Origin of the sequence: Cyanobium sp. Tous-M-B4 (assembly GCF_024345395.1) — a bacterium.
Lineage (GTDB): Bacteria > Cyanobacteriota > Cyanobacteriia > PCC-6307 > Cyanobiaceae > Cyanobium_A.
Map to the genome: position 1 here is coordinate 1 of NZ_JAGQBA010000007.1, position 52,845 is coordinate 52,845.

The following is a 52,845-nucleotide window of genomic DNA, read 5'->3' on the forward strand; positions in this document are numbered from 1 at the left end:
AGCGACTCAGAAAACTTACAACACCGTCGGCTCTCGCCTTCTTCGTCGTAAGCCTGCTCGCTTCCGGGGCTTCCCCCCTTGCGCGCAGTCCAAAAACATATCACCTCTGTTGCCCGGTTGGCAAGGACCCGTATCGAGCGCGACAGCGCACCAAGCCAAAACCATTGCGGCCAGGCATTTAGGCGCATTGCATTTGCCGCCTCCCCTCTGGGGCCGCTGCAGGCCCTTCAGCGCCATATGCGCAACAAGGTGGCTAAGTGGGGGACGCCACTGGGGCAGGGAGGCTCACAGAGCTCTGCTGGGGAAGGGCAAAAGCAGCTGAAAGAGCCTCACTTTCATGCCATAAAAAAGCCGCGACCGAAGTCGCGGCTTGACGAGGGCGCCTAAGCAGGGAGCCCAGGATGAATTGCTCTTAAATTTCAGAACAGACCAAGGGTGAGTGACTTGTCGATCGGCATAGCTGCGCCAATGCCGAGATAAATCGCAAACACCGTGCCGAACAAGAAGGTGGCCATGGCCACGGGCCTGCGGAAAGGATTCTGAAACTTGTTGAAACTCTCAATGAAGGGCACCAGCATCAGACCTAGGGGGATCATCGTCTGCAGGGCAATGCCCAAAAGCTTGTTAGGAACGACCCTGAGGATCTGGAAAACGGGATACAGATACCACTCAGGGAGGATCTCGAGCGGAGTTGCAAACGGATCGGCCTTGTCACCCAACATGGCCGGATCCATGACTGCCAAACCAACCATGCAACCAATGGTCCCGAGGATCACCACGGGGAACATGTAGAGGAGGTCGTTGGGCCAGGCTGGCTCACCGTAGTAGTTGTGACCCATACCCTTCGCCAACTTGGCGCGGAGCTTGGGATCGGTGAGATCGGGCTTCTTGAGGATGTGCATGGCAGCTGCCGGCAGCAGGGATCTTTTGAGGTGTTGGAGTGGAGCTTAAGGGGGAAGATTCGGGAAGCGAGAGGCCTCGAATCAATAGGTCACAAGGGACCAGAGATGCCCTGCTTCCGGATCATCAGGAAGTGCATCAGCATGAAAACGGCAAGCAGCCAAGGCATCACGAAGGTGTGCAGGCTGTAAAAGCGGGTCAGGGTTGACTGGCCAACACTCTCTCCACCACGGAGGAGCTCAACCATGAAATCACCAATGACCGGAACAGCCGCGGGGACTCCGGAAACAATTTTGACGGCCCAGTAACCGAGCTGATCCCAAGGCAAGGAGTAGCCGGTAACGCCGAAGGAAACCGTGATCACTGCCATGGTGACGCCAGTAACCCAAGTGAGCTCCCTTGGGCGCTTGAAACCACCGGTGAGGTAAACGCGGAAGACGTGCAGGATCAGCATCAGCACCATCATCGAGGCGCTCCAGCGGTGCACAGACCTGATCAACCAGCCAAAGCTGACATCGGTCATGAGGTACTGAACAGAGGCATAGGCCTCAGTCACCGTTGGCTTGTAATAGAAGGTCATCGCAAACCCAGTGGCGAACTGGATCAGGAAGCACACCAGGGTGATGCCGCCCAGGCAGTAAAAAATGTTGACGTGGGGAGGGACGTATTTCGACGAGATGTCGTCGGCAATCGACTGGATCTCAAGGCGCTCGTCGAACCAGTTGTAAACCGGGTTCGAAGCCTGTCCGGAGTTTCCAGCAGGAGTGTTCGCCATGCAGCTGGGAGGTTTGGTTGCGAGAGTCTACCGATGACCTCGAGCCGCTTGTGAGTGCCCCGCCCCTTAGGCCAGAGCCTTCTCAACCGTTTGCAACAGCCGTGAAAAACCGCTTGGCAACACTGCTGCAGCATTTGCTTGGCACCGTGCTGGCCCTAGCCCTGCTGGCAGCCAACTGCGCGACGGCCTTGGCCCTCAGCGATACCCAGCAGCTGGTGGTTGAGGCGTGGCGCCTAGTGAACCAGAGCTACGTGGATCCCGGACGCTTTGAAACGGTGCATTGGAAGCGGCTGCGCCAAAAAGCGCTCGAGCAACCAATCAACAGCTCAGGCGATGCCTACGACGCCATCGAATCAATGCTCACCCCCCTTGGGGATCCCTATACCCGCCTTTTGCGGCCTGCCGACTACGCCACCCTGCGCTCTAACACTCAGGGCACCGTGACCGGAGTGGGACTGCAGCTGGGCTTGCGCAGCGACGACCAAGCAATCGTTGTGATCGCCCCCCTGGACGGCTCCCCCGCCGCTGAAGCTCTGATCCCTAGTGGCGCCGAGGTGCTGCGGGTAGATGGCCAGGCCACTGAGGTTCTGGGGCTGGAACGCACCGCTGCCGCCCTGCGCGGCCCCGCCGGGAGCCGGGTGCTGTTGCAACTCAACATGCAAGGGCAGTCCCGGGAAGTGGAGCTCGAACGGCGAGAGGTGGAGCTGCGTCCGGTACGCAGCAAGCGGCTGCGGGTGGGAGATCACACCCTCGGCTACCTGCGTATCACCCAATTTTCTGAACCGGTGCCCCAGGACGTGCAGGAAGCCCTCGCCGATCTCAACAGCAAGGCGATCGAGGGGCTGATTCTTGATCTGCGCAACAACTCCGGCGGGCTGGTGAGCGCCGGCTTAGCCGTGGCCAACGACCTACTCAATGGCGAGCCCATCGTGGAAACCCAGGACCGTGATGGACTCAGCTCGCCCCAACAGGCCAACCCCGGCATGCTCTTCGATGGGCCGATGCTCACCCTGGTGAACGGCGGCACAGCTAGTGCCAGCGAAATCCTGGCGGGAGCACTTCAAGACAATGGCCGCAGTGAGCTGGTGGGAGCTCAAACATTCGGCAAAGGGCTGATTCAGACCCTGATACCCCTGGGCGACACCAGCGGCCTTGCCGTAACCGTGGCCCGCTACCTCACCCCCAGCGGCCGCGACATTCAGCACCAGGGAATCGCGCCGGATCTAGTGCTGCCCGAACCCGAACCCCTAGATCCCGGCGGTGAAGGTGACAGCTGGCTGGATGCCGCGGGCCGCTTGCTGGCCAGCAGGCTTGAAGCGACCCTCTGAATATGGGAGAGCGCACATATCACGATCCACTGCACGGGGCGATTCGACTCGATCGCAGCGATCCGGCCGAAGCCCTGGCCATCGACCTGATCGATTCCGCCCCCTTCCAGCGCTTGCGCCGAGTGCGTCAATTGGGGCCAGCCTTTCTGACCTTCCATGGAGCCGAGTCAAGCCGCTTCACCCATTCCCTCGGGGTGCTGCACCTAGCCCGACTAGCCCTGCAACAGCTGGAGCGCCGCCACCTTGAACTGGCGGAACATCGAGCCGTGCTCTACGCCGCGGCCCTGCTGCACGATGTGGGCCACGCACCCCTGAGCCACTCCGGCGAGGAGATGTATGGGCTGCACCACGAGACCTGGTCGGGACGGCTAATCCGGGAGCATCCGGCCTTGCGCGACCGCCTCGAAGCCCACGCCCCCGGCACGGCCAGCGTCGTGGCCGACCTGCTGGAGCACGGCCGCCACCCATGCCCGGCAATCAAGGCCCTTGTGAGCAGCCAACTGGACTGCGACCGGCTCGATTACCTAGTCCGCGATAGCTACAGCACTGGCACTACCTACGGCCGGCTGGATCTCGAGCGGATCCTGGCCGCCTTCACCTTGGCTCCCGATGGCCAGCTGGCGATCACCCCGAAGGGCCTGATGGCCGTGGAGCACTACCTGGTGGTGCGCAACCTGATGTATCGCAGCGTCTACAACCACCGGCTCAACGTGGTGTGCAACTGGCTGCTCAACCAGGCCATCGCCACCGCCCGACGCCTGGGACCAAAGCGAGTGTGGGCTGACCAGGTGATGGGCCGCTGGCTGTGGCACTGCGACGCTCTCGATCTGGAGTCATTTCTTGCCAACGACGACATCCGCACCGGCTACCACCTGATGCGCTGGATGGAAGAGGGCCCGGCCGAACTGCGGGATCCTTGCGGTCGACTGCTGGAGCGGCGGCTGCTCAAGGCCACCGATGTGAGTCATTGCAGCCCCGCCCAGCGACTGGAGCTCCTGGCTGCAGCGAGGCAGTTAAGCGAAGCGGAAGGCCTAAGCGCGGAAACCAGCTGCGGCCTGCAGCAGCGGCAGAGCCGCGGTTATCACCCCTATAAAGGCGGCCTGCGCCTTTGGGATGGCGAGCACCTACAGGCCCTAGAGCAGCGCTCAAGCCTGGTGCAAAGCCTCACCGTTGCAGTCGAGCTGGCCTGGCTGATCCATCCCGGTGAGGTGGCACCTAAGTTGCGCCAATTGCTGGGTCGCTGAGCGGGCATGGGGATAGGGATAGGGCCGGGAATGGAGTTTGAGCCTGCTCGGGGAGCCTTGTTGGTTGCAGACGAATCTGGGCGAGGCAGCCACCGGCTTGTACTGCCCGCCTCCTGCCAAACCCCATTACCCGCTCTGGTGCAACAAGCAATCGATAGTGGCGACCTGCTGGGTAAGGGGCCAATCGAGGGCCAGGTGCTGCTCGAGGCCGGGGCCTGGCGTATCGGCCTAAGCCAACTTGGCGAGCTGCAGCGCACCCTGGGGGGCCGGGGGCTTGAGCTGGTAACGATCTGCAGCAGTCAGCCCCACACCCACGTAGCAGCTGCGGGGCTGGGGATCTTGAGCCAGTGGCCTAATTCGGCTGCTCCTACGAGCCCCGCCAAACCAGAATCCGACCTGCAAGTGCATCAGGGCACCCTGCGCTCCGGCGACCATCTGGAGACATCGGGCAGCGTGCTGCTGCTTGGGGATGTAAACCCAGGCGCGCGGATTTCAGCCGCAGGCCACGTGCTGGTGTGGGGGCGATTGAGGGGTATGGCCCACGCCGGCTGCCAGGGCGACAACACCGCCCGCATCGTGGCCCTGCAGCTACGGCCGCTGCAGCTGCGCATTGCCGAAGCGGTTGCCCGGGGCCCCGAGGGCGCCCCCCCCGCCGGGTTTGCCGAAGAAGCTCGAATAGTGGCGGGCGCCATCCAAATAGACCCGGCCCAACCAATCTGGCCCCTTAGCGGTTGATTACACCCAGACCGCCCAGCACACCGGCCACCGCCATAAACCAGAGCGGCGAAATGCGGGTGCGCAACATCAGCACGCAAACCAGCACCGACACCACCACCCCAGCCCAATTGGTGTCAGCCGTGCGCATAATCTTGAGCCCCACGGCAAACAAAATTCCTAAGGTGATTGGCCCGAGGCCTCGCTCAAAGGCCACCCGCCATGGAGAGTGTTCGAGGCGCTTCCAACTAAGGCAGGCGATGACCATCAGCAAGGTAGAGGGCAAAAGGATCGCTGCTTCGGCGCCGTAGGCGGAGAGCAGGGCCCAGAGAGGCCCCTCCCGCCAGCCGGCCCCGAGCCCAAGCAAGCCCACCAACATTGAGCTGGGGCCAGGCGCCGCCTCCGCCAGGGCATAAAGATCGGCAAATTGGGTATTAGTGAGCCAGCAAAACTGGGCCACCGCCAAATGGTGATATTCCGCCAGCAGGGTGTTGCCACCGCCGAGTGAAAACAGCGACAGCGATAAAAACTGCCACAGCACCTGCACCAAGGTGCCCAAATCAGAGAGGCGCGCTGGCTCACACGCCACCGCCACGGCCAGCAGCCCACTCATGGATTGCTCTGCCGGCGGGGCCAATACCAAGCCATGGCCAAAGGCCCGGCGATCAACACCACTGGAATCAAGCGCTGGTCAAACAAGCTGAGTGCCAAAAAGACCACCGCAGCAAGCAACAAAGCAACCCGATCATTCCAATATTGATCAAGAATCTTGAATCCCATGGAAAGGGCCATCCCTGCTGCCGCAGCCACCACCCCGGCCAGCACCCGATCTACCGAGGGGATGGTGTGGAAATGGAAGTAGGCCAAACCCAGCCCCATCAACAGGCTGAAGGGGAGCAGGAGCATGCCGGCAAGGGCTACCAAAGCGCCTGGTAAACCGTGGAACTCGGCGCCGATGTACACGGCCATGTTGATCTGGTTTGGCCCCGGGAAAAGGCGGGCAACCGTGAGTCCAGTGAGGAATTGCTCGTTGGACATCCAACGGCGCTGCTCGACCACAATCCGCTGGCTCCAGGCCGACAGGCCACCACCAAAGGCCGAGAGCGCCACCTGAAGCATCCCCCAGAACAACTCAGAAAGGCTGGGGCGCGGCTCAGTCATGGACGAAGTGGGGATCCGGTGGCAATTCACCGTCCTCGTGTTGGCTGGGATCAAGTGGATCTGGAGCGTGATATTTCTTTGCCGCATCCCAGTCGGCCTGGAACGTGCTGCGCAGCCTCGCCACCACCTCGGGGGCATCGGATTCGATGCCGAGTTCGCGACGCAGATCAAATGCGCTGCGATCGATGTTCATCGAACCGGTCTGGGCGTAGGCACCGTCAACCAAAAGTAACTTGGCGTGCAGTTTTAGGTGCTTCTGCCGGCGCACCTTCACGCCAAAGCGCTCCATCACACGCAGTGAAGAGAAAGTGTCGTAGATGTCCCAGTCGGAAATGCCGTGCTTGCCACCACAGAGGAAGCGCACCTTCACGCCGCGCTCCCGGGCAGAAATTATTCTCTCCAAAATCACCGCATCCACAAATTTTGGGTGCTGAATCCAAAGGCTCTCAAGCGCCATATCGATGATCCTGGCCATTTGGCCGCGACTGTGAACGCTGCTCCACACCAGGCCCACAGTGAGATCGGGATGGAAAAAGCTGCGGTTCCAGTCGGCCTCAAAGCCAGCGATCACCTGCTCTACAACAGGCACCGCGTAGCTGACGACCCCGTAGTCACGGGTCTCAGTGAAGTATTTGTCGCTGAGGTTGAAGGTGGCAACCAGCACGCAGGTGGAATCCACTACCAGCGATTTCTCGTGGGTCACTGGAAAGGCTTCGCTGGTCCAGGCCACCTCAATGCCGCAGGCGCCGAGGCGCGCATAGGCCTCATCATTCCAACGGTCGCCGCCGGAAGTGTGTGGATTGAGCATCACCCGCACCTGCACGCCACGCTGCTGCGCCCGGATCAAGGCCTGCTCGATGGTCTCCGACTGCAACTTGAACTGCTTGAGCCGAAGTCTCTCCTGGGCAGCATCAATCAAGGCCACCACAGCCACTGGGCCGTCATCGGGCATCACCAGCAGCTGCTGGTGATGGTGCAGATGGTTAAGCCCGCCTGGGGTTTGAGTCATCCCTTCTCGGAGCCTGATCACCCCTTTTAGAGCAGCTGCCGCCAGTAGCAATGCCAGCCCCGATACCTGCAACTCAAGGCTTTGGCCTTAACCTGCCCTCAATCCAGCCTGTGCCGTGGCCGCCACGTCTACCCGCTACATCCTGATCTGCTCCGGCAAAGGAGGCGTGGGCAAAACCACCCTCACCGCCAACCTCGGCATTGCCCTTGCCAAGCAAGGTGCCCGCACCGCCGTGCTCGATGCCGACTTCGGCCTACGCAACCTCGACTTGTTGCTCGGCTTGGAAAACCGGATCGTTTACACAGCCCAGGAGGTGCTGGCAGAAACCTGTCGCCTCGAGCAAGCATTGGTAAAGCACAAGCAGGAGCCAAATCTGGCCTTGCTTCCCGCTGGAAATCCACGGATGCTCGAGTGGCTCCAGCCCGACGACATGCGCAAGATCGCTGCCATGCTTGGCGAGCATTTCGATTACGTATTAATCGATGCACCGGCGGGCATTGAGGGCGGCTTCAAGAACGCCATGGCGGCCGCAGGCGAAGCAATCGTGGTCACAACCCCGGAGGTTTCGGCCGTGCGAGATGCCGACCGGGTGATTGGCCTGCTCAACAGTGAAGGCGTTAAGCCGATCCAGCTTGTGCTGAACCGGGTGCGGCCAAAAATGATGGCAAATCAGGAGATGCTGGGAGTAAGCGATGTCACCGACATCCTGGCCCTGCCCTTACTTGGCCTAGTGCTGGAAGACGAACAGGTGATTGTGAGCACCAATCGAGGTGAGCCCCTCACGCTCACCGGCAATAGTTCACCGGCTGGCCGCGCTTACACGAATGTGGCTCGCCGCCTGCAGGGTGAAGAGGTGCCACTGATCGATCCGAGCAAAGAGCGCCAAGGGCTGCGGGCCACGATTGGGCGACTGATGCAAACCAAGATCTTCTGAAGCCGATGACCTTGCTTGATGTGATCAACAAACTGTTGGGGCGGCAGCCCGCCAGTGCCAACACGGCTAAGCAACGACTGCAGTTGGTGCTAGCCCACGACCGCAGCGACCTCAATCCCGAGCTGCTGCAACAAATGCGCCGGGAAATCCTTGAGGTTGTGAGTCGTTATGTGGAAATCGACTTTGAGGAAGGGGATGTGACCCTGGAAACGGAGGACCGAGTAACGGCCCTAGTAGCCAACCTGCCGATTCGGCGAGCCAAGCTGCCGGCTCCCGCCCCTATCTCTGAGCCAACCCTGGAGAGCGAGCTCAATTCCTGAGACAGTGTGGGAACGCTGAGGGGCAGCCGCACCAATGCCATGCCCTGTTCAACCGCCTTCGAGCATCCAGAACTCTCCGCCGCTGAGCGGCGTGTGCTCCAGCAATTGGAACTGGGCTACAGCAACAAAGCAATTGCCGCAGCCTTAATTCTTAGCAGGCGCACGGTCGAAAGCCATATGTCGAGCCTACTGGCCAAAACCGGCTGTCAAAGCCGCACCCAGCTGCTGCTCTGGGCGCTGGGTGAGCGATAAGCTCAATACATGGTTGCCGCATAGCGACTTCCATTGCCGGCTTAGCTCAGTGGTAGAGCAGCGCTTTTGTAAAGCGAAGGCCATCGGTTCAAATCCGTTAGCCGGCTTTTAGGTTCAGATCGGTTGCGGCAGTAAGGAACAGCGCCTGGAGCCCCGTAGGTTGACTAATGAATGGTTGTCAAGACATGGGGCCCGGGGGTACTAAGCGAAGCCCGTCCCTGGGAACTCAACTTGCATAGCTAGTCGGACAAAAGACAAGGCGTAAGCACCCCGCGACAATCGGGCCAGCCAAGTAGCCAGCCAGGGCCTTGAACCAAGCCCAGAACCCGACTGACTCCCCCCTTGTCTTTCTTCACGGCCCTTGATCGATTAAGTGCTGACGCCCACCTGATGGCGCATCAACGGGGTCTGGAATGTGCAGGTCATCTAGGTGAACCTGCGCCAGGGCAGCACAACCCATCCCGACATGGCCCTGCGGGCGATCACCACCGGCCAGCGCGATCAATGCAACCTTTCGAGATCGAGGCCCTTGGTTTCGATTCGGTAAAACCAGGTGATGGCGGCCCCCACCAGGGAGGTAATCGCCAGCAAGGGCAGCAGCCTCTGAGTGCCCCAATGGGTGAGTAAGACCGGGAAGAGAAAGGCTGTGATGACGGCGCCCACCTTGCCGGCGGCGGCGGCGACTCCGGCGCCCAGGCCCCGCAGCCGGGTGGGGAACACCTCCCCAGCAAGCAGGTACGTCTGGGAATTGGGGCCCAGGTTGGTCATGAATTGGAACAGCACAAAGCCCGCCACAATCAAGGGCAGGTTGTTGGCGCTCTCAGCGGAGCCGGCTCCGGCGGCGGCCAGAACCAGGCCTAGGGCACAGCCGATAAAGCCAAGGATCTGCAAGGGGATCCGCCCCCAGCGATCCGCCAAAACGATCGCCACACTGATCCCAACCAGGAAGGCCACATCGATCAAGGCCGTGCCCCGGGCAGCGAGCAGATCGTCACGGATTACGCTTACTACGTTGTGGTCGCCCGACTGCATGCCAAAGGCGGCGGCGATGATCACCGGGGTGAAGATACCGATGCCGTAGGTGGAGAGGTCTTGGAGGAACCACGGCACGGATGCCAGGGTGGTGGCCTTCAGCAGCCGGCCCTGAAACAGTTCTCGCCAGTCGGCGGGCTTGGAATGGTCTCGGATTGAACCATCAGAAGCGGACGCAATGGCAAGGGCAACGTCTTGGCGATTGAGCAAACGCTCCAGGTGGGTCTGTGCTTCTTCCACCTCGCCGCGGCTGATCAACCAGTGGCTGCTTTCGGGCAGAAACAGGCGGCCCCACACCACCAAAGCCACGGGCAACACCGGCATCAAATAGAAGATCCGCCAGGTTTCGAGGTCGGGGCGGCTCGCCAGCAGCACCGCCGCCAAGGCTGTTCCCACAACGGCTCCAACGGCCTGGAAGCTGAATGCTCCGAGCACCAGGCGGCCCCGGATGCTTGCCGGAATGCTCTCGGAAATCACCAGATGAGCCGTGGGATAGTCAGCGCCCAGGGCCAGACCGATCACAAACAGGCAGCCCACCAGCCAAGTGGTATTGGGGCTAAAGGCTGCTGCCACCAAACCAATCAGCAGCAACACCATTTCAGCGATGAAGACCGGCTTGCGGCCGAAGCGATCGGCCAGGCCGCCCAAGGCGAGGGCGCCAATCATGATCCCGAACAGGGTGGCGGCGGTCACAAAGCCGCGATCGGTGGCGCTCATGGCGAACTGTTCGCTCACCAGGGGCAGGGCGATACCACCCATGAAGACGATGAGCCCCTCAAAAAATTTTCCCGCCGTCGCCAGCGACCACACCAGCCACTGCATGCTGGAGAGGGGCGGGCCGGGCAACTCAGCACCGTCTTGCCAGCGAGGCACCTCCTCGATGTAAGCCTGGACGGTTTGCTGGTCCACGGACTCAGAACGTAAGCCTTGAGTATGGGCTGGACTTCACTGGCCGGCTTGTGTTCTGGGATTCCTGCCAGGCGAAATGGCACCGAAGCAATCGCCCAACAGAATCGGGAAGGCCGTGGCCGTTAGCCCCAGTGACTACCCATGGCCATCAGCATCCCCAAGCTCAGCGGTTTTAAATCCTTGGCCTTGACGGGCACCGAGGAAAAGTCGCGGCGTAGGCCATGCACAAGGGTCATGCCCGGTGGAATAGGCAGGACTTGATTTTTTCATTCGAAGCACGAAGTCTGCCAGCTCAGGCCTGTTGCCAGATGGGATGCACACTTAAATGCTCGACAAGAAGCGTCGCGTGGCATCCCTGACCGTAAATGATCGAGACAAGTCGATCAAATTTGCAGGGGCACAAAGTGCACGCGTTGAGGAGTAAAGATCGACTACGAGAACCTGAGACCAGCTTGTCTTGTCAAACTCCCTACAACAGCATCTAACCCTTCCAATCCATTGTTCGGGTCGGCATTAAAGGCAATTGCTCGAAGATAACGACGGCGAGATCCGCGCCAGTTGCAACGGCAGGGGATTTGCCTACTCGCTGCCGAGACGATCCAGGACATAGCTAGCCAGTTATATCCCTCGGACGGGACTTGATTCGATGTCAAGATGCGGAAGGATCCAACACTGATCATTCTTCTTTGTCAAGCAGCTCAGGAGAGATCTCAATCATCACCTCGCAGTGGTTCAACCATCCGTTGCCGACCAGAGTTCATCATCTCTGTGTAGGAAAGAGCCCTTGGCCGTTCCGGTTCGAAGTTAATAGTCTTTAGGCCTTCTCTTTGAGCCCTAGGCTTGCCTGCACTGAGTTTTCCAACCATCCATGCCACGGCCAAGGAAGCAACTAGAGCAACAAGGACTGTCATGGGCTCTCCGCAGATCTTGCCTGCCTAATTATGCAGCAGAAACAGGTGCCACCTGAAATACACAGAGCCAAGTTCACCAGTGCCAGGCACCTGGTTGACGGCTATGGCTACAGCTATCGCTATGGCGTTGAATTCAAATCAATCGACTAAGACAGCCAGCAGGTGATAAAAATATGTTAGGTCGACTATCTCGCCCCTAACCGACGCCTTAGGACATTCAAGCTTGTTCTCCGATTTCCCGTTTATGCCCTTAAAAGCAACGCATCACCACCTGCAGCGGCAGCTCCCAATGGCCATATCCTGGCTCTCGTAGCATTGGGCTCCCCCATGGTGAGCCCCGGAACCGCCCAGGCCCAAATAGCAACCGAGGCCAGCACCAAAGAGCAAGCCATCTTGGACAAGATCCGGCAACTCAAAGCTCCCCGCTGGAAAAACTTCGGCAGCTGTCGCTACGACTGGGGTGCTTGGCGCCTACCTCTATCGCAGCGGAAATAAAAACCAAAGTGGCGAAAACTTGATGCTGGCCAATCTGTACGCCACCGCCAAACCGTTAGTAGTCCAAACCCAGGCCCCCTAGGTTTCCCCCTGGGCTCGCCCAGCTAGAAGCCAGATACCAAGGGCCAGCAGTACCCAGGGCAAAAAGCTGAGCTCCATCAAGTCGGACAACACCTGCAGCAAGGGCTCCATAGCCCAATAAAACACTGCTACCGAGACCGCCACCACAACAATCAGAGCCCCCATGCCTACACGCTCCTAAATGCCTGGGGGCAGTAGAGCACCGGCTCGCAATACCCGCCAGCCTCCCTGGGCGCGCCAAGCAACAACCGTGCTGGCCTGACCTGCGCCGAGGGGCCAGGGGATCGGTGCCAGAAGCGGCACCCCTGGAAATTGCTGGGCAGCCTCCTGAGCTGTGCATGCGGCCGGACAGCCTGAAATGTTGGCGCTGGTTGTAGCCAAGGGGCCACTTAGCTGCAGCAAGGCCTGGGCTTCCGCACTGGCCGGCAGCCGCAGGCCCAGGCTCGACCCACCGGGATTGAGGGCCTCTGCCACCACTCCAACGGCAGGTAGCACCAAAGTGACCGCCCCAGGCCAGGCCCAGGCAGCCATCTCCAACCACTCAGAGCGCGGCGCTATGCCCAGGCAAGCAAACAGAGCTTCGGAGCTGGCCGCCATCAAAATCAAAGGCTTGTCTGCCGGGCGTTGTTTCAGGCGCCAAAGCTGGTTGGCCTGGCCAGGAGAAGCCGCCAGGGCTGGCAAGGTATCTGTGGGGAACAGGGCAGCTGAACCCTCAAGGAGCAATGCCGCCAGATCTGGTGGCTCCAAAGCTGGAGATGGAACCGGCAACAATCCAGGCTTAATGGTCATGGCAATCCCTACCCGATCCTGGCCAGCGAGCCGACGCAAAGCGCTCTACCCCCTCGAGATCCCCATGGGAGCGCACCTCTGCATATCCGGCAGCATTGAGTAGATCGATCACCGCATGGCTCTGATCGAAGTGATGCTCCATCAGCAGCAGACCACCAGGCGCAAGGGCCGCCGCCCCACCCGCCACTATTAGGCGCAGAGCGTGAAGTCCATCGACTCCGCCATCGAGGGCAATTACCGGCTCATGCTCTCTCACCCCGGGCTCCAAATCAGCCCAAACCGCTGTCGGTATGTAGGGGGGATTGCTCACCACCAGCTCAAACTGTCCCCACCAAGGGCTCAACGGCTGCCACCAATTGCCCTCCAGCAATTGCACCCGATTGGCAACGCCACCTGCCGCCAGATTAAGGACTGCCTGGCGAAGAGCCCCTGGGCTGCAGTCGACGGCCCAGCCGCGACTGGATGGCCAGGCCAGGGCCAAGGCCAGGGCCATACAGCCAGAGCCGGTGCCGAGATCGGCCCAACAGCCAGGGGCGGAAGGGGCCAGCTCCAGGGCCAGCTCCACCAGTAATTCCGTTTCCTGCCTAGGGATAAGCACTCCTGGGGCCACGCTGATTTCCAGGTCACGCCAGGGGCAGCGCCCCACAAGATATTGAAGCGGCTCGGCTGTATCGAGATGGCAGCTCCACATCGCCTCCAATTGGATGAGATCACAGGCAAGTTGAACCGGCAACTGAGGCTGAAGCCGCAGCTGCTGTTGAACCCGCCAGGGCAGGCCTCCCGCCAGATCCAGCAGCCAGTCGAGATCACCAGGGCTGCCGCCCAAGGCTAGTTGCTGTCGCCGCCAGGCCAACAACTGCTCCCCATCGAGCTGCCCATTCACCATGGCTTCAGGCTAGGCCGGACGCCAGCAAAGCCCAGGCTCAGCCCGCACCAGCCCCTGAAGCTCTAAGGCCAGCAAACGGGAGGCAAGGGAGGCCGCAGGCTCCTCCAGCATCAGGCAGAGCTGCTCAAGCGAAGCTCCGTGCCCCAAGGCTGTTATCAGCGCGGGATCGGCTGATCGCAGTAGCCCGTGGGCGGCCGCAGGAGCAGCGGGATCTGGCGACGCCAGGGGGCCAGGCCCTAGCTGGCGAATTAAATCTGCGGGCTCAAGCAGCACCGTGGCGTCTTGGGCGAGCAGACGATTGCTACCGGCAGCCGATGCCTTGCCAGCATCAGCCGGCACGGCCCAGACCGGCAACTCCTGCTGCATGGCGAGGGTGGCCGACTGGAGAGCCCCACTGCGCATAGGGCACTCGACCACCACCACCGCCCGAGCCAGGCCGACCTGCAGCCGGTTGCGAGCCGCAAAATGACCTGCCTGCACCGCAGTGCCCGCCGGCAACTCGCTCACAAGCAACCCCGCGGCACCTACCTCAGCCTGTAGCTGCTGATGGTGCCTGGGATAAACCCGCTCAAGGGGAGTGCCCAACACCCCCACAGGCCGGCCGCCCTTGGACAAGCAGCCCCGGTGTGCGGCTCCGTCGATACCTTCTGCGAGGCCACTCACCACCGGCCAACCCGCCTGGGCAAGGGCCGCACCGATGGCCTCAGCCATAGCCAACCCATGCAGGGAGGGCCGGCGCGTGCCCACGACCGCAATGGCCTGGCGGCGCCGAAGCAAGGGCCACAACCCGCCCTTACCCCTCCAATACAAGCGCAGAGGCGGCCGCGCCAAGGCGAGCAACTCGGGCGGGAAGGCCGGATCAGCCGGCACCAACACCCCCTTGCCGCCGCGCAGCTCTTGGCAGAGACGGGGCAAGGGATCGGGACCCCAGCGATCGCGATAACGCTGCAGCTGGCCGCAGCCCACCGCACCAAAACCGGCAAGGGCAGCAAAGGCCTCGAGCGGTGCGCCCCAGGCTGCCGCCCAGCCACAAAAGTTGTCCCGAATGGCAACCAGCCGCTGGGCGCCAATTCCCGGACAACCCGACCACAGCAGCCACCAAAGCCGCTGCTCCTGACTCCAACCGGCGCCATCGGCGCTCCGCAGCAGCCCCTGAATCGCCATACCACCTTCAGTACAGATGTACTGATCCTAATGTGGTCCCCGCGCCAGGGCCGCCACCGCGGCCGCCAGATCCGCGGGCAAGCGGCGCACCAGCCGGCGCTGATCAAGTCCAGGGGCGCTCTCCACCAGCACAAGCTCAACCCTTGCCTCAGCCGCCAGCTTTCCGCTTGCAGCAAAAAAACGGCTTCGCCAAGGCAATTTCAGACCACAGCGCGGCAGCACCTCGCTCCACAGCTGCACAGCATCGCCGTGAAACAGGGGCTGCTTGTATTCAATGGTCAAACTCACCACCGGCAGCTCCAAGCCCCGAGCGGAAAGATCGCTGTAGGCGATACCAGCTGCAGCCAGGGCCTCCACCCGCGCCTCCTCAAGCCAAGCCAAGTAAGCGCCATGCCACATCACGCCGGCGTGATCCGTGTGCTGGGGCAGCACACGGCGCTCCAACAACCAGCCTTCAGACACTCTTTTCACCAAAGCTGGGCCAGCTTGGCCGAAGCGGGATGGTTGCGGTGTAGCGGGCAGATGGTTTGCGCTTGCAGATCGGCCATAGGCTGACAGGCAGCCTGCAACTTCGAGTCGTCTCAGTGTTTCGCAACGTTCTAATCGCCGATTCCGGCAAAGGCCACGTGGAAGAAATGGTGCGCATGCTGCGCGACATCCCGGCGGTGCGTGCAGCCCGCATCAACCTGCTGCACGTGGTGCCTGAGCAGGCTGGTGAGAGATTCGCGGAGCATTCCCAAAAAGCGGCGACTATCGCCGCCGAAGCGGTGCAGCGGCTCGGGCTCAACCCCAGCGAGGTGAACACGATCATTCGCCAGGGAGACACCAAGCAAACGGTGCTGAAGGTGGCCGACGAACTCAACAGCGACCTGATCGTGATGGGCTCCAGAGGCATGGGCCGCCTTCAGTCGATCCTCAGCAACAGCGCCAGCCAATACGTATTCCAGCTATCGACCAGGCCGATGCTGCTGGTGCGCGACGACCTTTACATCCGCCACATCAACCGGGTGATGGTGACCATCGATGGCACCGGGGTCGGAGACGACGCCCTGAAACTGGCCTGCGAGCTTGTGCGGGAGATTCCTGGCGGCAGCCTCACCGGCGTCCATGTCGCCCGCCAGGACATCACCCCTTCTCGGGGCGGCAAATCCCCAGCCGATGAAGTACTCGAGAAAGCCAGCCAGCGAGCCCGAGGCTACGGAGTGGAGCTCAAGGCAGTCCATCGCAGCGGCGATGTCGGCCGCAGCGTGTGCGCCGCCGCTGAGGATCTCAAAGCCGACCTGCTGGTGATCGCCTCCCAGGATCGGCGCCCGGTGGTTGCTCGCGGCCTCGTCGACATCGACCGGCTACTGGGCAGCTCGGTCAGCGACTACATCCGCGTTCATGCCCCAGCCCCTGTGTTGCTTGTGCGGGAGCCTGAAGCGAGGAACTAGCTCCCCTGGCGGCTGTTGGTTTGAATGTAAAGAATGATCAAAAAGACTGCGGGAACCAATACGAACAAAAGGCTGGCAACAAAGCCGAGATCGTTGGTTTCCATGGCTGAAGGGGAAGTGAGGGGAGGGTATCACCGCCAAATGGGCGCTTTTCAGGAGGCTTCACCGCTCGTTGCGGTTGGCCCCTGTTCTTCGCCCTCGCCGGGGCCTTCACCCCCATCCTCTAAATCCTCATCGCCTTCCTGCGCCGGAGGGGCAGGCCAGGCTGTGGGGCCACTGGGCAGGGGCTTGGCCTGGGCCTCCGCCACCAAATTTTCCTGGTCGGCCATGCCCACCTGGGGCCGAGTCAAAACCAAAACAGACTCCTGGACCATGGCTTGACAGGCAAGCCTCCAGGTTTGGGGGCGCCGGCGCAGTTTTTGGTCTTCCACGGCGGTGCGGCCGCTCAGCACCTGGGCAGCGGTGCCCTCCGGAATTGCCACAAAACATGTGATGCACTGGCCGCAGCCACCGCAATTGCCTAGGGCACCCTTGAGGCCGTAGAGCTGAATGCCCTCCCGCAAAGCCACTTCTCGCAGGTTTTCGCCGGGGTAGCACTCAATGTCGCGGCCCTCGCGAACAAATCGGATCACGGGCATGAAACCTTTTCGTCGAGGTCTTCATTCTGGGCCAAGCCGTTGCGGTCCGTTACCTGGAGCGCACGGCGGCCGGAGCGCCCCTTACGATCGCCCAACCCACCCAGAACTACCCCCATGGGATTGCCCTGGTATCGGGTGCACACGGTCGTGATCAACGACCCGGGCCGTCTGCTCGCCGTGCACCTCATGCACACCGCCCTGGTTGCCGGCTGGGCCGGCTCCATGGCGCTCTATGAGCTCGCAATTTTTGATCCGTCCGACGCGGTACTCAACCCGATGTGGCGCCAGGGCATGTTCGTCATGCCCTTCATGGCCCGACTCGGCGTTACCGGCAGCTGGGGCGGCTGGAGCATCACCGGCGAGACCGGTGTTGACCCAGGCTTCTGGAGCTTTGAAGGTGTGGCTGCAGCCCACATCGTCTTTAGCGGCCTGCTCTTCTTGGCCGCCATCTGGCACTGGACCTACTGGGATCTAGAGATCTGGCAGGACCCACGCACCGGCGAACCAGCCCTCGATCTGCCCAAAATTTTTGGCATCCACCTGCTACTAGCCGGCCTTGGTTGCTTCGGATTCGGGGCCTTTCACCTCACCGGGGTCTTCGGGCCTGGCATGTGGGTCAGTGATCCCTACGGAGTCACGGGTCACTTGGAGGCAGTCCAACCATCTTGGGGACCAGAAGGATTCAATCCCTTCAACCCTGGCGGCATCGTGGCCCACCACATTGCCGCTGGCATCGTTGGAATTATTGCTGGCATTTTCCACATCACCACTCGACCGCCGGAGCGCCTATACAAGGCCCTCCGCATGGGCAACATCGAAACGGTGCTGGCCTCGGCCATCGCGGCCGTGTTCTTTGCAGCCTTCATTGTTGCCGGCACGATGTGGTACGGCGCTGCTGCAACCCCTGTAGAGCTGTTTGGCCCCACCCGCTATCAGTGGGACCAGAGCTACTTCAAGACGGAAATCAATCGTCGAGTCCAAACAGCTCTCGACAACGGAGCCACCAAGGAACAGGCCTATGCCTCGATTCCTGAGAAGCTGGCCTTCTATGACTACGTCGGCAACAGTCCTGCCAAAGGAGGCCTGTTCCGGGTAGGCCCGATGGTGAATGGCGACGGCTTGCCCACCGGCTGGATTGGCCACATCTCCTTCACCGACAAAGATGGCCGGGATCTGGAAGTGCGCCGCCTGCCCAACTTCTTCGAGAACTTCCCTGTGATTCTCCTAGACCAAGAGGGCATCGTGCGAGCTGACATTCCCTTCCGCCGTGCTGAAGCGAAGTACTCCTTCGAGCAGACCGGCGTAACCGCAACCGTTTACGGAGGCGCCCTCAACGGCCAGGTCTTCACTGATCCTGCCGATGTGAAGCGCCTGGCCCGCAAGGCCCAGCTCGGGGAAGCCTTCGAATTTGACCGGGAGACTTATCACTCCGACGGTGTATTCCGTAGCTCGCCCCGGGGCTGGTTCACCTTTGGCCACGCCACCTTCGCCCTTCTCTTCTTCTTCGGCCACATCTGGCACGGTGCTCGCACCCTGTATCGCGATGTGTTTGCCGGTATTGATCCTGACCTTGGCGAACAAGTGGAATTCGGTCTCTTCCAGAAATTGGGAGACCGCTCGACCCGTCGTCTGCCCGAGGGCTACGTGCCCCCGGCAGGCAGTCCCCTCAGCTGAACGCCAGCACCCCCGAGGACATCCATGGAAAGCTTCGCTTACATCCTGATCCTGGCCCTGGCCATCTCCACGCTCTTCTTTGCAATCGCCTTCCGCGATCCCCCCAAGATCGGCAAATAATCAGCCAGAGCCCTTTAAAGCCCCTGCTTCGGCAGGGGCTTTTTTGTTGTGCAATAGGCGAATGCAGGCCTTTCCAAATGAAAAAGTGCTGCTTACACTTGAAAGACACGCCCGGATGCCAGGGATGCAATGTCCCTCATGCCAACACACCGACAGCCGGGTGCTCGAATCTCGAGCGGCCGACAGTGGTCGCAGCGTCAGGCGGCGGCGTGAATGTCTCAACTGCGAATTCCGCTTCACTACCTATGAGCGGGTAGAGACCGTGCCCATCACTGTGGTGAAGCGCAACTCCTCGCGGGAAACCTTCAACCGCGTCAAGCTGCTGCACGGGCTACTGCGCGCCTGCGAAAAAACAGGTCTAGAGCCGGCAAGGCTCGAAGGAGTGGTGGATGAAATCGAACTCCAGCTGCAGCAACGCAGCGGAAGGGAGGTGAGCAGTGCCGAAATTGGTGAACTTGTGCTTCAGCAGCTCAGTGAAATGAGTGAGGTTGCCTATGTCCGCTTTGCCTCTGTCTATCGCCAGTTCCAGGGCGTAAGCGATTTTGTGGCCACCTTGGAAGGTCTGCACAAGCGCAGTGGTGGCCGCTTGCGCAAAGCCAGCTTGGCCACGGTCAGCTGAGCCAGATCTTCTGAATCAGATCAGCTGAGCCGGGGCAGAGCAAAGCAAACCTCCCAGAGGAGCCTCACTGGTGGGCGGCTCCATTGGTGTGAGGCCTGATTGGTACAGTAATAAATCGGGTTTGCTCTGCTGGCGGGCAGATCACCCACTCCTTTCCTACTGCTTCAGGCAGACCGCCACCTATCCATGACCGTGACCCCTTCCGATACCAGCACTGAAGCGCTCAACCAAGACGCGACCAGTGCCGAGGCCGAGCTCGATTTCGCCGCCGCCATGGGCGATGACCTCGATCTAGCCATTCCGGAAGAGGTTCCCACCGCCGATGACCCCAGCAGTCGCGCTGCATCCCGCAACGATGCTGATGGCGTGGGTTTCACCCTGGATGAGTTTGCGTCGCTACTGAGCAAGTACGACTACAACTTCAAGCCGGGTGACGTTGTCAACGGCACCGTGTTTGCCCTGGAATCGAAGGGCGCCATGATCGACATCGGCGCCAAAACAGCGGCATTTATGCCCGTTCAGGAGGTGTCAATCAACCGGGTTGAAGGCCTCAGCGACGTTCTCGTGCCAGGCGAGGTGCGCGAGTTCTTCATCATGAGTGAGGAGAACGAAGACGGCCAGCTCTCGCTCTCCATACGCCGCATCGAATATCAGCGTGCCTGGGAACGGGTGCGCCAGCTGCAAAAAGAAGACGCGACCATTTACAGCGAAGTATTTGCCACCAACCGTGGTGGCGCCCTCGTGCGGGTGGAAGGCTTGCGCGGGTTCATTCCCGGCAGTCACATCAGCACCCGCAAGGCCAAAGAAGAGCTGGTGGCCGACTTCCTGCCCCTCAAGTTCCTTGAGGTGGACGAAGAGCGCAACCGCCTGGTGCTCAGCCATCGCCGCGCCCTGGTGGAGCGCAAGATGAATCGCCTCGAAGTGGGCGAAGTGGTGCTCGGCACCGTGCGTGGCATCAAGCCCTACGGCGCCTTCATCGACATCGGCGGTGTCAGCGGCCTGCTGCACATTTCCGAGATCAGCCACGAGCACATCGAGACACCGCACACGGTGCTCAATGTCAACGACCAGATGAAGGTGATGATCATCGACCTCGACGCCGAGCGGGGCCGCATCTCCCTCTCGACCAAGGCCCTCGAGCCCGAGCCCGGAGACATGCTCACCGATCCCCAGAAAGTGTTCGAGAAAGCCGAGGAAATGGCCGCCCGCTACAAGCAGATGCTGCTTGAGCAGGCCGAAGACAACGAACCAATGGGCGTCACCCTCGACTGAGCCAGGTCCAACTACGAGCCCTCCATGGCCGAGCTGTTTCTGCGGGGGCAACCCCTGGCTGATGCGACGGGAACATCATTCCCAATCGAAGCGGTGTTGTTCGACAAGGACGGCACCCTTTGCATCAGCGAACCCATGCTCCACACCCTGGCCGAGGCCAGGGTTTTTCATGCCTGCGAGCTATTGGGGAAACGCCACCCGGAGCTACCCACCAGCCGAGCCGAAGAACTAGCTCAGCTACTGCAGCGGGCCTACGGGCTCCGCAGTAGCGCCATCCATCCGGCCGGCGCAACGGCCGTCGGCTCCCGCAGCCACAACCTGATCTCCACCGCCACAGCGTTGGCCCAGGTTGGCCTTGGTTGGCCGGAAGCCCTAGAACTCAGCGAAAGCGTCTTTGCGGCCACCGATGGCCTGCATGGCCAGGGAAGTGAGCACCGGCCCATCGCCACCGCCGGACTCCACGACCTGATGCAAGCACTGCAGGAAGCAGGAGTGGTGTGCGCCGTGATCAGCAACGATGACGAGGCTGGCATCGAAGCTTTTCTGGCCAGCCAAAACCTCAGGTCCAGGTTTCAAGCCCTGTGGAGTGCCGACCACAACCCGCGCAAGCCAGACCCGGCGGCTGTGCTCGCACTCTGCGCCCAACTCGGAATACAGCCCAACCGTTGCGCCCTGATCGGAGATGCCAATAGCGACCTGCGCATGGCCCAGCAGGCGGGGGTGTCCGTGGTGCTCGGCTATGGGGCGGGCTGGAGCATCGCCCCGCCGCTAGATCCGCGCTTCCCCTGCCTGCAACATTGGCGTGAGCTCCAGGTAAACGCAGGCCAGCACATAGGCTGAGTTCAGTTGAATTAAGGCTGCATGAGCCGCTACGTCTTCACCTCTGAGTCGGTAACAGAAGGGCATCCCGACAAGATCTGTGATCAGGTGAGCGATGCGGTGCTCGATGCCCTGCTGGCCCAGGACCCTGCTTCTCGAGTTGCCTGCGAGACCGTGGTCAACACTGGCCTTTGCCTGATCACTGGTGAAGTAACAACAAGCGCCCGGGTTGACTTCAACACCCTGGTGCGGGGCGTGATCAACCAGATCGGTTACGCCGGTGCCCGCGCCGGCGGCTTCGATGCTCACAGCTGCGCTGTGCTGGTGGCCCTAGACCAGCAGTCCCCCGATATTGCCCAGGGGGTGAATGAGGCCGACGACCACGACGGCGACCCCCTCGATCTGGTTGGAGCAGGCGACCAGGGGATCATGTTTGGCTACGCCTGCAACGAGACGCCAGAGCTAATGCCTCTGCCGATCAGCCTGGCCCACCGCCTGGCGCGGCGGCTGGCGGAGGTGCGTCACAACGGCAGCCTCGGCTACTTGCTGCCCGACGGCAAAACCCAGGTGAGCGTCGTCTACGAAAACGAGGTGCCCGTGTCGATCGACACGATCTTGATCTCCACCCAGCACACAGCTGAGATCGATGGCATCTCGGACGAAAAAGCGATTCGGGAGCGCATTGCCGCCGACCTCTGGAGCCACGTGGTGGAGCCCGCCACCGCCGATCTGGCCCTCAAGCCCTCCCAGGCAGACACTCGCTTCCTGGTGAACCCCACCGGCAAATTTGTGGTGGGCGGCCCCCAGGGTGACGCCGGTCTGACGGGCCGCAAAATCATCGTTGATACCTACGGCGGCTATGCCCGCCATGGCGGTGGCGCCTTCTCGGGCAAGGATCCCACCAAGGTGGATCGCTCCGCCGCCTACGCCGCCCGCTACGTGGCTAAAGCCCTGGTGGCCGCAGGCCTGGCTCGCAAGTGCGAAGTGCAGCTCAGCTACGCCATCGGCGTAGCCAAACCGGTAAGCATTCTGGTGGAAAGCTTCGGCACGGGCGCCATCAGCAATGACGACCTCACCACCCTGGTGCAGGAGCAGTTCGACCTACGCCCCGGGGCCATCATCGCAACCTTCGGCTTACGGGAGCTGCCCCAGCAACGCGGCGGCCGCTTCTATCAAGATGTGGCTGCTTACGGCCATTTCGGCCGCACCGACCTGGATCTTCCCTGGGAAAACGTGGACGCCATCGCTGCCACGCTCAAGCAGGTCACCGCAGCGCAGGTCGACGCCTGAGCTGCCACCCCTGCGGGTGAACACGACACATGCCCTTGGAGTGGATCTGGGCAGTAGCGGCCTGCGGATTGCCCTGATAGGGCCAGACGGCGAGCAGCTGATCGCAGAGTCCAGCCCCTATCCATCCAGCCTGGAGGAGCCTTTGGGCTGGGTGGAGGGCCTAATAAGCCTCTGCGGGCTGCTGCCAGCCGCTGCCCGAAAGCAAGTTGGGGCGCTGGCGGTGGATGGCACCTCCGGCACCCTGCTGCTGTGCCATCCCGATGGCCAGCCCGGCCCTGGCTGCCTAGGTAAAGCCTTGGCGTATCACTTCATCTGCCGTGAGCAGGCCCCTATTGCTGCAGCCCTTGCCGGTTCAGGCCCAGCCGCCAGTGCCAATGGCAGCCTGGCCCGGGCCCTGCACCTGCTGGCTAAGGCCCAAGCAATTGGAGCGGGCGGCCCCTGGCTGCTGCGTCACCAGGCCGACTGGCTAACCGGCTGGTTGCTTGGTGACTGGAGCTGGGGAGAAGAGGGCAACAACCTGCGCCTCGGCTGGGACCTGCAAAGGCAGGGCTGGAGTGGCTCGATCGCGTGCCAGCCGTGGGCCACAGCCTTGCCAGCGATTCGCCCCAGCGGCGCGGTACTGGGGCGAATCGCTGCTACGACGGCCCAAAAGCTGGGACTGGCGCATGGCTGCCTGGTGGTTGCAGGCAGCACCGACGCCAACGCCGGGGTGCTAGCCGCCCAGCCAGGCAGGGGTGATGGCGTCACCGTGCTGGGCACCACCCTGGTGCTCAAACAGTTCAGCCCCAGACCGATCGAAGGGCCAGGCATCAGCTGTCACCGAGTGGCAGGAAGCTGGCTGGTAGGTGGCGCCTCCAATGCCGGAGCCGGCATCCTGAGGCGCTTCTTCAGTGACGGCCAGATCGAAGAGTTAAGCCGCCAGATCGATCCTCGCCAACCCACGGGCCTGCAGCTGCGGCCGCTGCCAGCCCGTGGGGAGCGCTTTCCTGTGGACGATCCTGAGCTCGAGCCGCTACTGGGACCGCGCCCGATCAGCGACGTCCGCTACCTCCAGGCCCTGCTAGAGGGCCTCACAGCCCTCGAAAAACAGGGCTGGCAGCGGTTGCAAGCGGCCGGCGCCCCCGCCCTGGAGCGGGTGATCACCCTGGGGGGCGGGGCCCGCAACCCCCAATGGCGGCGGCTGCGCCAGCAGAGCCTCGGCATACCGGTGCTGAATCGACCGGGGTGCACAGCTGCCCTTGGCATGGCCAGACTGGCCGCAACAGCCCTGCAAAAACCATGAACGACCGCCTGCGCTCTGTGATCTCCATGGCGGTGTTTGTGGTGCTGGCTGGCTATGTGGGCTTCAGTGCCCTGCGTTTTGGCCTGTTGTTGTGGCAGCGCTTCGGCGCCGCCTAACTCCCTTAGCAGCTTCGTCCGAGCCAGAATCACTCCCACCCCCACCGCCGCGCATCACCATGGCCGCCGACCCCCTCACCCCCGCCGTGAGCGATCGGATTTGCCGACACATGAATGACGACCATGCCGAGGCGGTGCTGGCCTATGCCCGTCACTACGGCGGCCTAGGCGCAGCCGAGGAGGCAAGCCTGATAGCAGTCCGAGCCGAAGCCATGGAGCTTGAGGTGGATGGCGCCAAGGTCACAGTGCCCTTCGACCACTGCCTTAGTGACAGTGAGGATGCCCATCGCACCCTGGTGGCGATGCTGCGGGCCCTGCCCCGCTGAAGCCGGCGGCGTGGGAATCCTGCGGGAAACCTGCAGACCCATCCATGGCCTCCTGGCCCCCTAGCCCAACTCCCCCAACGGCAGGGCTGTTCAAGCTGCTGCCCCTGGAATGGATCGCCAAACCACCAAGCCTGCACGCCGATCTGGCGGCGGAATTACCCGAGGGCGGACGCCAGGGCAGTGATCCCATCAATTGGTGGGCCGCTGGCATGTACTCGGGGCGGCTGCGCCGGCAGCTTCTGTATCTGCGCACCCATCCGAATCCAGCAATGGTGGCAGTTCTGGTACAGCAACTAGCCGCAGTACTGGGCGCCGAAACTTGGGCCAGACCACCCCTGTTGGTTGCGATCCCCAGCTGGAAGCGGCGAGCCAACCCTCTGCCCGGCCTGCTGGGCAGAGCCCTTAGCTGGCAAATGGGCTGGCGCCAAGTACCCCTCCTGCAACGCAGTCGGGCAGTGCTGGGCCAGCACCATCTAGGCCGCGAACTGCGCTGGGCTAACCAGGCTGGGGCCTTTCGCTGCTCCGCGTCTGCGCAGCAACAGCACCACCCCTGGGAGAAACCAGCGGTGGTGCTGTTGGACGACATCCTCACGACGGGTGCTACGGCCTGCGCCGCCGCTGCCACCCTGCGCGACCAGGGCTGGCAGGTGGCTGGCATGGCCTGCCTGGCACGAACCCCGTGGCAGGGCCGTGATCTAAGATCGATTCGTCGCTTAGGCGACGGGCCGGGATAGCTCAGTTGGTAGAGCAGGCGATTGAAAATCGCCGTGTCCCCAGTTCAAATCTGGGTCCTGGCATTCTCATCCCACTACTTTCCTTCCGCGAAAATCCTGCCTGGGTTTGGAATGGCTCAATTAGAAACGGCTGAATATTGCGGCACCATGCAGAGCCAGCTTCAAGGCTTTTTCGTCGGCGAGAAAATTCGCCAACTCCTGCACTGCGATGCAGCCTTTATCGAGCATTGCGAGCGCCTCAACTACAAAGCTGATCCCAGCCGTGATCCCAAGCTGGTGAGCGCCACCATGGGACGGGCCCTGCTTGAAATCGCCCTCTGTTTTGGCGAGCTTGCCGATCCAGGCACCTCCAACAAGGGCCTTTATGGGGCCGCTAGCACAATCACCGAACTGATCTGTGACCACGACCCCAAGGAGCCGGAGGGGCGCTCCTTGGCCCTGAAGCGGCTACTGGGCAGCCGCGGCGGCATGGCAGTAGCCCAAACAATCACCCGAGTGCTTGCCAAGGTGGACCAGCTAGCCCCCTGGGACGAAGAATCCACTATTGATGCCTGGCGGTCGTTCCTTCGCCACTACTGCCAGATCCTCTGGCGCGAAAGCAGCACCCCAATCGAACTTGAAAAATGCGACATGGCAATCAATTCTCTACTTGAGATGCTGCTTGGTCCAGCCCAGCCAACTCCAGGCCCCCAGAGCCCTAGCCAACGCCATGCGTGAACATCCACTGAACTCCAACCGGGTGTTCAATAACGCCGACAGCTTTGCTCAGGCTTTCGATGAAGCCTGGCAAAAACATGAGCAGCGCGACCCCCACCACGGCCTCGATCCAGCAGCCAAGGTCGAGCTGATGCTCGAGGGGCTTGGCGACCATCCCTTTCTGCAAAACCAACCAGAGCTGGCTCAGCAAGTAGCCGCTTTTCGCCTCCGCCTCTTGGGGTTGGCCGGGCCCAGCCAGTAGCGTCATTCTCACAGCCGTGAACTGGCGTGATGGCGAGCTCCTTGGAGCGATTGGTGCGGATGTTGAGCGGTGGCTTCAGCAACCAGGAGCAGGCTTTTGAGAATCCGCCCCTCTACGCCCACATCCTGGTCAAATTCCGCCCCCTCCCCCAGCTGGCACCGGGCTCCCTACTGCTGGAGCAGAGCTACGCAATCAACCCAGCAGCTCCTTACCGAATTCGGGTATTGAGGGCGGAAGCGCTGAACGGCCAGCTGACGATCGTCAACCAGGCGCTGGCAGAAGATCAACGCTTCTGGGGAGCGGTAGAGGACAGCGAACTCCGTGGCCGCATTCAAACCAGTGACCTAATGCCCCTCGATGGCTGTGCCTACGTGGTACGCGAAGAGAGCGAAGGATTCGTGGGGGAAGTGGAGCCTGGATGTCGCTGTCTGGTGGAGCGCAAGGGAAGCACCTCCTACCTAGTGAGCCGGTTGGAACTAGACCCAGCTGGCATGCGCACGATCGATAGGGGCCACGATCCGATCACCCACGAACATCTTTGGGGATCACTGGCGGGTCCCTTTGAATTTGCCCGCACCGACGACTACAGCGACGAAATACCAGCCCATTGGTTTGAGCAGTGGCGTGATTGAGTGCCGGGATTGAGTCTCAGGCGCTGAGCTCATCGAGGAAGGGTTGCTCCTCTTCATCAAGGAAGGGCTGCTCGACCAAGCTGTCATCCAGAAAGCTCTCCTGCTGAGCCTCCTGGGCATGGGCCAGCTGGGAGGCAACAACTGGACGCAGGTGACGGCCTACCCCTTGATTCTCGATACCTTTAAGCAGGCCCTCAAGGCGCGCCAACCGGTCTTCGGTGTCATCAAGTAGTAGCTCCGTCTCGTCAGCGAGCAAGCCCTGGCTATCGGCATGGCCCTCAAGCAGAGGCTCGAGCCTCAACTCCTGGGCGGCAAGCCGCTCCTCCAGTTCAAGCAGCCGGAAGGTGATCGCTTCAGCCACTTCCGAGAGGGTCTGCAGCTGGTCAGCCAGCCGCTGGGTGCAGTCTGCAACCTTTAGCTCAACAGCCATAACCATTGCCCATGGAATGGGCGGATGGTATCGGCGCAGCCCGTAAGCGCCAGGGGTTGGCGCCCCAGGGCCTGCAGCACAGCGTTTGTAACGATTGCAAAAGCCTTGTAATCCGATCGAAACAGGCCCATGTGGATACCGCGGCCAAGTTTTTTGAAAACCACCACACCCAACGCTTTGTTGAGCTAAAAATGAGGTAACTGCTGTGGTCACCTGCACCGAGCAAGCTCACCAGTCCCTAGGGCAGTGACCGTTTGTTAAGGGAGCAGTAGGCAGGCAGGCATCTTGAAGAGAATGGGCGAACCAAGTTGACAACAGCCAGGTTGCTGCACCCTGCCCACAAGGGGCACTGCGCAGCCCTGGGCCCTGACCAGCCTGGAACCCCTATCCACCCTTCCGACTCTTCGTCGCGACTAGGAGCCTCCCAATGTTCGACGCCTTCACCAAGGTTGTAGCCCAGGCTGATGCCCGTGGCGAATTCATCAACGCCGGTCAAATCGACGCGCTTGCGGCGATGGTTTCCGAGAGCAACAAGCGTATGGATGCTGTGAACCGCATCACCTCCAACGCATCCAAGATCGTCACCAATGCGGCCCGCGATCTTTTTGAAGCTCAGCCGGCGCTGACAGCTCCTGGTGGGAACGCCTACACGAGCCGCCGCATGGCTGCGTGCCTACGCGACATGGACATCATCCTCCGTTACATCACCTACGCGATTTTCAACGGCGATGCATCCGTGCTGGAAGACCGCTGCCTCAACGGCTTGCGGGAGACCTACCTGGCGCTCGGCGTTCCTGGCGCTTCGGTTTCTGAAGGCGTTCGCAAGATGAAGGACGCAGCCATTGCAATTGCCAACGACCGCAACGGCATCACCCAGGGAGACTGCTCAGCTTTGATCAGCGAAATCGGCACCTACTTCGACCGCGCTGCAGCAGCCGTCGGCTGATCAGCTCACTAAAAATTCAAACCAACTTATTTCCTCCTTCCCATGAAGACTCCCCTTACCGAAGCCGTCGCAGCAGCTGATTCCCAGGGACGGTTCCTCTCAAACACTGAGCTCAACTCAGCTTTTGGTCGCTTTGACCGCGCCAAAAATGCTCTTGCAGCTGCTAAGGGACTAACAGCCAACGCAGACAACTTGGTGAACGGCGCTGCCCAGGCCGTTTACAACAAGTTCCCCTACACCACCCAGATGCAGGGTGCGAACTATGCCGCTGATGCCCGTGGCAAGGCGAAGTGCTCCCGTGACATCGGTTACTACCTCCGCATGGTCACCTACTGCCTCGTGGCTGGTGGCACCGGCCCCATGGATGAGTACCTGATTGCCGGGATTGATGAAATCAATCGCGCTTTTGAGCTCTCCCCCTCTTGGTATGTGGAAGCTCTTAACTATATCAAAGCCAACCATGGCCTTGCCGGCGAAGCAGCAACAGAGGCAAACAATTACCTCGATTACGCAATCAACGCACTTGTTTGATCAAGCCGCCTTTTAGAACGTAATCAATAGCCTCCCCGTCGAAGGGAGGCTATTTTTATTGAACAAAAGATAAAGGGATGGGCGAAGCTAAGCATAAAGACAGCAGTCGTGAAGAATTAGTCGCCCACAGCAATTCGGCAAAAGTCATTCAGCCGGGGAAACCGTCCTCTTGCCTAAAGAAAACCGTCATGCCGCCCAAAGAAGTTTTAAGCATAAAAGACTTAATAAAACAAGCCGGAGAGGAACAGGAGATTCAGTACGGAACAAACGAGGCACGCTTGCGCATAGACCTCAGAATTGAAGACATTGGGCTTTGGAAATCCCATCACAACAAAAATCCTGACAACAACAATATTCTGCTTGCCTGCGAGAGCAATAGCGGCGAACTATCAGAAACCACTCTGACCTGGGTAGTCGGAGCAGCAATACGTTCTGCATTGGTAGAAGGAACGGCCCAAGCAAAGGATCTGCTCAAAGAGCTCGGAGTGTCAGAAGAACTGGTGGATCTGGCATCTGAACACTGTCCAGGTCTAGGCGGGAACGCAATATGGGCTTTCCATTTGGAGCGACATGGCTGGCTTACCGCAACTCCTGTGGAATCGTGAACCTAACTAGAGAAGCAGATCAAAAGATGGAGATCAGCCAACTGGCCAAGGCTACAAAAGTATGCGGCATAAGCAGTCGAGAGAGTCTCCCCGATGCAGTAAGAGCGGTGGTAGCTAAAGCCGATACTTCAAAACGGTTCCTAAACACAGAAGAACTAGGAGAGATTTGCAAATATTGCAAAACCTCAGAACATGCCGTTGAGCTACTGATAGCTGAGTCAAACCAGGTGGTTGATAAAGCAAGACAACAACTACTAGCCCAACAACCACAGCTCATCCTGCCTGGCGGGAAATTACACCCAGAACCAAGGGCAGAAGCCTGCTGGCGAGATTGCCAACAGTTTCTACGGGTGATCATTTACGGGGTCGCGTGCGATTGCACAGAAGTAACAGATGCGACAGGCATGACAGCATTGCGTCAGTTATACAAGGAGATGGAAGTACCTATCCCTGCGATGATGTATGTCCTAGCCCAGATGCGAACACTAACCACACAAGTCCTAAAAACTTCTGGCCATCTTCGCGAGGCAACCTGCCTCGACAAGGCTTTTGATAATCTGATCAAGGCCTTGCAACCAACCTAGCCCGGAGAACAGGAAGCCAAATAAACCCGGCAACCAATTACCATTGCAAGCGAAACCACAGAACACTAACCCATCTGATTACTAGCGAAGTGAATCCCGTCTAAACATGAATCAAAAGCATCACGCATCTTTGTTGCCGGAAGATCCAAGCCAATGGAGTGCTCCTGAAAAGTGCGAACCTACTGCGGCGCAGCATCAACCCGTAGACGCGCGCGGTGCAAGCTGGAACAACCGTGTTCTACAACCACTGGACCTGCGCCAGGCAAACCTTTGTCGCATGGATATAAGGGGAACAGACCTAAGCAACTGTCTACTAGAAGGATGCAATCTAACACTTGCTCGTTATGACAAAAAGACTCGTGTACCCGCTGGTTTTGATCTTGAAAAATCAGGAGCAGTAGGCCCTGGTGCAGCACTTAATGGGGCTTTTCTAAATGGTACAGATCTCAGGGGTATGGATCTTCGGAACACCAACTTCATGGGTGCCTACCTAAGCGGATGTGACTTAAGTGGTTCAGTATTAGACGGAACACGTTTTGTCGGAGCAGACCTAAGGTTTGCGAAATTGCAAGGCTGTCGCTGCATCGCAACACGCTTTACCGGCAGTCAGTTGCAGCAGGCAGACTTTAGGGCTGCTGATTTAGCAGAGGCACTCCTGGATGGGGCTGAAAGTATTCAAGGCGCTGACTTCAGTCAGGTAACAGGCATGGACAAGATACAGCTCGCAAACCTCCTAACTCGCTCTCACATCGAACTGGATTGTTGGAATCCACTCACCCGGCAAGCCACCAGGGAAACCCTTGAATCGTTGCTTGAATCGGCAACAAGAACGGCATAGCGCGCTGGCACTGCCAGACAAAGCGAAGCGATTGAAACAAAAGATTGAGGTTTATAAAGCTAAGGTCGAAGGTTATGGGATGCCAGGGATAATTGCAAGGTATCGCCAAGAAAGTCATGCCGTTTGGTCCAGCATCCATCCTGGGTGTGGAGAGCTTCTCCCAAGAGTGCGAAGCACCACGTGAGCTAGTGCCAGGAGACGACGACCAAGCGAAGGAGTCAGTAATCCGGGCTGTCTACAGACAGGTGCTTGGGAATGCCTACGTCATGGAGAGCGAACGACAAGTTGTTGCAGAATCGCAGTTCAAGCTAGGCGAGATCAGCGTTAGAGAACTGGTACGACGTATCGCCAAAAGCGATTTGTATAGCACCCGCTTCTTTGACTCATGCGCGCGCTACCGCTATATCGAACTAGCATTTCGCCACCTACTCGGACGTGCTCCAGCAGATTTTGAGGAAATGCGAGGTCATGCCGAAAGACTAGATACAAGTGGGTATGAAGCAGACATCGACAGCTTCTTAGATTCTGACGAGTATCAGAACACCTTTGGTGAGTGGACAGTCCCATATCAACGTGGTTGGAAAACAGAATCCTGTGCAACGCTTCAAGAATTCACCTGGTCATTCCAGTTGCTGCGTGGAAACAGCAGCAGCAGCCTTAAAGGCAACTTGGCTGGAATCAGGAGCCGCCTTGGCGGTGCTGCTTATCAGAACCGACCCCTCCCTGTGGTAGCTCCCTCATCACAAGATACCCAAGGCTGGAGCTTCCGCCCAGCTGCCAACCTGACAGATCCTGTTACACGGATAGGTGTACTTGCAGGTGAAGCAGGCAAAGTCTATCGAGTTGAAGTAACAGCCTATAGGGCCAATAACGTGCGGCCCACATCACGCTACAGGAAGGCAAACAGGGTATTATTCGTCCCTTTCAACAAGCTATCTGAGCAGTATCAACTTATTCACCGCGAGGGAGGCAAGATCGCAAGCATCACACCACTGAGTTGACCCATTACTCCCACCAGCCCTACTTAACCAGTAAGCTGCCAAGTCTGCGAGGATAAGACAAATTAGATGCCTCTAAAACGTCTAGCACCGTATAATCCCCACAACAAAGCAAGTCCATCAACTCCATCTTCCCATGACAGCAAATCAAAGCAATTCACTTGACTTCGGAGCCACTCAGCTTCTTGAAGCCCCAGCGAGTTTTTCTCGCAAAAGAACAGATGACGTAGAAACTGCAACAAGCGAAGATCAATTTCGCAACCAGCAGCTACTGAATACACCTTCAGCATTCACCGCAAACGACAATGCTGCTTTTCACATCGCAGTAAGAGCTGCATACCGGCAGGTATTCGGCAATGTTCAGCCGATGGAAAGCGAGCGCCTGCTGAGTGCCGAATCAAGACTACGCAATGGGGACATAAACGTACGAGAATTCGTACGGAGATTGGCCCAATCCAGTTTTTATCGCTCACGCTTCTTTGATGCCGTATCTCCGCATCGAGCAGTTGAGCTTAACTTCAAGCATTTGCTGGGCCGCCCCCCCCAGAATCAAGCAGAGGTTGCTAGCCATGTGGCATTAATTGCCACAAGGGGCTTCACAGGCGAGATCAATAGCTATCTTGATTCCGATGAGTATCTAAAGTCCTTCGGCGAGGAAACAGTTCCGTACCCAACAAGCTGGAACTCTCCAGTGGGCCAGCCTCAAGCAGCATTCAACAGGATCGCAGCACTTGAGCAGAATTTTGCTGGCAGCGACACAGCAGTAGGGACCAAAAGTCAGCTGTTAGGAAATCTAGTTAGCGGCTACAGGCTCTCGATAAAGGTGCCTGCACAGGTGTACCGATCCAGTTCCCTTGGACAGATGGGCAGAACTGCGTCTGGTTCGGCCAGCATGCTAGAGCCTGTCAAGCGGAACAATGCAGACGGAGGCGACTCAACACCAATGCGTGGTGATCTGTACGTTGGCTTTGGACTTGGTCAGCGCCAGCAGGAAGTGTTCGAGCGCTGCAGCGGCGATTCAGCTGATCAGATTACTGCGCTGATCCGCTCGGTATACCGCCAAGTGCTGGGCAATCCCCATGTGATGGACAGCGAGCGCAACTTAACCGCAGAGAGCCAATTTGCTGAGGGAAGACTTAGCACCCGCGAATTTATAAGAGCGGTTGGACTCTCGGCCGACTATCGCCGGCGCTTCTTCGAAACAAATGCTCCCTACCGTTTTGTGGAGCTAAATTTCAAGCATATTCTAGGCCGTGCACCCGCATCTCAAGCTGAGATGAGTGAGCATCTCCAAAGGCTAGCCATTCATGGCTATGAGGCGGAAATCAACAGCTACGTTGATAGCGAAGAGTATCAGAATACCTTCGGTGAGAATACTGTTCCCTATCTACGTGTGGCGACAGAAAATGGTCGCGAACAGGTTTCCTTTAATCGCCACATAGCGCTAGTTCAAGGCTATGCAGCTAGTGACACCATTCAATGCGCTTCAAGCCTGCTGAATTCAGTGGCTACAAGATCTGCACCTGCAAACTGGACAAATACAACGGTAAGGATTAACAGGCTTGGTGCATCCTCTGGATCAGCTGATCCCACATCCAAGCAGTTCCGTATTGTCGTCAATGCCCAGCCTGCAGGCGGCCGCCAACGCAACCCGAACGCAAGCTACGTAGTAAGCGGCAATGACATTACCAGCCAACTGGGATACATCCATAGACGCGGTGGTCGGATCATTTCTGTGACCGAAATCACCTAGAAGACTCTGGCTCCATTTTCGGAACAATAGCTAACTTCTTCACTCCCTCTCCCCTGCCAACTTAATAAACCATGGAAATCAAAACTCTTGACCGGCCTGATTCGGATTTACGCCAATCAGAAGCCCAGGCACAGCTGAAAGCCGCCTACCGCCAGGTATTTGGCAATGCACACCTCTTTGACGAAGAGCTCTCAGTCTCTGCAGAGAGTCTATTCATCAACGGCGACCTCACAGTGCAGGGGCTAGTCAATGCCCTAGCCCTGTCGGACAGCTATCGGCGTCTCTTTTTTGACGCAAACGGGCCCTATCGATTTGTTGAACTCAACTTCAAACATCTCCTAGGCCGCGCCCCAAGAAATCAGGCTGAACTAAGCAAGCATGTTCAGCTCCTGGCCACAGAAGGATACGAAGCAGAAATCAACAGCTATATATACGGAGCCGAGTATCTAGAGGTCTTTGGCTTTGATACAGTGCCTTTCGATAGAGGAGCGACCAGCCAGCAAGGTGAATCCAATCTTACATATAACAGAACACGTGCATTGACATCGGGCTTTGCAAGTTTTGATGGTGACGAGCAATCACAATTATTAGTCAGCCTAGCGACCAGTTCACCCCCTGGGCGTAGTCAAAAAACACCCGGGCCAGGCGATCGCAACAACCAGCGCTACGCTATTCGCTGGACAAGCGCTAATCCTGTTGGCCTAAATCGACGGGTAACGCAAACGACAACCGTTCCCTTCAGCTCGCTATCATCAGCCATCCAATCAATTCATCGACGCGGAGGCCGCATCGCATCAGTAAAAGAATCCTAAATCAAACGAAACTGGAGGCGGTTCAAGGTCTTTAATAGTATATTAAGGCAACTCTTGAGCCACCTCCCAAAAGCATCAACAGCAAGCACCTTGGCTGCAATCCATGGATTTACAGGACAAAGACTATCTCAAAGTAGAGTGCACTCAAATTAATCAGAGTAGTGAAGAAGCACAGCCTGCGATCAACATGATGATCGATACATGGGTACACATGGTTCAGGCAGGTCGTCTGCCAATTACCAAGACCACTCACAGAACCATGGCCTGAGCAGCGTAGATGCAGCTGGAATCTTTTGTTGCTCGGAGCCTAGGCCGGTGGCGATCCATGAGAAGTGGACATTCTCTTGCGTTTCAGCAATTTGAGGATGTTCGCAGTTCAGTATTGATTGAACCAATTGGGCCCCAAGATCCATTGGTACTTAAGTTAATTAAAGACTGCAAGATACACGATGCCAAGCCACTGCTGCCATTCCGAATGGAATGGAGTGCAGAAAGTGACTGGGAGCCAGATGGCCCCAGCGAAGTATCGGCAGGATCATGCATTCTCGTTCCAATCCCAACTGATAATCAAAATGGAATCTTACTGCGAAGCGCTGGATACGCAGAGGCCGAGCAAGCAGTATCAAACTATGCTTTTCTAGAAGATAATACTTTTATACTCACTACCCAATATGGTCAATCAATTGCAGAAGAAAGGATCTGGTTCGTATCTGAGAATGTTCGCTGCCGCTCATCAGTGCTGCGAACTTCAGCCGGCTCAGGAATACTGCAAACCTCCTTCGCATCTGAAATCCGACGATTAGATTCCTTCAGCTAACAGTATTCGCCGTGCCAACCATTGCCCTTAGATTCGCAAAATTACTTGCTGGACACTTCAGTAATTTTGCCCAATCACAACGCGATCCAGTAAATTTTGCCCATATCAATATCTATTTTCGCCCTCTGCCTTGGGAAATATTTCAGGGCCCTGGTTTTTACTCCGAGCAGAGCTATGGGCACGATCCTTGGCGACCTTATAGGCAAGGCGTACATCGACTGATATCGACCGAGAAGGTACAGATTGTTGAGAATTTTGGATTCGACCAACCTATTCGCTTAGCTGGAGCAGGCTTCACTCCTAAACTGCTCAAGCTTATTCATATTAATCGCCTTAAACAACGCTGCGGTTGTGCGATGCATTTCCAAGAGACGGCGCCGGGTTGCTTCAGCGGAAAGGTAGAACCTGGTAATAACTGCCTAGTGCCACGTGATGGGCGGCCTACCTATCTAGTGAGTGAGGTGTTGGTTGATCACGAAAACTGGATTAGTAGAGATCAGGGTTTTGATCCAGCTACCAATACCTTGCAATGGGGCTCCGAACATGGGCCACTACGTTTTGAACGCGTGGCTAGCTTTGAGAATGAAGTCACAGCTGAGTGGGCGAGTCTAAATAATTATAAAGGAGATGAACCTGAACAAATTGGATAGAATAGAAGCCATGCAAGCTGATGAACCAACTATCCAGCAGTTCCGTAGCTGGATTCGCTCGCAGCACCTAATTTGCAAAGGCCAAGACTTTATTTTTGAAACAATTGACCATAGTCAGCTTGAGCGTTTTGAAGACTGCCTAAATATGCTTGATGGGCACGTGCGGTCTGTACGAGCAATTGGAAACTGGCCCATGGGGCCCCGTCGAACATTCAAGATTCTGAGAGCTGAAGCAGCTGTGCCGAGGCCCAAAGGCCTGGAAATTCAACGCTACTGGGCAGAGCGTGGGTCCTTTCAAACCCGGTTTTCGGAGATAAGCAATTGACGCCTGCAATCCACAAAAATATCGGGATCCTGCACGGCCAAAGCATTCTGCAAGAGCTGAAATATTTCATGGTTATTCCCATCATCAATTGAATCAAGCCCAATTAATGTAGCATAACGTAACTCCCAGCTTGGTGTGAAATCGGAGGCCAAAAGCTGCGGCACACTTTTGCACCATATATCAGGAAAATGTTTATTCAAAGCTAAGCAAGCAGCCGCTCTTGACTTACCAAATTGCGGGCGCTTGCTGTTCATCGCTTCCAGCAGCAATGCCTTAATGACAGGTATGGCAGCGCCAGGCCAGAAGTCCACACTGCCAAAAAGCTGAATGAAGAAATAGTGAGCACCATAATCATTATAAGCATCCTCCTGCCATCGCTTCCAGAAAACAGGCCAGAGCTCCTCTGCTGGCCTATGTTTCAATGTGGAAAGTGCTAAGTAGCAACGGCTAAAGTCAGTGCCAAAAAACTCATCAAATAAAAATAATATGCTAGGTTCAGTGTCGTAGCAGTGCGCCAAGAGCAAATCTTCTGGCTGATCCCACATCAGCGAATCTAAACAAGTAAGCAGGTCAAGTCCTGCGTGTGATTTATCTTGGCCAGGCCAGAGTGTGCGCAGAGCTCGCATCCTGAACACAGGGGACACGGGCGCCTTGAGGATCGAGGGCAATAGATATGAAGCCCGACAGTCAATTAAATCCTGAATCGCCGACTGCCGGTCCATTTGGTTCGGCAGGGTCAGGTGGTCTTCCAACTCTTTAAGGCGACTACTATCGCCACTAAGCTGTGCAACCCCGGCTAAGGCAGCACCGCGAACCCCTGGATTCGCTTCATCTTGCAGCGATTGAAGTACGGGTAAGGCAGCATGCACCTCTAACCCGGCAAGAGCCTGGATGAGAACCCTGCGGCTCTGGCTTGGATCATTGAGTAGCAGGCACATCGCCTCATGGAATTCAACATCCTGGCAATTGAGCTGAAGAAGGGCCCAGGCGGCATTTTCAACGAGGTAGTGATCGTTGCTCCTAAGGCAACGCCCAATGCTGGGGATGGCCCGTTGAACCCCAAGCCGGCCCAAAACTTCGACCGCTTTGCGGCGCGCAAGGTTAACCGCCTGTTCGCCAGAAGAATTATCAATAAGCCGCAATAAAGCTTGCTCCGTTTTATCGCCGGGGAAGTTAACGAGATGGGCGGCCGCCATGTAGTAGTCGCTGGCAGAATCAAGCGAGTCAAGAGATTGCTCAAGAATCGCTAGCGCATCATGGTGGCTGAGCCCGGGATGGATATTGTCGTAACTGTTGCTGGAGCTTGACAAAATACTGTCCTCAGAAGTCAAAGTGGACGCGGCTGTGGAGCTCAAAGGAGAGCTGCTTCCAACTCTGATAGCCGGCAGGGCGAGAGCGCTGAAAGTTTAAGAGTTATGTGTCTTGATGCAACCCAGCCAGGAAGCGTTCAATATGAGCCCATCTAAATTAGATGCACAATGGGACCCCATCAATGTGGTGCACTTCTTCTTGTTACAAGCATCAAATCTGAAACTCCCCAGAGGGTTGCTCAGAAGCTGCGAGTTCCGCTCCATATGCTTAGCCAGACTATGCAGCAACTACACCAGAACGGAATCCCAGTTTCGTCGGTGGGCCTGATGGAGGCGGCCAACTCGTTTTCCAGAGTGGCAACCAAAGCTGCCATGGAGCCAGGCGAATCACCCAAGCCTGGACAGCAATCACCTCGCCGCCGCCGCAAATAGCCCAGCTCAGCCTTGAACCTCGAACACACCATCAGGAGCACGCCCCTGCTTAAGCAGTTCCCAGTTGATCGACTGAAGGAAAGCTGCGCTGTTCAGAGTCTCCACCACATCGACCCCCCAGTCACTCTGCTGCAGCAACGCTCCAGGGGCGCCCTGGCCGTCCTTGCGCCCACCCAAGGCCAACAGCTGGCAATCATGATCAGTGGCCCCTGCAGAGCAGCGAAGCTGTCGCCAGGCCAGGAGTACGGCATTGGCCAAATCGATGGGCAGCAGATCGGCTTCCACCTGAACCAACCAGTGAGGGTGGCTGACTGCCTGAACCTGGACATCGGTGGACAGGTGTGCAACGAGGCCAGCCGCCAGATCGGCCGAATTCAGGCCCTTCAGGTTGTCGGAAACCACCTGAAGGTTGTGGGAGAGCAAAAAGCGTGTCATGTCCTGATCTTGTTAAGCCCACCATAGGAACGCCGCGGCTATCCCTGATAATTTTGTTCGATAGGAGCGACCCTTGTCTACCGAGCTGTCCGCTACCCCCGCATCTGGCATCCAGCAACTGAGCGTTGAGGAAGCCAACATTCTGGCTGCAGAGCTTCGTTCCCAACTTCGTCAGGGGCTAGTTCCTTCATCCGACAGCCCCGCGATTGAGCGCATGGTGGCCGGTCTCGGCGATACCAGGGGCTTGATGCGGCTCACCTTTGCCGAAAGCCTTGGAGCAGTAGGTGCTGCGGCGGTGCCAACACTCTGCCGTGCGTTGCGGACTCACGAAAATGTCACCGTTCGCCGCGCTGCAGCGAAAACTCTGACCCTGATTGCAGATCCAGCTGCCTTGCCCGTTTTACTGGAAACCCTGCTCTCAGATTCGGATCCCGTCGTGCAGGGATCAGCTGTAGGAGCGATGGCTGCAGTCGGCGACCAGGCTCTCGATCCACTCTTCTCAGTGCTCGTTCATCCAAAAGCTTCGGCCATGCAGCAGGGGCTGGCCAGCTGGGGGATCGCTTTTATCGGCGCCAAGGCGCCCGAAGCACTGCGCCAAGCAGCCAGCTCGCCGGATGCCAGGGTAAGAGCGGCAGCGATAGCAGCTCTCGGCGAACAGATCCAGGCGTTGGGGGATGACCAGGCGAGACAGCTGCTCCTAACCGCGCTGGATGACCTGGACTCCGAGGTGCGGGCAGAAGCTGCAACGCTGATGGGGAAGTTGCAGGAGCCAGAATGGGCCTGCCCGCGCCTGCTCCCGCTGCTCACCGACTCGGAAGAACAGGTCCGCAAAAACGCTGCTCTATCGCTGATGAAGCTAGGGGCCAAGGATGCATTGCCTGCCTTAAAAGCAAGTGTGGAGCAGGAAGAACAACCTGGTGTCAGATTAGTGCTGGATCTAGCAATCAGTCAGCTGAGCAAGTGAGGATGGCAATCGTCTCGCGTCAGCCCGGCTGAGGTTGACGGGCATGCAGGTCCCTAATTCGAGCGAGGGCTGATTCAAGCGTCTCGCGCACATAACTGTCTAGCTGTGGTTGGTTCTGCAGATCTCTAAGAGTCCGTTCGATTGCAGGATCATCAATCTGGGCGAGCGCATTGACAGCTGCTACCGCCTGGGCTGGATTATCTCCACCCACCACTCTCAGCAACAGCGGCACCGCCTGCCCACCCACCTGCCCAAGGGCCATCACCGTAGCTACAGCCACAACCGGTGAGTCGTCGCCAAGCGCCTCCTCGAGGGCCTGCATAGCAGGATCAGGGAAATGTATCCCAGGCTGGTTTGAAGCCACCTGGGCATAGGCCTTGACGCAGCTAGCGCGGATAGTGCTGTCCGTGCTGGCCTTAAGAAGATCCGCTAATGGCAGCAGGGCTGCTGCGCCAAAGGCGCCAATACCACGTACAGAAGCCCTGCGTAAAGCTATATCCGATTGGGCCAATAAACCAAGCAGTCGAGGCAGAGCTTGCTGAGGCCAATCCCTGACCATAGCTATAAAAGCCTGGCTTTGAATATAAGGATTGGGGTGAGCAAGGTCATCAAACAAGATATCCAATGCTTCCATTTCCATCCAAGAGAGGGGGTGGGAGAGGGCTCATTTTCTCACAAAAAAGGAGGCCCGAAGGCCTCCGTGGTTTGTCCTCAACAATTAATCAGAAACTGATCAGGAGAGGGCGTTGATTGCGTAATCAAGGTACGACTTCAACTCATTGAGAGCCTGGGGGCTCATGTCACGAGGGGAGCAAGCCCGATCGCGGGTGAAGGTGAGAGCTTCCACGTAAGCAGCGGTAGGCAGACGCAGGGTGCGGTACACCTCACGGGCTCCGGCAATGCCCCACTCATCGAGAGGGCCGGTGCCGCCCACAACCAGGCAGTAGTTGATCAGACGCAGATAGTGAGCGATGTCGCGGTAGCACTTGTCCACCTTGACCTGATTCTCACCAGCTTCGCCGGCTTGCTTGAGGTAGGGATACTTGCTGAAGCAGGCGTCACCAGCTTCCTTCGTCACTTTGTCCAGGCCGGCAGCCAGCTTTTCAGCAGCTTCAAGACGAGCAGTAGCTCGCTGAATGTTGCCCTGAACAGCTTCTAGGTCGTTCTGGGAGGGGAAGCGACCAGCGGCATCAGCGGCGGTCACAACAGTGGTCACAACAGACTTCATCGTGAAGATCCTCGTTTAATTGAGTTGTAGTGGTTTAAAAAAAGCAATCTCTTCGGATGAATCAGCTGAGGCCGCTGATCACACGGTCAAAGTAGGTAGCAGCTTCAGCCACTAGAGCGGAGCAGTCGCCCTGAACGGTTTCCATCTTGCGGAAACGGGTTTCCACAGGGTTGGTACCGCTGGTGTTTGTCTCGTTAATGTGAGCCGTGGAAGAAGCCTTCATGATGGCCACAGCGCGGGCGGCAGACTGAAGGGGAACGCCCAGAGCGATGTAGGTCTCCTTGAGGCCGTTCAGGCAGCGGTCGTCCAAAACCGAGGCATCGCCAGCCAGCAGCGCGTAGCTGATGTAGCGAAGCACAATTTCGCCGTCGCGCAGGCAGGCGGCCATGCGGCGGTTGGGGTAGCAGTTGCCACCAGCCTGGATCAGGCCAGTGTTTTCGCAGATCATGCCGGTGACTGCATCTGAAACGATGCAGGAGGCATTGCTGGTGATGGCGTTAACAGCGTCTAGACGCTTATTTCCCTCAGCAACATAGTTACGGAGAGCAGCGAGCTCACCGCCTCCAATTGGGGCAGTCTTCGAATCTGCGCTGACGACAGCGCGTGAAAAGGCGTCGAGCATGGGAAAGGGACCAGGGGTGCTTGTGCTCAGCCAGTTGACAGCCAGTGAAGATCGTTAGATCTGTTTAGGTCTGCATGGCTTAGCTGCCTCTCGGGGAAGGCGTAAGGGGAAACTACGGTCATCTCCCTCCTCAGGACCCCGATCAAAGCAATCATGCAAACTTTCGTCATCCATCGCGGTCGGACTTAAAAAGGCAGCGCTGGCAAAGGGTTTTGGCAAGGGGAGGGCACGCACTCCCGCCCAATCGCGGAACAAAGCACCAGGAGATTTATCTTTTCTTCCATATTCACCATGGATGCGGTCCATTTGAAGCTGCTCTAGTGGATCGCAGCGGTCGACTCCGTATGCTGACATTCGCCCAATTCAACCCATGACCGACGGCACCACCGCTCGCGCCGACACGTCTGCAATCAACGCATCCGATCCCAGCCGGCAGGAGTTGGAGGAGTCGATTGATCAGCTAGCGGCCTACCGCGATCGACTCATCAAAGATGTGATCGGAATGGGTCAGAGACTGAAGCTTCCTCAGAAGCAAGTGGAATTCACCCTGGCTCAGCATCCCGAGCTGCAGAAGCTAGAAGCAATTCTGGCTCAGCTTGAAGCCCAGAAGTCCGAACAGGACTAACTCCCATCCCCCTCACCCGCCCGTGGCACCCGTGGACCCAGCCCGAACGATGGATCAGTTCTTGGCGGCCAGTCGAGGGGCCTGGCTAACGCGACGGGCTGTGCACCACCTCGACCACCAAGATGATGAATTCGGCGATTCCAATCTTGTGATCGAGCCCTTCTCCGCTGAGGATCCAGCCGTCGAACAGATATGCCTAGCTCTCAATATCAACCCTCATCTAGCAGCAGGAGGGGCCCGTTTCTGGTGGGAGAGCAATCTAAAACCCCTAGCCAGAACAGAAGATCAAGCGGCTGTATTAATAGATATCCCTCTGGCAGGAGATCCCTCTCAGGGTTTCCTGGTCCGTGACAAGGGCTACGTGGAGAAGCAGCCCGTCCTCAGTCAATACACCTTTTCCAGCGATGGCGTCATGACCGTTACCACGCGCTACGACAGCAATGTCGGCACGGAACGCTGCTGGTTCGTCACGGATCAGGTGCGCATGAGGGTGAGCTCGGTGCAGTGCCTCGATGGGGTGTCGATGACCACCTACTGCACGGAGCTTCGTTGCCCCTCCGACGCAACTCTGCAGTCGCTTCGGGAAAGCGCCGATTCCCTGGCCGCCGGTTTCAGTTAACCCACCCTGCTCCTGAGCGCTCCGAGATGTTCGACCCTTTTTTGCAAGAGCTCAATAGTAGGCTGGAACGGTCTGGAGCGCAGCCCATTGCCCCACCAGATGGGCTCGCTGAATGTCGCTCCCTGAAGAGGCAGAGCGTGATCCAAAGCTGGCTCTGGCAGGTGCCGGGTTTCCGGCGCTGGCGGGTGACCAGGATGGACGCGGGGGACAGCCTGCAAGTGCTGAATTCGGTGGCCTATCCCGAATACAACAACGATCAGCCCCTGATGGGAATCGATCTTCTTTGGTTCGGCACCCGCGGCAAGCTGGTCGCAGTGCTTGATTTTCAGCCCCTACTGCAAGATCAGAATTATCTTGATACCTATTATCAAGGCCTAAAAGAACTTATTTCTCGCCACCCGGATCTTCACGGTGCTGAGGCCATGCGCTCATTTGATCCAAACCAATATTTTTCGCCCTGGCTGCTGTTCTGCCGTGGAGGTGCTGAGGAGGCGCAGGAATCGTTGCCTAGGGCTTTCACTGCCTTTCTCGACTGCTACTGGCAGCTCAGCGCCGAAGCCAGCCAACGCACTTCCATAGTTACAGCAGAAAGGGTTAAAACCCTGCAAGAGGCATACGATGTCTACAGCGCCGAAAGAGATCCGGCTCATGGCCTTTTTAGCAGCCACTTCGGTAAGGCCTGGTCGGATCGTTTTCTGCACGAGTTCCTCTTCCCATCTAGCCCGCAGCAATGACAGCACCGCAAAGCTGCAGCCTTGATCAGGTCAGAATCGCCGGTTGGCGTTGGCAGCCCTTTCTTGATCATGCGGTCGACATGCTTCAGGCGTTGCAGCCAGCCGCCTACCCCGTGCCCGAGCAGTTTCTGCAAAAAACCGGATCCACCGGTTCGAAAGCACAGCCGGTAGTTGTGCAAACTGCAACCTGGGCCTGTCGAACCAGCAAGCTTCGCCAGGTGAGGGCCGCCTGTGTGGAAGCGGGACCAGCAGCGTCCGTGCTGAACCTAGTTATCAATCCCGACTGCCGTTTTGATCTGCCTTTCTTCGGAGCCGATTTGGTCACGCTGCCCTCAGGCCATCTGCTAGCCCTTGACCTGCAGCCAGTTGACCGCAGCGATTCCCTCCATACCCAACCTGTCTGGGATCGATTACTCCCAATTTTTAACAGCTGGAAGCCTCACTTGCCCGATGGCGGGCCCATTCCTGCCGAGGCGGAACCTTACTTTTCGCCTGCATTTCTCTGGACCCGTCTACCTCTGGGTGCAGCCTCCGATGAGCTGATCGCCACCGTTATATTTCAAGCCTTTGCTGAGTATTTAAAGCTTTATTTACAGCTCGTGGATGAAGCACCCCCCGTAGCAGACGATCGCTCAGCAATATTGCTCGAGGGCCAACGCCGCTACACCAGCTATCGGGCAGAGAAAGATCCGGCAAGAGGGATGCTCAGCCGCTTTCACGGCGCGGAATGGACCGAGACATATATCCATGAGGTGTTGTTCGATCTAGGCAGACACTATCCCGAGTAAAAAGAAGATCAAAGCAGGCCTATGGCGTGAAGAGGCCCACTTCCACTGATCAGCTCCACTAGAAAAGCGGAGAATCCGACCATAGCTAAGCGGCCATTCCACACTTCTGAGCTGTTGTTCCAGCCCCAAGCCCACTTGTCTTGGGGGTAGAGCTTCACAGTGCTAGGCAAAGCCGCCGCCTGGTCAAGATTCACTTCGGGCCCATCCAGGGCCTGCTGGACAAGTCGCGCAAGCCCCTGGATGAACGCAGGGTTGGTGTCAAGCGCCGGCACACGCCGAAAATTTGTGATGCCCGACTCGAAAGCCAGCTTGCGGTACTCGATGTCGATCTCTTCAAGGGTCTCGATGTGCTCGCTCACAAAACTGATCGGCACAACCACCAGATCCTTCACACCCTGCCGCCCTAGCTCCGCCAATGCCTCGTCGGTGTAGGGCTTGAGCCACTCCACAGGACCCACCCGGCTCTGATAAGCAAGGGTGAAAGAGTTGCTGTGGCCCAATGTGGCCTCCAACTTCTCGATGATCAGCCGGGCGCAGGTTTCGATCTCCCCTTGGTAGGGATCGCCCGCTTCTTCCACGTAGCTCTTAGGAACACCGTGGGCGCTGAAGAACACGTGGGCGCTGTCAGGGTCCGGGCAGGCCTGGATCTCACGGGCGATCAGCCCGGCCATGGCGTCGATATAGCCCTGGTCATCGTGGTAGCTGCGGATGCATCGAATCGGCAAAGCTGCAAAGACAGGATCAGCCTGACGAAGACGCTGAAGCTCCCTAAAGCTGGAACCGCTGGTGCTAATCGAGAAGTGAGGGTAAAGAGGCAGCACCACCACCTCGTCCACATCGTCGGCTTTGATGTCTGCCACCGCCGATTCGGTAAAGGGGTGCCAGTAGCGCATCGCCACGTAGCTGGTGGCCTCGATCCCAAGCAGGCGCAGGGCACTCTGTAGCTCCCGAGCCTGCTGCTCGGTGATTCGCCGCAGTGGTGAGCCCCCGCCGATTGAACGATAAGCCTCCTGCGACTTGCTCGCCCGCAGGCTGCTGATCAGCCAAGCCAGTGGTTTCTGAAGGGCCGGGATGGGTAGCCGGATGATCTCCGGATCCGAGAAGAGGTTGTAGAGGAAAGGGCCGACGTCCTGGATGCGCTCCGGACCCCCGAGGTTCAGCAGGAGCACACCTACCTTGGCCATGGCTTGGCGATCATGAGGCCAAACATCACCTTACGTCTACAACTGCTGGCAACTGCACTCGCTCGGTTGAATAAGAAACGTTTAGGGACACGCCCTCACAACCAAGCCGTTCGACCGGCGCACATCAGCTAGACGATTCTGGAAAACCCGACTACCGAACTGAAGACGATGGAAGGTTCAGACAATCACGCCAAAGCAGCAGCTGATCGGCAATGGAACCTCATGCGCGCCAGCTTTGATGGCGACTGGAAGGGAATAACCACCTGGTATGGCCGCAACGGCCATGGCATGAACCTGAAGCAGGGCAGCGCTAACCCGGAGGCCTCGCTTTACTCCATCCGCTTCTCGGATGCGCACACGGGTGAATGGCATGGAACCGGCCTGCGATTCGCGCCCGGTGGAGAACGCCGCTTCCCCCTATATCGGCACAATTACAACCTCGGCCATAACTGCTGGCATTTTCCGCAGACGGCGGGCCAGTCGAGCCTGGAAATGGCCGGCAGCAGCGCCCGTGCTGGGCATGAAGTGAACTTCTTCAGCGGTCGAAGTCGTTCGATGCTGGTGGCGCTTTACCAGCAACAACCTGATGGTCAGATGCTGCTGGACTCAATCGCCGCCACACCCTTCCGTTGCCAACGCACCAGTCCTGACCCCGAACGCGTTCAGTTCCAATCGCTGGAGGCGGTATTCGATACCGTCTTTGGCTGGCAAGGAGTGGAGTCAGTGATCAGACCAGGATTCAATTCTGTAAATGAAACGTCAGATCAGCGGTTGGCACCATTCTGTAGCGAATTATTTATCAAGAATGAAGTGAATGGGCTGTTTACCGATAATTTAATCTGCAGCCTGCCTGAGAGCTTGCCAAAGCATTCATTTAACATCCACTTTGGCTGCATACTGGATCGTCAAAGCTTTGTGCATTTGACAATGGAGTTTGATGCCAATCACAATCTCTTGGCCTGGATAGAGCGCCGATATCAGCCCAACATGCATGGATGAGAGAGGCTGAAGCCAAGCTGCTTAAGCTTCTCATTACTCACCCGCGCATTAAGTATTCGATCGCTGGTGTCTCTGGTCAACCACTTAGCTAGTGGCAGGCCAGCGCGCTCACACAGCCGATCTGTGAGCTCCTGGCCGTTGTACTGGGTGTCATTGACCAGGTTGTAGGTATCATTGAGGCCTTGATCAAAGGCAAAGTTGATACCGCGAACAATGTCGTCGCGGTGAATCCAGCACGGCACATTCAGGCCATTACGCTGCACTAAGCCGCCCGCTGCACTCAGCAACATGGCCGGAATATCGCGTCCAGGCCCGTAAATGCCACCGAGGCGCAACACGCAGACCTTGATCGAGTCGGAGCGGACCGACGCGATCATCTGCTCTGCTCTCACGAGCACGGAATTCACTGGATGATTTGAATCGGTTGGATCGCTCTCACTTGTGAGCGCTCCCTGCCGGTTGCCATACACGCCACAGCTGCTGAGGTGAACAAGCTGCAGTGGCGAGCTGACAGGCCTACGGCTAAGAGTTTCGATCAGCCGCTGCAGGCCGCCAAGAAAGGTCTGCTCGTATTGGCTCAGCTCAACACTGGAACTCTTCGACGGAGCGAAGGACACCAAGATGCCGTCGACATCTGTTGCGAAGTCCAGGCTGCTGGAGGGATCCGTCGAATCAAAAACCAATGGATTCTCGACTAGATCGGCCAGCTCTGGCAAGCGTTCACGCCGGGTTGTGGTGCCCCAAAGTGCGTGCCCCTCCTGCTTCCAGGATTTGGCGACCGCTTCGCCCACGTAGCCACAACCCAGGATTGCGCGACGCTCACCCGAGGGCAGGATCGGGCGCTCTTGGAGAGACAGCAACTGATAGAGGGAGGCCAGATCTGGGGTAGAAGTCATCCCGCAAAGCCCAATCATGAAGTTTTGCAACCCTAGGCCTGTCGGACGTGGGGTTGCGTTGTCACCGCTACGGATGACGCAGCCTGAGCCCTACTCCGTTCTTGTGGCAGCCTGAGCTATCGCCTCAAGCCCATGCCCGTCTATTGCGTCGAAGTGCCTGGGCTACCGCCACTTGCCGTCACTTGCGCCGGCTGCAGCGGAGATGCTTTGCAACTGGCACTAAGGGAGCAGGGACTGGACAACTTCCGTGTGGAGCGGCGCAGCAAGGATGGCCGCCAGTGGTGGTTTCAGGCCAACTTCAAGCCAGGCACCATCGACCCAGACACCACTGGAGGTCTCACCCGGCTGGTGAGCGTTGATCTAATCGAGGACTGATGGGTCCGATCCAAGCGCCGCTAAGCCTCAGGCCGCCACCACTTCGGTGCTGCCCGAGCGCTGACGGCGGGTAAGGAAGCCAAACAGCACCTTGCCAATGGCCGCGATCAGATTGCCTTCCAGTTCCTGGAACATGGTCATGTTCAGGTGGAAGGCGTGGTTGGCCTCCTCCACAATCCGATCGGCCATGGCCTGGTCGATTGGCAGGGCGTCGAGGGTGGTGCGGTAGTTGGCCTTGAAGGCCTTCTCATCGGGGATAGCAGCGAATTCGTAGAAACGCAGGCCATCGTGCTCGCCCAGGCCCATCGCCTTCTGGGCGATGTTCTTGAGGATCTGGCCTCCAGAAAGATCACCGATGTAGCGGGTGTAGTGGTGACCCACCAGCAGCTCCGGGCACTCCAGCGCCACCTGATGCAGCCGCTCTACGTATTGCTGGGCTCCAGGGGTGGGTTTGACCGCATTGCGCCAGTCGCCACCGAAGTAAAAGGCAAGGTCCTGCTCGAGACTTTCGCGCCGGTTCAGCTCAGGAAAGGCCACCGGGCCCACCACCGGATGCTCCCTAAGCCGGCCAAACTCCTCCTCCATCGCGGAGTACACGAAATAAAGATCGGCCACCAGGGTGCGGTAGCTGGCCTTATCCACCACCCCCTTAAGAAAGCAGCTCACGAAGCCGGTGTTCTCCGCCATCGTGTGGGCCTTTTTGGTGCCTTCACGCAGTTGGGAAGCAAGCGCAACAGCCATAGGTGCCGGTCTGAGGAACATGTATGTCGGCAGCAACTTAGGGGGGGCACCCTGGATTGGTTTGCCCCTTTGCGAAGAGTTCACGTCAGTGGTAAGGGCCAGCAATGAGCGTTAGTACTGCGGCTGGCTCTCACTGAGTTAGGAGCCGGGCACTGGCAACATCACTTGGAGCCCGCGTCTCGCGACAGCACCCATGGCCGACGACGACGCCAGCCCCCCCCAGGCAGGCGAACCCATCAGTGAGCAGGAAGCCCTGCACCGGCTCCGCCAGAGCGAAGACTCCTCCCAGCAGTACTACGGAGCTTGGTGGCTGGGCCGGATGCGCAGCCAGCACCCGGAGGCAGTGCCCCTGTTGCAACAAGCCCTGCGGCAACGCCGGCCCAGGGATAGCGGGGCCGGCGTGGAGGAGAACGCAGTAGCCCGCAATGCCGCCCGCGCCCTCGGCAAACTGGCTCCAGCAGCACAAGCGGCCATCCCCGACCTGCTCGACACCCTGCAGGATGCCGACGACGGACTACGGGAAGCGGCCGCTCGAGCCCTGGGCCAACTCGCAGCCAGCGAAGCCATTGAGGCTCTCTGCGAGAGGCTAGCCAGCGGCCCCGCCGTGGCCGGCGCCCAGCAGGCCAACAGCCCCCGCCTGGTGGAACCCTGCGAAGCCCTGCTGGAAGCCCTAGGCGACATCGGCGTCAACGAGCCGCGGGTGCTGGCCGTGGTGAAACCCTTCCTCGCCCACGAGCGCCCCCTGATCCGCAGCGCTGCGGCGCGCACCCTGCTGCAATTGAGCGGTGAGGCGCGCTGGGGGGAACTGCTTGTGGACCTACTTGACCATCCCCAGCTGCAGGTGCGTCGGGCAGCCCTGATGGACCTAGGTGCCGCCGGCTGGCGGCCCGGATTTAAAGCCATTGCCGCCACCCTTGCCGAGAACAGTCTGAAATTGATGGCCCTGCGGGGGCTGGTGGAACAGGGCAGCGGCGACCCCGGCGACGAGGCCCTGCTGGCCTGCATGGACGCCTTGCTATGAGCATGGATTCACCGCTGACAGCCCGGATCGCAGCCCTGCAACAGGCCGGTAGTGCCCTGGCCCTATTGCAAGCCACCCAGGAACTGGCCAGCTGCGCCGATGCCAGCGCCGCTCCGGTGCTGGTGGAGGTGTTGGGCTTCAACAACCCCGGTGCGGCGGTAGCCGCCGTGGAGGGGCTGATCAGCCTGGGCACAGCGGCCGTGGATGCCCTGTTGCAGCTCGACCCCGAAAACTACGGGGCCCGGGCCTGGGCCGTGCGCGCCCTAGCCGGCATCGGCGATGTGCGCGGGCTAGAGCTGCTGCTCGATGCCCTCGGCAGCGACGTAGCTGCCAGCGTGCGCCGGGCTGCCGCCAAGGGGCTCGGCCAGCTGCAACTGGACGAGCTCCCCCCTGACCAACAGCAAGCTGTGCGGCGTCAGTGCCTTGGAGCCCTGCTGGCCGCCACCAGCGACGGCGAGTGGGTGGTGCGCTACGCGGTGGCAGTGGGGCTGGAGTTGCTGGCAGCTGGCCTGCCCGCGGCAGGACCGGAGAGGCAGCTGGCCCAACAGGGCCTGCTCACACTCCAGGAAGCGGCTGATGGCAGTCCTCCGGTGGTGCAGAGGCGCGCCAAGTTGGCCCTTTCACGGCTGGGGCTGCAATGAAGAAACGGGTGCTGTTTGTCTGCCTGGGCAACATCTGCCGCTCCCCAGCCGCTGAAGGGGTGTTTTTACACCTGCTGGAGCAATCTCAGGCTGGTGAGCGCTTTGTGGTGGATTCGGCTGGCACCGGGGGCTGGCATGTGGGCAAGGCTGCCGATGCCCGCATGCGCGCAGCGGCCAGCCGCCGCGGCATCCATCTAGCGAGCAAGGCGCGCCAGTTGGAGCTGGCCGACCTCAACCGCTTCGACCACATCCTCACCATGGACGCCAGCAACCTGAGCCAGGTGCAGGCCCTAGCCCAGGAGGCTGGCGGCAGCAGCGTCGCCCGCATCGAGCCCCTGCTCAGCTATCGCAGCCGGTTTGATCTCAGCGAAGTGCCGGATCCCTATTACGGGGGAGACGAGGGGTTTGAGCACGTGCTCGACCTGCTGGAAGACGCCTGCAGCGGCCTGCTGCAGGCCCTAGACGATTAGTTCTCACCAGCGCCCGGCCAGGCCTCCTCCGGAACCCTCTGGCGGAACAGGTCCACCAGAGCCTGAATCACAGCCTCAATGGCCATACCGTCCGTAACCAGCTCCACCGCATCCTCTGCCTGGCACAGCGGCGCCACCTCCCGGCTGGAGTCCTGCTGATCACGGGCAGTTATCTGGGCCTCCAGCTCAGCCAGCGGAGGCACCGCAAAGCCCCGGCTCTCGAGGTCTTGGGCGCGGCGGCGGGCCCGCTCCGCCGCAGTGGCCGTGAGAAAAACCTTGAGCTCAGCGTCTGGGAAAACGGCGGTGCCGATGTCGCGGCCCTCGGCCACCAGCCCCCCCTTGAGCCCCATGGCCTGCTGCTGGGCCGTGAGGGCCTGGCGCACACAGCCGTGGGCAGCCACCAGGGAGACCTGGGCCGTTACCTCCGGGCTGCGAATCGCCTCGGTCACGTCGAAGCCATTGATGCTCACCAACTGCTCGCCGGCGCCGCCGGCACTGAGCTGCAGATCCAGGCCCAGCAGAAGGGGTTCCACAGTCGCCGCATCGGCAGGGTCAGCCCCCTGGCGAAGCACCCACCAGGTGAGGGCCCGGTACATGGCGCCGGTGTCTAGGTAAACCAGGCCCATCTGGCGGGCAAAGGCACGGGTGACGGTGCTCTTGCCCGCCCCCGCTGGTCCATCAATGGCAACGATCGGCAGACGAGACATCAGAAAACAATGGTCGATCAGGCGGCTTGAACCGCAGTGCACCGCAGCGGCGAGCAGGGCCAGGCCTTGCACTTGCTGCAATGGCTCCAGGCTATGGGGAGCCACAAGCTCCACATAATCCACCTTCAGCCCCGCCGCTTCCAGTTGCTGGGCCAGCTGGGAGGTCAGCGCTGTGGCCTGGGAGAGGCCGCCACGCACTTGGGCAGCCGCAGCCGCCAGACCAGCGGGCAGTGCCGCGGCCTGCTGGCGCTGGGAGGGGGAAAGGCGACGGTTGCGGGAGCTGCAAGCGAGCCCATCGGCCTCCCGCACTGTGGGACAGCCCTGAATGCGCAGCGGCAAGCCCAGATCCGCCACCACCCGCCTCAGGATCACCAGCTGCTGCCAATCCTTTTCGCCAAGCAGCAGGAGATGAGGGCGCACCAGGGTTAACAAGCGAATCACCACGGTGGCCACCCCCTCAAAGTGTTGGGGCCGGTTGCGGCCACAGAGCCCCTGGCGCAAAAGCAAAGGCGGCGCCACCCGGGTCAAGCCGGCCTCGCCCCGGGGGTAAATCTCCGCCACGCTGGGAGCAAACAGAGCCGTGGCACCGGCGGCGGCGGCTAGATCAATGTCGGAGCGGAGGTCCCGGGGATAGGACTCGAGATCTTCCCCAGGGCCGAACTGCAGGGGATTGACAAACACACTCAACAACACGGATGGGGGCTGGCCTGACCCTTGCCTCAGTGCCGCTGCCCGGCGAATCAGCTGCTGATGACCCTCGTGCAGGGCCCCCATCGTGGGCACGAAATGCAGGGGGCCCTGCTGCTGCTGCCGCCAGGCGGCTAGGTCTTGGCAAGTTTCGAGCAGGTCCAAGGAAAGAGCGGCGGCGGCCAACAAAAAACCCACCCGCCAGATTGGCGGATGGGCTGATCAAGGGAGCCGGCAGGGCTCAGCTCACTGGAGCACTTCGAGACGCACTTGAGCAATGCCACTGGCGGTGAGGCCTAGGGATTGGGCAGCTCCATGGGCAATGTCAATGACGCGGTTGCCGTGGAAAGGGCCCCGGTCGTTGATGCGCACCACGGCGGTGCGGCCATTCCAGAGGTTGGTCACACGCACCTTGGTGCCGAAAGGCAGGGTGCGGTGGGCCGCCGTGAGGGTGCCAGGACGAAAGACTTCGCCATTGGCCGTGCGATTTCCAAAGAAGCCGGGGCCGTACCAACTGGCCTCACCCTTAGAGCTGTGCACCACACGGGGCGCTGGCTTGGGGGCAGGAGCGATACGGGTCGGAGGTGCCTGCTTGATCTGGGTGTCACTTGGTGACAGCTCCACATCAACCTCGCGGATGGCGACTGCAGGCGTAGGGCCTTGGGGCTCAGGGCTAGAAACAGCCATCGCTACAGCATCGTTGCTAGTGGCGGCGAGGCTGGACTCGGCGATGGCGGGAACCAAAGCACTGCCGGAGAGAAGCAGGGCGAGGGCCCCAAGGGAGAAGGTGCTGCGCATAACAAACGAAACTCGCCGCTATTGCGGCAATCACCAGCCAGAAGCAATTAGTGATTCGTCAGCGTTGGATTCCGTCTCAAACTGAATGGAGTTGAGATACGAATTCGCGTTCGGGGTTCCTATCGGGAATTGACGACAGGGCAAAGTTAACTGCTTCAGCCGGCCGTTTCGGTCAAAAACGACACCTACAAGATTGATCAGCAATTGTCATCCAAGCGGCCAGAGCAGGCGCTTACAGGGCTGAGCGGGGGTCGACAAGGCCAGCAAGGATCAGCGACCCGAATGACAATCATCAGCGCAGCTAATCACTTGAGGTGCCAATCGGGCAATTGGCCCCGAATTTGGGCAGGTGGCATCAGAGGATCGGAGCTGCAGATGGGTTCGCACGGGATGGACTACCGCACAGCCGGGGTGGATGTGGTCGCAGGCCGGGAGTTTGTGGAGCGGATCCGCTCCAGCGTTG

At 59.1% G+C, this 52,845-nt stretch carries 65 protein-coding genes and 2 tRNA genes (1 of these 67 only partly in view); 43 read left to right on the forward strand and 24 right to left on the reverse strand.

Annotated elements, in window-relative coordinates; all coding sequences use genetic code 11:
- Positions 1-419 precede the first annotated feature (419 nt).
- Positions 420-902 (reverse strand): cytochrome b6-f complex subunit IV, encoded by a 483-nt coding sequence (gene petD, locus KBY73_RS13105; protein WP_106632801.1) that lies wholly within the window; start codon positions 900-902, stop codon positions 420-422.
- An 89-nt stretch (positions 903-991) separates the two neighbouring features.
- Positions 992-1,675, reverse strand: coding sequence for a cytochrome b6 (gene petB, locus KBY73_RS13110; protein ID WP_254937534.1), 684 nt, complete (start codon positions 1,673-1,675; stop codon positions 992-994).
- Positions 1,676-1,776: 101 nt separating this feature from the next.
- Here petB and ctpZ point away from each other — a divergent pair, with 101 nt between their 5' ends.
- Genes ctpZ through minC form a run of 3 tightly spaced genes read left to right on the forward strand, consistent with a single transcriptional unit; the run spans position 1,777 to position 4,982 of the window.
- The gene (gene ctpZ / locus KBY73_RS13115) at positions 1,777-3,003 is read left to right on the forward strand and encodes a carboxyl-terminal processing protease CtpZ (protein ID WP_396097134.1); all 1,227 of its coding nucleotides are present in this window, start codon (positions 1,777-1,779) and stop codon (positions 3,001-3,003) included.
- 2 nt (positions 3,004-3,005) lie between these two features.
- Entirely contained in the window at positions 3,006-4,247 is a 1,242-nt protein-coding gene (locus tag KBY73_RS13120; RefSeq protein WP_254937535.1) for an HD domain-containing protein, read from the forward strand.
- A 57-nt stretch (positions 4,248-4,304) separates the two neighbouring features.
- Positions 4,305-4,982, forward strand: coding sequence for a septum site-determining protein MinC (gene minC / locus KBY73_RS13125; protein WP_254937536.1), 678 nt, complete (start codon positions 4,305-4,307; stop codon positions 4,980-4,982).
- Here minC and KBY73_RS13130 read toward each other — a convergent pair.
- The 3 genes from KBY73_RS13130 to KBY73_RS13140 are packed head-to-tail and all read right to left on the reverse strand — an operon-like array spanning position 4,972 to position 7,131.
- On the reverse strand, positions 4,972-5,574 hold the full coding sequence (locus KBY73_RS13130; RefSeq protein ID WP_254937537.1) for a chromate transporter: 603 nt from the start codon (positions 5,572-5,574) through the stop codon (positions 4,972-4,974). The genes minC and KBY73_RS13130 overlap by 11 nt on opposite strands.
- Positions 5,571-6,122 (reverse strand): chromate transporter, encoded by a 552-nt coding sequence (locus KBY73_RS13135; protein ID WP_254937538.1) that lies wholly within the window; start codon positions 6,120-6,122, stop codon positions 5,571-5,573. The genes KBY73_RS13130 and KBY73_RS13135 overlap by 4 nt, the downstream gene beginning before the upstream one ends.
- Entirely contained in the window at positions 6,115-7,131 is a 1,017-nt protein-coding gene (locus tag KBY73_RS13140; protein ID WP_254937539.1) for a phospholipase D-like domain-containing protein, read from the reverse strand. Before KBY73_RS13140 ends, KBY73_RS13135 begins: the two co-directional genes overlap by 8 nt.
- A gap of 115 nt (positions 7,132-7,246) precedes the next feature.
- On the opposite strand from KBY73_RS13140, the gene minD reads away from it, so the two are divergent.
- The 4 genes from minD to KBY73_RS13160 all read left to right on the forward strand — a co-directional run bounded on the left by minD (position 7,247) and on the right by KBY73_RS13160 (position 8,744).
- Positions 7,247-8,065 (forward strand): septum site-determining protein MinD, encoded by an 819-nt coding sequence (gene minD, locus KBY73_RS13145; protein WP_254937540.1) that lies wholly within the window; start codon positions 7,247-7,249, stop codon positions 8,063-8,065.
- Between the two features lie 5 nt (positions 8,066-8,070).
- Positions 8,071-8,385 carry a cell division topological specificity factor MinE gene (minE, locus tag KBY73_RS13150; RefSeq protein ID WP_254937541.1) on the forward strand — a complete coding sequence of 105 codons (315 nt, stop codon included), beginning with the start codon at positions 8,071-8,073 and terminating at the stop codon, positions 8,383-8,385.
- A gap of 39 nt (positions 8,386-8,424) precedes the next feature.
- On the forward strand, positions 8,425-8,637 hold the full coding sequence (locus KBY73_RS13155; protein ID WP_254937542.1) for a response regulator transcription factor: 213 nt from the start codon (positions 8,425-8,427) through the stop codon (positions 8,635-8,637).
- A 35-nt stretch (positions 8,638-8,672) separates the two neighbouring features.
- Positions 8,673-8,744 (forward strand) — tRNA-Thr (locus KBY73_RS13160).
- A gap of 394 nt (positions 8,745-9,138) precedes the next feature.
- Here KBY73_RS13160 and KBY73_RS13165 read toward each other — a convergent pair.
- The 6 genes from KBY73_RS13165 to KBY73_RS13190 form a co-directional block, all read right to left on the reverse strand.
- Positions 9,139-10,578 carry an MFS transporter gene (locus KBY73_RS13165; RefSeq protein ID WP_254937543.1) on the reverse strand — a complete coding sequence of 480 codons (1,440 nt, stop codon included), beginning with the start codon at positions 10,576-10,578 and terminating at the stop codon, positions 9,139-9,141.
- A gap of 1,484 nt (positions 10,579-12,062) precedes the next feature.
- A complete protein-coding gene (locus tag KBY73_RS13170) occupies positions 12,063-12,230 on the reverse strand; it encodes a hypothetical protein (protein ID WP_254937544.1) in 168 nt (55 codons plus the stop codon).
- Between the two features lie 12 nt (positions 12,231-12,242).
- The gene (locus KBY73_RS13175; RefSeq protein WP_254937545.1) at positions 12,243-12,854 is read right to left on the reverse strand and encodes an L-threonylcarbamoyladenylate synthase; all 612 of its coding nucleotides are present in this window, start codon (positions 12,852-12,854) and stop codon (positions 12,243-12,245) included.
- Positions 12,844-13,740: a peptide chain release factor N(5)-glutamine methyltransferase gene (gene prmC, locus KBY73_RS13180; RefSeq protein WP_254937546.1), complete on the reverse strand. Its 897-nt coding sequence runs from the start codon at positions 13,738-13,740 to the stop codon at positions 12,844-12,846. The genes KBY73_RS13175 and prmC overlap by 11 nt, the downstream gene beginning before the upstream one ends.
- 9 nt (positions 13,741-13,749) lie before the next feature.
- The gene (locus KBY73_RS13185; protein ID WP_254937547.1) at positions 13,750-14,904 is read right to left on the reverse strand and encodes a DNA-processing protein DprA; all 1,155 of its coding nucleotides are present in this window, start codon (positions 14,902-14,904) and stop codon (positions 13,750-13,752) included.
- 27 nt (positions 14,905-14,931) lie between these two features.
- Complete coding sequence (locus tag KBY73_RS13190) at positions 14,932-15,366, reverse strand: acyl-CoA thioesterase (protein ID WP_396097139.1); 435 nt, start codon at positions 15,364-15,366, stop codon at positions 14,932-14,934.
- 122 nt (positions 15,367-15,488) lie between these two features.
- Between KBY73_RS13190 and KBY73_RS13195 the strand changes: the two genes are divergently transcribed.
- Entirely contained in the window at positions 15,489-16,337 is an 849-nt protein-coding gene (locus KBY73_RS13195) for a universal stress protein (protein WP_254937549.1), read from the forward strand.
- On the opposite strand, the gene psbM is transcribed toward KBY73_RS13195, so the two are convergent.
- Together psbM and KBY73_RS13205 are read right to left on the reverse strand one after the other, a co-directional pair.
- Positions 16,334-16,441, reverse strand: a complete 108-nt coding sequence (gene psbM, locus KBY73_RS13200; protein WP_254937550.1) for a photosystem II reaction center protein PsbM — start codon at positions 16,439-16,441, stop codon at positions 16,334-16,336. The genes KBY73_RS13195 and psbM overlap by 4 nt on opposite strands.
- A 48-nt stretch (positions 16,442-16,489) precedes the next feature.
- Entirely contained in the window at positions 16,490-16,975 is a 486-nt protein-coding gene (locus tag KBY73_RS13205) for a 2Fe-2S iron-sulfur cluster-binding protein (RefSeq protein WP_254937551.1), read from the reverse strand.
- A 114-nt stretch (positions 16,976-17,089) separates the two neighbouring features.
- Between KBY73_RS13205 and psbB the strand changes: the two genes are divergently transcribed.
- The 13 genes from psbB to KBY73_RS13270 all read left to right on the forward strand — a co-directional run bounded on the left by psbB (position 17,090) and on the right by KBY73_RS13270 (position 26,817).
- Positions 17,090-18,649 carry a photosystem II chlorophyll-binding protein CP47 gene (psbB, locus tag KBY73_RS13210; RefSeq protein ID WP_254937552.1) on the forward strand — a complete coding sequence of 520 codons (1,560 nt, stop codon included), beginning with the start codon at positions 17,090-17,092 and terminating at the stop codon, positions 18,647-18,649.
- Between the two features lie 24 nt (positions 18,650-18,673).
- A complete protein-coding gene (locus KBY73_RS13215) occupies positions 18,674-18,769 on the forward strand; it encodes a photosystem II reaction center protein T (RefSeq protein WP_010314684.1) in 96 nt (31 codons plus the stop codon).
- A gap of 124 nt (positions 18,770-18,893) precedes the next feature.
- Positions 18,894-19,388, forward strand: coding sequence for a transcriptional regulator NrdR (gene nrdR / locus KBY73_RS13220; RefSeq protein ID WP_254937553.1), 495 nt, complete (start codon positions 18,894-18,896; stop codon positions 19,386-19,388).
- A 186-nt stretch (positions 19,389-19,574) separates the two neighbouring features.
- Entirely contained in the window at positions 19,575-20,660 is a 1,086-nt protein-coding gene (locus KBY73_RS13225; RefSeq protein ID WP_254937554.1) for a 30S ribosomal protein S1, read from the forward strand.
- Positions 20,661-20,684: 24 nt separating this feature from the next.
- A complete protein-coding gene (locus KBY73_RS13230) occupies positions 20,685-21,500 on the forward strand; it encodes an HAD family hydrolase (protein ID WP_254937555.1) in 816 nt (271 codons plus the stop codon).
- Positions 21,501-21,521: 21 nt separating this feature from the next.
- Positions 21,522-22,769: a methionine adenosyltransferase gene (gene metK / locus KBY73_RS13235; protein ID WP_254937556.1), complete on the forward strand. Its 1,248-nt coding sequence runs from the start codon at positions 21,522-21,524 to the stop codon at positions 22,767-22,769.
- A gap of 10 nt (positions 22,770-22,779) precedes the next feature.
- Positions 22,780-24,051 (forward strand): FGGY-family carbohydrate kinase, encoded by a 1,272-nt coding sequence (locus KBY73_RS13240; protein WP_396097184.1) that lies wholly within the window; start codon positions 22,780-22,782, stop codon positions 24,049-24,051.
- A 175-nt stretch (positions 24,052-24,226) separates the two neighbouring features.
- Positions 24,227-24,493, forward strand: coding sequence for a DUF2470 domain-containing protein (locus KBY73_RS13245; RefSeq protein ID WP_254937558.1), 267 nt, complete (start codon positions 24,227-24,229; stop codon positions 24,491-24,493).
- A 44-nt stretch (positions 24,494-24,537) separates the two neighbouring features.
- On the forward strand, positions 24,538-25,227 hold the full coding sequence (locus tag KBY73_RS13250) for a ComF family protein (protein WP_254937559.1): 690 nt from the start codon (positions 24,538-24,540) through the stop codon (positions 25,225-25,227).
- Positions 25,218-25,290 (forward strand) — tRNA-Phe (locus KBY73_RS13255). The genes KBY73_RS13250 and KBY73_RS13255 overlap by 10 nt, the downstream gene beginning before the upstream one ends.
- A gap of 48 nt (positions 25,291-25,338) precedes the next feature.
- Positions 25,339-25,944, forward strand: a complete 606-nt coding sequence (locus KBY73_RS13260) for a hypothetical protein (protein WP_254937560.1) — start codon at positions 25,339-25,341, stop codon at positions 25,942-25,944.
- Positions 25,937-26,185, forward strand: a complete 249-nt coding sequence (locus KBY73_RS13265; RefSeq protein WP_254937561.1) for a hypothetical protein — start codon at positions 25,937-25,939, stop codon at positions 26,183-26,185. Before KBY73_RS13260 ends, KBY73_RS13265 begins: the two co-directional genes overlap by 8 nt.
- Before the next feature lie 29 nt (positions 26,186-26,214).
- Positions 26,215-26,817, forward strand: a complete 603-nt coding sequence (locus KBY73_RS13270; protein ID WP_254937562.1) for a chromophore lyase CpcT/CpeT — start codon at positions 26,215-26,217, stop codon at positions 26,815-26,817.
- Positions 26,818-26,833: 16 nt separating this feature from the next.
- On the opposite strand, the gene KBY73_RS13275 is transcribed toward KBY73_RS13270, so the two are convergent.
- Complete coding sequence (locus KBY73_RS13275) at positions 26,834-27,247, reverse strand: hypothetical protein (protein ID WP_254937563.1); 414 nt, start codon at positions 27,245-27,247, stop codon at positions 26,834-26,836.
- A gap of 11 nt (positions 27,248-27,258) precedes the next feature.
- Here KBY73_RS13275 and KBY73_RS13280 point away from each other — a divergent pair, with 11 nt between their 5' ends.
- From KBY73_RS13280 to KBY73_RS13330, 11 genes are all read left to right on the forward strand, one after another.
- The gene (locus KBY73_RS13280) at positions 27,259-27,447 is read left to right on the forward strand and encodes a hypothetical protein (protein WP_254937564.1); all 189 of its coding nucleotides are present in this window, start codon (positions 27,259-27,261) and stop codon (positions 27,445-27,447) included.
- A 227-nt stretch (positions 27,448-27,674) separates the two neighbouring features.
- Positions 27,675-28,193, forward strand: coding sequence for a phycocyanin subunit beta (locus tag KBY73_RS13285; protein ID WP_254937565.1), 519 nt, complete (start codon positions 27,675-27,677; stop codon positions 28,191-28,193).
- A 42-nt stretch (positions 28,194-28,235) separates the two neighbouring features.
- A complete protein-coding gene (gene cpcA, locus KBY73_RS13290; RefSeq protein ID WP_254937566.1) occupies positions 28,236-28,724 on the forward strand; it encodes a phycocyanin subunit alpha in 489 nt (162 codons plus the stop codon).
- 77 nt (positions 28,725-28,801) lie between these two features.
- Positions 28,802-29,329 (forward strand): hypothetical protein, encoded by a 528-nt coding sequence (locus tag KBY73_RS13295; protein ID WP_254937567.1) that lies wholly within the window; start codon positions 28,802-28,804, stop codon positions 29,327-29,329.
- Positions 29,326-29,913 carry a phycobilisome polypeptide gene (locus KBY73_RS13300; protein WP_254937568.1) on the forward strand — a complete coding sequence of 196 codons (588 nt, stop codon included), beginning with the start codon at positions 29,326-29,328 and terminating at the stop codon, positions 29,911-29,913. The genes KBY73_RS13295 and KBY73_RS13300 overlap by 4 nt, the downstream gene beginning before the upstream one ends.
- Before the next feature lie 106 nt (positions 29,914-30,019).
- A complete protein-coding gene (locus KBY73_RS13305; protein ID WP_254937569.1) occupies positions 30,020-30,751 on the forward strand; it encodes a pentapeptide repeat-containing protein in 732 nt (243 codons plus the stop codon).
- 116 nt (positions 30,752-30,867) lie between these two features.
- Positions 30,868-31,752: a phycobilisome linker polypeptide gene (locus tag KBY73_RS13310; RefSeq protein WP_254937669.1), complete on the forward strand. Its 885-nt coding sequence runs from the start codon at positions 30,868-30,870 to the stop codon at positions 31,750-31,752.
- A 133-nt stretch (positions 31,753-31,885) separates the two neighbouring features.
- Complete coding sequence (locus KBY73_RS13315) at positions 31,886-33,502, forward strand: phycobilisome rod-core linker polypeptide (protein ID WP_254937570.1); 1,617 nt, start codon at positions 31,886-31,888, stop codon at positions 33,500-33,502.
- Positions 33,503-33,573: 71 nt separating this feature from the next.
- Positions 33,574-34,314: a phycobilisome rod-core linker polypeptide gene (locus KBY73_RS13320; RefSeq protein WP_254937571.1), complete on the forward strand. Its 741-nt coding sequence runs from the start codon at positions 33,574-33,576 to the stop codon at positions 34,312-34,314.
- 277 nt (positions 34,315-34,591) lie between these two features.
- Positions 34,592-35,131 carry a phycobiliprotein lyase gene (locus tag KBY73_RS13325; RefSeq protein WP_254937572.1) on the forward strand — a complete coding sequence of 180 codons (540 nt, stop codon included), beginning with the start codon at positions 34,592-34,594 and terminating at the stop codon, positions 35,129-35,131.
- 11 nt (positions 35,132-35,142) lie between these two features.
- Positions 35,143-35,781, forward strand: a complete 639-nt coding sequence (locus KBY73_RS13330; RefSeq protein ID WP_254937573.1) for a chromophore lyase CpcT/CpeT — start codon at positions 35,143-35,145, stop codon at positions 35,779-35,781.
- Positions 35,782-36,075: 294 nt separating this feature from the next.
- Here KBY73_RS13330 and KBY73_RS13340 read toward each other — a convergent pair whose 3' ends face one another.
- Both KBY73_RS13340 and KBY73_RS13345 read right to left on the reverse strand, forming a co-directional pair.
- Positions 36,076-37,437: a HEAT repeat domain-containing protein gene (locus KBY73_RS13340; RefSeq protein WP_254937575.1), complete on the reverse strand. Its 1,362-nt coding sequence runs from the start codon at positions 37,435-37,437 to the stop codon at positions 36,076-36,078.
- 417 nt (positions 37,438-37,854) lie between these two features.
- Positions 37,855-38,283 (reverse strand): DUF2656 family protein, encoded by a 429-nt coding sequence (locus KBY73_RS13345; protein WP_254937576.1) that lies wholly within the window; start codon positions 38,281-38,283, stop codon positions 37,855-37,857.
- Between the two features lie 73 nt (positions 38,284-38,356).
- Here KBY73_RS13345 and KBY73_RS13350 point away from each other — a divergent pair, with 73 nt between their 5' ends.
- Positions 38,357-39,247 carry a HEAT repeat domain-containing protein gene (locus KBY73_RS13350; protein WP_254937577.1) on the forward strand — a complete coding sequence of 297 codons (891 nt, stop codon included), beginning with the start codon at positions 38,357-38,359 and terminating at the stop codon, positions 39,245-39,247.
- A 19-nt stretch (positions 39,248-39,266) separates the two neighbouring features.
- On the opposite strand, the gene KBY73_RS13355 is transcribed toward KBY73_RS13350, so the two are convergent.
- The 3 genes from KBY73_RS13355 to cpeB form a co-directional block, all read right to left on the reverse strand.
- The gene (locus KBY73_RS13355; protein ID WP_254937578.1) at positions 39,267-39,881 is read right to left on the reverse strand and encodes a HEAT repeat domain-containing protein; all 615 of its coding nucleotides are present in this window, start codon (positions 39,879-39,881) and stop codon (positions 39,267-39,269) included.
- A 99-nt stretch (positions 39,882-39,980) separates the two neighbouring features.
- A complete protein-coding gene (gene cpeA, locus KBY73_RS13360) occupies positions 39,981-40,475 on the reverse strand; it encodes a class 1 C-phycoerythrin subunit alpha (protein ID WP_106632843.1) in 495 nt (164 codons plus the stop codon).
- A 61-nt stretch (positions 40,476-40,536) separates the two neighbouring features.
- A complete protein-coding gene (gene cpeB, locus KBY73_RS13365; RefSeq protein ID WP_197148055.1) occupies positions 40,537-41,097 on the reverse strand; it encodes a class 1 C-phycoerythrin subunit beta in 561 nt (186 codons plus the stop codon).
- 370 nt (positions 41,098-41,467) lie between these two features.
- On the opposite strand from cpeB, the gene KBY73_RS13370 reads away from it, so the two are divergent.
- Genes KBY73_RS13370 through KBY73_RS13385 form a run of 4 tightly spaced genes read left to right on the forward strand, consistent with a single transcriptional unit; the run spans position 41,468 to position 43,863 of the window.
- Positions 41,468-41,722 carry a hypothetical protein gene (locus tag KBY73_RS13370; protein ID WP_254937579.1) on the forward strand — a complete coding sequence of 85 codons (255 nt, stop codon included), beginning with the start codon at positions 41,468-41,470 and terminating at the stop codon, positions 41,720-41,722.
- Positions 41,723-41,771: 49 nt separating this feature from the next.
- On the forward strand, positions 41,772-42,341 hold the full coding sequence (locus KBY73_RS13375) for a phycobiliprotein lyase (RefSeq protein ID WP_254937580.1): 570 nt from the start codon (positions 41,772-41,774) through the stop codon (positions 42,339-42,341).
- A gap of 26 nt (positions 42,342-42,367) precedes the next feature.
- Entirely contained in the window at positions 42,368-43,075 is a 708-nt protein-coding gene (locus KBY73_RS13380; protein ID WP_254937581.1) for a 15,16-dihydrobiliverdin:ferredoxin oxidoreductase, read from the forward strand.
- Positions 43,072-43,863 (forward strand): phycoerythrobilin:ferredoxin oxidoreductase, encoded by a 792-nt coding sequence (locus KBY73_RS13385; protein ID WP_254937582.1) that lies wholly within the window; start codon positions 43,072-43,074, stop codon positions 43,861-43,863. Before KBY73_RS13380 ends, KBY73_RS13385 begins: the two co-directional genes overlap by 4 nt.
- Before the next feature lie 8 nt (positions 43,864-43,871).
- Here KBY73_RS13385 and hemH read toward each other — a convergent pair whose 3' ends face one another.
- Positions 43,872-45,047, reverse strand: coding sequence for a ferrochelatase (hemH, locus tag KBY73_RS13390; protein WP_254937583.1), 1,176 nt, complete (start codon positions 45,045-45,047; stop codon positions 43,872-43,874).
- Between the two features lie 168 nt (positions 45,048-45,215).
- Here hemH and KBY73_RS13395 point away from each other — a divergent pair, with 168 nt between their 5' ends.
- Complete coding sequence (locus KBY73_RS13395) at positions 45,216-46,046, forward strand: hypothetical protein (RefSeq protein ID WP_254937584.1); 831 nt, start codon at positions 45,216-45,218, stop codon at positions 46,044-46,046.
- Here the strand turns inward: KBY73_RS13395 and KBY73_RS13400 are convergent.
- Entirely contained in the window at positions 46,025-46,942 is a 918-nt protein-coding gene (locus tag KBY73_RS13400) for an NAD-dependent epimerase/dehydratase family protein (protein WP_254937585.1), read from the reverse strand. The two genes, KBY73_RS13395 and KBY73_RS13400, sit on opposite strands and share 22 nt — an antisense overlap.
- A gap of 132 nt (positions 46,943-47,074) precedes the next feature.
- Here KBY73_RS13400 and KBY73_RS13405 point away from each other — a divergent pair, with 132 nt between their 5' ends.
- On the forward strand, positions 47,075-47,317 hold the full coding sequence (locus tag KBY73_RS13405; RefSeq protein WP_254937586.1) for a hypothetical protein: 243 nt from the start codon (positions 47,075-47,077) through the stop codon (positions 47,315-47,317).
- Between the two features lie 27 nt (positions 47,318-47,344).
- Here the strand turns inward: KBY73_RS13405 and KBY73_RS13410 are convergent, their stop codons facing one another.
- A complete protein-coding gene (locus KBY73_RS13410) occupies positions 47,345-48,058 on the reverse strand; it encodes a heme oxygenase (biliverdin-producing) (protein WP_254937587.1) in 714 nt (237 codons plus the stop codon).
- Positions 48,059-48,251: 193 nt separating this feature from the next.
- Here KBY73_RS13410 and KBY73_RS13415 point away from each other — a divergent pair, with 193 nt between their 5' ends.
- Genes KBY73_RS13415 through KBY73_RS13425 form a run of 3 tightly spaced genes read left to right on the forward strand, consistent with a single transcriptional unit; the run spans position 48,252 to position 50,190 of the window.
- Positions 48,252-49,079 (forward strand): HEAT repeat domain-containing protein, encoded by an 828-nt coding sequence (locus KBY73_RS13415; RefSeq protein ID WP_254937588.1) that lies wholly within the window; start codon positions 48,252-48,254, stop codon positions 49,077-49,079.
- Positions 49,080-49,081: 2 nt separating this feature from the next.
- Entirely contained in the window at positions 49,082-49,720 is a 639-nt protein-coding gene (locus KBY73_RS13420; RefSeq protein ID WP_254937589.1) for a HEAT repeat domain-containing protein, read from the forward strand.
- Entirely contained in the window at positions 49,717-50,190 is a 474-nt protein-coding gene (locus KBY73_RS13425) for a low molecular weight protein-tyrosine-phosphatase (protein WP_254937590.1), read from the forward strand. The genes KBY73_RS13420 and KBY73_RS13425 overlap by 4 nt, the downstream gene beginning before the upstream one ends.
- On the opposite strand, the gene KBY73_RS13430 is transcribed toward KBY73_RS13425, so the two are convergent.
- Positions 50,187-51,749: a bifunctional pantoate--beta-alanine ligase/(d)CMP kinase gene (locus KBY73_RS13430; protein WP_254937591.1), complete on the reverse strand. Its 1,563-nt coding sequence runs from the start codon at positions 51,747-51,749 to the stop codon at positions 50,187-50,189. The genes KBY73_RS13425 and KBY73_RS13430 overlap by 4 nt on opposite strands.
- A gap of 81 nt (positions 51,750-51,830) precedes the next feature.
- Complete coding sequence (locus KBY73_RS13435; protein WP_254937592.1) at positions 51,831-52,382, reverse strand: septal ring lytic transglycosylase RlpA family protein; 552 nt, start codon at positions 52,380-52,382, stop codon at positions 51,831-51,833.
- 390 nt (positions 52,383-52,772) lie between these two features.
- Between KBY73_RS13435 and purM the strand changes: the two genes are divergently transcribed.
- Positions 52,773-52,845 carry the 5' end (the start) of a phosphoribosylformylglycinamidine cyclo-ligase gene (gene purM, locus KBY73_RS13440; RefSeq protein WP_254937670.1) on the forward strand. 968 nt of this gene lie beyond the right edge of the window, so 73 of the gene's 1,041 nt are visible here — the first part of the coding sequence; the start codon lies at positions 52,773-52,775; its stop codon lies off the right edge, out of view.

What these genes read in the sequence shown, in the direction of transcription:
- petD (WP_106632801.1), bottom strand. Translation starts at nt 902, where the DNA reads ATGCACATCCTCAAGAAGCCCGATCTCACCGATCCCAAGCTCCGCGCC.
- petB (WP_254937534.1), bottom strand. Translation starts at nt 1,675, where the DNA reads ATGGCGAACACTCCTGCTGGAAACTCCGGACAGGCTTCGAACCCGGTT.
- KBY73_RS13120 (WP_254937535.1), top strand. Translation starts at nt 3,006, where the DNA reads ATGGGAGAGCGCACATATCACGATCCACTGCACGGGGCGATTCGACTC.
- KBY73_RS13130 (WP_254937537.1), bottom strand. Translation starts at nt 5,574, where the DNA reads ATGAGTGGGCTGCTGGCCGTGGCGGTGGCGTGTGAGCCAGCGCGCCTC.
- KBY73_RS13135 (WP_254937538.1), bottom strand. Translation starts at nt 6,122, where the DNA reads ATGACTGAGCCGCGCCCCAGCCTTTCTGAGTTGTTCTGGGGGATGCTT.
- KBY73_RS13140 (WP_254937539.1), bottom strand. Translation starts at nt 7,131, where the DNA reads ATGACTCAAACCCCAGGCGGGCTTAACCATCTGCACCATCACCAGCAG.
- minE (WP_254937541.1), top strand. Translation starts at nt 8,071, where the DNA reads ATGACCTTGCTTGATGTGATCAACAAACTGTTGGGGCGGCAGCCCGCC.
- KBY73_RS13155 (WP_254937542.1), top strand. Translation starts at nt 8,425, where the DNA reads ATGCCCTGTTCAACCGCCTTCGAGCATCCAGAACTCTCCGCCGCTGAG.
- KBY73_RS13170 (WP_254937544.1), bottom strand. Translation starts at nt 12,230, where the DNA reads ATGGGGGCTCTGATTGTTGTGGTGGCGGTCTCGGTAGCAGTGTTTTAT.
- KBY73_RS13175 (WP_254937545.1), bottom strand. Translation starts at nt 12,854, where the DNA reads ATGACCATTAAGCCTGGATTGTTGCCGGTTCCATCTCCAGCTTTGGAG.
- prmC (WP_254937546.1), bottom strand. Translation starts at nt 13,740, where the DNA reads ATGGTGAATGGGCAGCTCGATGGGGAGCAGTTGTTGGCCTGGCGGCGA.
- KBY73_RS13185 (WP_254937547.1), bottom strand. Translation starts at nt 14,904, where the DNA reads ATGGCGATTCAGGGGCTGCTGCGGAGCGCCGATGGCGCCGGTTGGAGT.
- psbM (WP_254937550.1), bottom strand. Translation starts at nt 16,441, where the DNA reads ATGGAAACCAACGATCTCGGCTTTGTTGCCAGCCTTTTGTTCGTATTG.
- KBY73_RS13205 (WP_254937551.1), bottom strand. Translation starts at nt 16,975, where the DNA reads ATGCCCGTGATCCGATTTGTTCGCGAGGGCCGCGACATTGAGTGCTAC.
- psbB (WP_254937552.1), top strand. Translation starts at nt 17,090, where the DNA reads ATGGGATTGCCCTGGTATCGGGTGCACACGGTCGTGATCAACGACCCG.
- KBY73_RS13215 (WP_010314684.1), top strand. Translation starts at nt 18,674, where the DNA reads ATGGAAAGCTTCGCTTACATCCTGATCCTGGCCCTGGCCATCTCCACG.
- nrdR (WP_254937553.1), top strand. Translation starts at nt 18,894, where the DNA reads ATGCAATGTCCCTCATGCCAACACACCGACAGCCGGGTGCTCGAATCT.
- KBY73_RS13225 (WP_254937554.1), top strand. Translation starts at nt 19,575, where the DNA reads ATGACCGTGACCCCTTCCGATACCAGCACTGAAGCGCTCAACCAAGAC.
- KBY73_RS13230 (WP_254937555.1), top strand. Translation starts at nt 20,685, where the DNA reads ATGGCCGAGCTGTTTCTGCGGGGGCAACCCCTGGCTGATGCGACGGGA.
- metK (WP_254937556.1), top strand. Translation starts at nt 21,522, where the DNA reads ATGAGCCGCTACGTCTTCACCTCTGAGTCGGTAACAGAAGGGCATCCC.
- KBY73_RS13245 (WP_254937558.1), top strand. Translation starts at nt 24,227, where the DNA reads ATGGCCGCCGACCCCCTCACCCCCGCCGTGAGCGATCGGATTTGCCGA.
- KBY73_RS13250 (WP_254937559.1), top strand. Translation starts at nt 24,538, where the DNA reads ATGGCCTCCTGGCCCCCTAGCCCAACTCCCCCAACGGCAGGGCTGTTC.
- KBY73_RS13260 (WP_254937560.1), top strand. Translation starts at nt 25,339, where the DNA reads ATGGCTCAATTAGAAACGGCTGAATATTGCGGCACCATGCAGAGCCAG.
- KBY73_RS13265 (WP_254937561.1), top strand. Translation starts at nt 25,937, where the DNA reads ATGCGTGAACATCCACTGAACTCCAACCGGGTGTTCAATAACGCCGAC.
- KBY73_RS13270 (WP_254937562.1), top strand. Translation starts at nt 26,215, where the DNA reads ATGGCGAGCTCCTTGGAGCGATTGGTGCGGATGTTGAGCGGTGGCTTC.
- KBY73_RS13275 (WP_254937563.1), bottom strand. Translation starts at nt 27,247, where the DNA reads ATGGCTGTTGAGCTAAAGGTTGCAGACTGCACCCAGCGGCTGGCTGAC.
- KBY73_RS13280 (WP_254937564.1), top strand. Translation starts at nt 27,259, where the DNA reads ATGGAATGGGCGGATGGTATCGGCGCAGCCCGTAAGCGCCAGGGGTTG.
- KBY73_RS13285 (WP_254937565.1), top strand. Translation starts at nt 27,675, where the DNA reads ATGTTCGACGCCTTCACCAAGGTTGTAGCCCAGGCTGATGCCCGTGGC.
- cpcA (WP_254937566.1), top strand. Translation starts at nt 28,236, where the DNA reads ATGAAGACTCCCCTTACCGAAGCCGTCGCAGCAGCTGATTCCCAGGGA.
- KBY73_RS13295 (WP_254937567.1), top strand. Translation starts at nt 28,802, where the DNA reads ATGGGCGAAGCTAAGCATAAAGACAGCAGTCGTGAAGAATTAGTCGCC.
- KBY73_RS13305 (WP_254937569.1), top strand. Translation starts at nt 30,020, where the DNA reads ATGAATCAAAAGCATCACGCATCTTTGTTGCCGGAAGATCCAAGCCAA.
- KBY73_RS13310 (WP_254937669.1), top strand. Translation starts at nt 30,868, where the DNA reads ATGCCGTTTGGTCCAGCATCCATCCTGGGTGTGGAGAGCTTCTCCCAA.
- KBY73_RS13315 (WP_254937570.1), top strand. Translation starts at nt 31,886, where the DNA reads ATGACAGCAAATCAAAGCAATTCACTTGACTTCGGAGCCACTCAGCTT.
- KBY73_RS13320 (WP_254937571.1), top strand. Translation starts at nt 33,574, where the DNA reads ATGGAAATCAAAACTCTTGACCGGCCTGATTCGGATTTACGCCAATCA.
- KBY73_RS13325 (WP_254937572.1), top strand. Translation starts at nt 34,592, where the DNA reads ATGCAGCTGGAATCTTTTGTTGCTCGGAGCCTAGGCCGGTGGCGATCC.
- KBY73_RS13345 (WP_254937576.1), bottom strand. Translation starts at nt 38,283, where the DNA reads ATGACACGCTTTTTGCTCTCCCACAACCTTCAGGTGGTTTCCGACAAC.
- KBY73_RS13355 (WP_254937578.1), bottom strand. Translation starts at nt 39,881, where the DNA reads ATGGAAGCATTGGATATCTTGTTTGATGACCTTGCTCACCCCAATCCT.
- cpeA (WP_106632843.1), bottom strand. Translation starts at nt 40,475, where the DNA reads ATGAAGTCTGTTGTGACCACTGTTGTGACCGCCGCTGATGCCGCTGGT.
- cpeB (WP_197148055.1), bottom strand. Translation starts at nt 41,097, where the DNA reads ATGCTCGACGCCTTTTCACGCGCTGTCGTCAGCGCAGATTCGAAGACT.
- KBY73_RS13370 (WP_254937579.1), top strand. Translation starts at nt 41,468, where the DNA reads ATGACCGACGGCACCACCGCTCGCGCCGACACGTCTGCAATCAACGCA.
- KBY73_RS13375 (WP_254937580.1), top strand. Translation starts at nt 41,772, where the DNA reads ATGGATCAGTTCTTGGCGGCCAGTCGAGGGGCCTGGCTAACGCGACGG.
- KBY73_RS13380 (WP_254937581.1), top strand. Translation starts at nt 42,368, where the DNA reads ATGTTCGACCCTTTTTTGCAAGAGCTCAATAGTAGGCTGGAACGGTCT.
- KBY73_RS13385 (WP_254937582.1), top strand. Translation starts at nt 43,072, where the DNA reads ATGACAGCACCGCAAAGCTGCAGCCTTGATCAGGTCAGAATCGCCGGT.
- hemH (WP_254937583.1), bottom strand. Translation starts at nt 45,047, where the DNA reads ATGGCCAAGGTAGGTGTGCTCCTGCTGAACCTCGGGGGTCCGGAGCGC.
- KBY73_RS13395 (WP_254937584.1), top strand. Translation starts at nt 45,216, where the DNA reads ATGGAAGGTTCAGACAATCACGCCAAAGCAGCAGCTGATCGGCAATGG.
- KBY73_RS13400 (WP_254937585.1), bottom strand. Translation starts at nt 46,942, where the DNA reads ATGACTTCTACCCCAGATCTGGCCTCCCTCTATCAGTTGCTGTCTCTC.
- KBY73_RS13405 (WP_254937586.1), top strand. Translation starts at nt 47,075, where the DNA reads ATGCCCGTCTATTGCGTCGAAGTGCCTGGGCTACCGCCACTTGCCGTC.
- KBY73_RS13410 (WP_254937587.1), bottom strand. Translation starts at nt 48,058, where the DNA reads ATGGCTGTTGCGCTTGCTTCCCAACTGCGTGAAGGCACCAAAAAGGCC.
- KBY73_RS13415 (WP_254937588.1), top strand. Translation starts at nt 48,252, where the DNA reads ATGGCCGACGACGACGCCAGCCCCCCCCAGGCAGGCGAACCCATCAGT.
- KBY73_RS13420 (WP_254937589.1), top strand. Translation starts at nt 49,082, where the DNA reads ATGGATTCACCGCTGACAGCCCGGATCGCAGCCCTGCAACAGGCCGGT.
- KBY73_RS13425 (WP_254937590.1), top strand. Translation starts at nt 49,717, where the DNA reads ATGAAGAAACGGGTGCTGTTTGTCTGCCTGGGCAACATCTGCCGCTCC.
- KBY73_RS13435 (WP_254937592.1), bottom strand. Translation starts at nt 52,382, where the DNA reads ATGCGCAGCACCTTCTCCCTTGGGGCCCTCGCCCTGCTTCTCTCCGGC.